Annotated in this window: 43 protein-coding genes, 1 tRNA gene and 1 pseudogene (1 of these 45 only partly in view); 17 read left to right on the top strand and 28 right to left on the bottom strand. The window is 68.1% G+C overall.

Features of this window, described 5'->3' with window-relative positions; all coding sequences use genetic code 11:
• Nucleotides 1–164 precede the first annotated feature (164 nt).
• Both ACFWWR_RS17545 and ACFWWR_RS17540 read right to left on the bottom strand, forming a co-directional pair.
• Entirely contained in the window at nucleotides 165–632 is a 468-nt protein-coding gene (locus ACFWWR_RS17545; RefSeq protein ID WP_383871754.1) for a RidA family protein, read from the bottom strand.
• Nucleotides 629–787 carry a DUF4177 domain-containing protein gene (locus ACFWWR_RS17540; protein WP_020129281.1) on the bottom strand — a complete coding sequence of 53 codons (159 nt, stop codon included), beginning with the start codon at nucleotides 785–787 and terminating at the stop codon, nucleotides 629–631. The genes ACFWWR_RS17545 and ACFWWR_RS17540 overlap by 4 nt, the downstream gene beginning before the upstream one ends.
• A gap of 106 nt (nucleotides 788–893) precedes the next feature.
• Between ACFWWR_RS17540 and ACFWWR_RS17535 the strand changes: the two genes are divergently transcribed.
• Both ACFWWR_RS17535 and ACFWWR_RS17530 read left to right on the top strand, forming a co-directional pair.
• Nucleotides 894–1,871, top strand: coding sequence for an ArsA family ATPase (locus ACFWWR_RS17535; RefSeq protein ID WP_383871751.1), 978 nt, complete (start codon nucleotides 894–896; stop codon nucleotides 1,869–1,871).
• Between the two features lie 36 nt (nucleotides 1,872–1,907).
• Entirely contained in the window at nucleotides 1,908–3,323 is a 1,416-nt protein-coding gene (locus ACFWWR_RS17530) for an ArsA family ATPase (protein WP_384304089.1), read from the top strand.
• A gap of 50 nt (nucleotides 3,324–3,373) precedes the next feature.
• On the opposite strand, the gene wblA is transcribed toward ACFWWR_RS17530, so the two are convergent.
• Entirely contained in the window at nucleotides 3,374–3,712 is a 339-nt protein-coding gene (gene wblA / locus ACFWWR_RS17525; protein WP_217241406.1) for a transcriptional regulator WblA, read from the bottom strand.
• A gap of 409 nt (nucleotides 3,713–4,121) precedes the next feature.
• Here wblA and ACFWWR_RS17520 point away from each other — a divergent pair, with 409 nt between their 5' ends.
• A complete protein-coding gene (locus tag ACFWWR_RS17520) occupies nucleotides 4,122–6,389 on the top strand; it encodes a transglycosylase domain-containing protein (protein ID WP_383871747.1) in 2,268 nt (755 codons plus the stop codon).
• Nucleotides 6,390–6,613: 224 nt separating this feature from the next.
• Here the strand turns inward: ACFWWR_RS17520 and ACFWWR_RS17515 are convergent, their stop codons facing one another.
• Nucleotides 6,614–7,078 carry a GatB/YqeY domain-containing protein gene (locus ACFWWR_RS17515; protein WP_383871745.1) on the bottom strand — a complete coding sequence of 155 codons (465 nt, stop codon included), beginning with the start codon at nucleotides 7,076–7,078 and terminating at the stop codon, nucleotides 6,614–6,616.
• A 93-nt stretch (nucleotides 7,079–7,171) separates the two neighbouring features.
• Between ACFWWR_RS17515 and ACFWWR_RS17510 the strand changes: the two genes are divergently transcribed.
• The 3 genes from ACFWWR_RS17510 (at nucleotide 7,172) to ACFWWR_RS17500 (ending at nucleotide 9,251) form a co-directional block, all read left to right on the top strand.
• Entirely contained in the window at nucleotides 7,172–8,098 is a 927-nt protein-coding gene (locus ACFWWR_RS17510) for a metallophosphoesterase (protein WP_384304087.1), read from the top strand.
• Nucleotides 8,099–8,357: 259 nt separating this feature from the next.
• A complete protein-coding gene (locus ACFWWR_RS17505) occupies nucleotides 8,358–9,143 on the top strand; it encodes a Pr6Pr family membrane protein (protein WP_384304085.1) in 786 nt (261 codons plus the stop codon).
• A gap of 34 nt (nucleotides 9,144–9,177) precedes the next feature.
• Nucleotides 9,178–9,251: transfer RNA gene (locus tag ACFWWR_RS17500), tRNA-Pro, on the top strand.
• A gap of 120 nt (nucleotides 9,252–9,371) precedes the next feature.
• On the opposite strand, the gene ACFWWR_RS17495 is transcribed toward ACFWWR_RS17500, so the two are convergent.
• The 13 genes from ACFWWR_RS17495 to ACFWWR_RS17435 all read right to left on the bottom strand — a co-directional run bounded on the left by ACFWWR_RS17495 (nucleotide 9,372) and on the right by ACFWWR_RS17435 (nucleotide 21,476).
• A complete protein-coding gene (locus ACFWWR_RS17495; protein ID WP_384304082.1) occupies nucleotides 9,372–10,886 on the bottom strand; it encodes a LacI family DNA-binding transcriptional regulator in 1,515 nt (504 codons plus the stop codon).
• A 547-nt stretch (nucleotides 10,887–11,433) separates the two neighbouring features.
• Nucleotides 11,434–12,699, bottom strand: a complete 1,266-nt coding sequence (locus tag ACFWWR_RS17490; RefSeq protein ID WP_384304080.1) for a DUF3631 domain-containing protein — start codon at nucleotides 12,697–12,699, stop codon at nucleotides 11,434–11,436.
• A complete protein-coding gene (locus tag ACFWWR_RS17485; protein ID WP_384304078.1) occupies nucleotides 12,696–13,049 on the bottom strand; it encodes a hypothetical protein in 354 nt (117 codons plus the stop codon). Before ACFWWR_RS17485 ends, ACFWWR_RS17490 begins: the two co-directional genes overlap by 4 nt.
• Entirely contained in the window at nucleotides 13,046–13,936 is an 891-nt protein-coding gene (locus ACFWWR_RS17480) for a bifunctional DNA primase/polymerase (RefSeq protein WP_384304075.1), read from the bottom strand. The genes ACFWWR_RS17485 and ACFWWR_RS17480 overlap by 4 nt, the downstream gene beginning before the upstream one ends.
• Nucleotides 13,933–14,619 (bottom strand): class I SAM-dependent methyltransferase, encoded by a 687-nt coding sequence (locus tag ACFWWR_RS17475; protein WP_384304072.1) that lies wholly within the window; start codon nucleotides 14,617–14,619, stop codon nucleotides 13,933–13,935. Before ACFWWR_RS17475 ends, ACFWWR_RS17480 begins: the two co-directional genes overlap by 4 nt.
• A gap of 88 nt (nucleotides 14,620–14,707) precedes the next feature.
• Nucleotides 14,708–15,016 (bottom strand): hypothetical protein, encoded by a 309-nt coding sequence (locus tag ACFWWR_RS17470; protein WP_384304069.1) that lies wholly within the window; start codon nucleotides 15,014–15,016, stop codon nucleotides 14,708–14,710.
• Nucleotides 15,017–15,250: 234 nt separating this feature from the next.
• On the bottom strand, nucleotides 15,251–17,350 hold the full coding sequence (locus ACFWWR_RS17465; protein WP_384304066.1) for a hypothetical protein: 2,100 nt from the start codon (nucleotides 17,348–17,350) through the stop codon (nucleotides 15,251–15,253).
• A gap of 1 nt (nucleotide 17,351) precedes the next feature.
• Complete coding sequence (locus ACFWWR_RS17460) at nucleotides 17,352–18,932, bottom strand: hypothetical protein (RefSeq protein ID WP_384304063.1); 1,581 nt, start codon at nucleotides 18,930–18,932, stop codon at nucleotides 17,352–17,354.
• Nucleotides 18,933–19,021: 89 nt separating this feature from the next.
• Nucleotides 19,022–19,252: a hypothetical protein gene (locus ACFWWR_RS17455; protein WP_384304060.1), complete on the bottom strand. Its 231-nt coding sequence runs from the start codon at nucleotides 19,250–19,252 to the stop codon at nucleotides 19,022–19,024.
• 93 nt (nucleotides 19,253–19,345) lie between these two features.
• A complete protein-coding gene (locus ACFWWR_RS17450; protein WP_384304102.1) occupies nucleotides 19,346–19,654 on the bottom strand; it encodes an RRQRL motif-containing zinc-binding protein in 309 nt (102 codons plus the stop codon).
• Between the two features lie 30 nt (nucleotides 19,655–19,684).
• Nucleotides 19,685–20,692, bottom strand: coding sequence for a DUF2637 domain-containing protein (locus ACFWWR_RS17445; protein WP_384304057.1), 1,008 nt, complete (start codon nucleotides 20,690–20,692; stop codon nucleotides 19,685–19,687).
• Entirely contained in the window at nucleotides 20,689–21,222 is a 534-nt protein-coding gene (locus ACFWWR_RS17440; protein WP_384304055.1) for a hypothetical protein, read from the bottom strand. The genes ACFWWR_RS17445 and ACFWWR_RS17440 overlap by 4 nt, the downstream gene beginning before the upstream one ends.
• On the bottom strand, nucleotides 21,219–21,476 hold the full coding sequence (locus ACFWWR_RS17435; protein ID WP_384304052.1) for a DUF6284 family protein: 258 nt from the start codon (nucleotides 21,474–21,476) through the stop codon (nucleotides 21,219–21,221). The genes ACFWWR_RS17440 and ACFWWR_RS17435 overlap by 4 nt, the downstream gene beginning before the upstream one ends.
• Before the next feature lie 646 nt (nucleotides 21,477–22,122).
• Between ACFWWR_RS17435 and ACFWWR_RS17430 the strand changes: the two genes are divergently transcribed.
• A complete protein-coding gene (locus ACFWWR_RS17430) occupies nucleotides 22,123–22,518 on the top strand; it encodes a GntR family transcriptional regulator (protein WP_384304050.1) in 396 nt (131 codons plus the stop codon).
• A gap of 215 nt (nucleotides 22,519–22,733) precedes the next feature.
• Here ACFWWR_RS17430 and ACFWWR_RS17425 read toward each other — a convergent pair whose 3' ends face one another.
• From ACFWWR_RS17425 to ACFWWR_RS17405, 5 genes are all read right to left on the bottom strand, one after another.
• Nucleotides 22,734–23,276 carry a flavoprotein gene (locus ACFWWR_RS17425; protein WP_384304047.1) on the bottom strand — a complete coding sequence of 181 codons (543 nt, stop codon included), beginning with the start codon at nucleotides 23,274–23,276 and terminating at the stop codon, nucleotides 22,734–22,736.
• A gap of 17 nt (nucleotides 23,277–23,293) precedes the next feature.
• A complete protein-coding gene (locus tag ACFWWR_RS17420; RefSeq protein ID WP_384304045.1) occupies nucleotides 23,294–24,529 on the bottom strand; it encodes a helix-turn-helix domain-containing protein in 1,236 nt (411 codons plus the stop codon).
• Between the two features lie 459 nt (nucleotides 24,530–24,988).
• On the bottom strand, nucleotides 24,989–26,353 hold the full coding sequence (locus ACFWWR_RS17415; protein WP_384304043.1) for a hypothetical protein: 1,365 nt from the start codon (nucleotides 26,351–26,353) through the stop codon (nucleotides 24,989–24,991).
• 9 nt (nucleotides 26,354–26,362) lie between these two features.
• On the bottom strand, nucleotides 26,363–27,529 hold the full coding sequence (locus tag ACFWWR_RS17410; protein ID WP_384304040.1) for an AAA family ATPase: 1,167 nt from the start codon (nucleotides 27,527–27,529) through the stop codon (nucleotides 26,363–26,365).
• Nucleotides 27,530–27,768: 239 nt separating this feature from the next.
• Nucleotides 27,769–29,064, bottom strand: a complete 1,296-nt coding sequence (locus ACFWWR_RS17405) for an ATP-binding protein (protein ID WP_384304038.1) — start codon at nucleotides 29,062–29,064, stop codon at nucleotides 27,769–27,771.
• A gap of 697 nt (nucleotides 29,065–29,761) precedes the next feature.
• Between ACFWWR_RS17405 and ACFWWR_RS17400 the strand changes: the two genes are divergently transcribed.
• The 4 genes from ACFWWR_RS17400 (at nucleotide 29,762) to ACFWWR_RS17385 (ending at nucleotide 32,246) form a co-directional block, all read left to right on the top strand.
• Nucleotides 29,762–30,100: a PadR family transcriptional regulator gene (locus tag ACFWWR_RS17400; protein WP_384304035.1), complete on the top strand. Its 339-nt coding sequence runs from the start codon at nucleotides 29,762–29,764 to the stop codon at nucleotides 30,098–30,100.
• A 4-nt stretch (nucleotides 30,101–30,104) separates the two neighbouring features.
• A complete protein-coding gene (locus ACFWWR_RS17395; RefSeq protein WP_384304033.1) occupies nucleotides 30,105–30,551 on the top strand; it encodes a hypothetical protein in 447 nt (148 codons plus the stop codon).
• Nucleotides 30,552–30,667: 116 nt separating this feature from the next.
• Nucleotides 30,668–30,916 carry a hypothetical protein gene (locus ACFWWR_RS17390; RefSeq protein WP_384304030.1) on the top strand — a complete coding sequence of 83 codons (249 nt, stop codon included), beginning with the start codon at nucleotides 30,668–30,670 and terminating at the stop codon, nucleotides 30,914–30,916.
• 295 nt (nucleotides 30,917–31,211) lie between these two features.
• Nucleotides 31,212–32,246: a protein NO VEIN domain-containing protein gene (locus tag ACFWWR_RS17385; protein ID WP_384304027.1), complete on the top strand. Its 1,035-nt coding sequence runs from the start codon at nucleotides 31,212–31,214 to the stop codon at nucleotides 32,244–32,246.
• Between the two features lie 377 nt (nucleotides 32,247–32,623).
• On the opposite strand, the gene ACFWWR_RS17380 is transcribed toward ACFWWR_RS17385, so the two are convergent.
• Both ACFWWR_RS17380 and ACFWWR_RS17375 read right to left on the bottom strand, forming a co-directional pair.
• Nucleotides 32,624–33,325: an HNH endonuclease gene (locus ACFWWR_RS17380; protein WP_307676325.1), complete on the bottom strand. Its 702-nt coding sequence runs from the start codon at nucleotides 33,323–33,325 to the stop codon at nucleotides 32,624–32,626.
• 1,460 nt (nucleotides 33,326–34,785) lie between these two features.
• Nucleotides 34,786–35,169: a hypothetical protein gene (locus ACFWWR_RS17375; RefSeq protein ID WP_384304024.1), complete on the bottom strand. Its 384-nt coding sequence runs from the start codon at nucleotides 35,167–35,169 to the stop codon at nucleotides 34,786–34,788.
• Between the two features lie 92 nt (nucleotides 35,170–35,261).
• Between ACFWWR_RS17375 and ACFWWR_RS17370 the strand changes: the two are divergent.
• Nucleotides 35,262–35,455, top strand: a pseudogene (locus ACFWWR_RS17370) (hypothetical protein); the annotation flags it as partial.
• 528 nt (nucleotides 35,456–35,983) lie between these two features.
• On the opposite strand, the gene ACFWWR_RS17365 reads toward ACFWWR_RS17370, so the two are convergent.
• Nucleotides 35,984–36,205 (bottom strand): hypothetical protein, encoded by a 222-nt coding sequence (locus tag ACFWWR_RS17365; protein ID WP_383871734.1) that lies wholly within the window; start codon nucleotides 36,203–36,205, stop codon nucleotides 35,984–35,986.
• A 71-nt stretch (nucleotides 36,206–36,276) separates the two neighbouring features.
• Nucleotides 36,277–36,762 carry a metallophosphoesterase gene (locus tag ACFWWR_RS17360; protein ID WP_384304021.1) on the bottom strand — a complete coding sequence of 162 codons (486 nt, stop codon included), beginning with the start codon at nucleotides 36,760–36,762 and terminating at the stop codon, nucleotides 36,277–36,279.
• Here ACFWWR_RS17360 and ACFWWR_RS17355 point away from each other — a divergent pair.
• On the top strand, nucleotides 36,754–37,560 hold the full coding sequence (locus tag ACFWWR_RS17355) for a BTAD domain-containing putative transcriptional regulator (protein WP_384304018.1): 807 nt from the start codon (nucleotides 36,754–36,756) through the stop codon (nucleotides 37,558–37,560). The two genes, ACFWWR_RS17360 and ACFWWR_RS17355, sit on opposite strands and share 9 nt — an antisense overlap.
• A 564-nt stretch (nucleotides 37,561–38,124) precedes the next feature.
• Entirely contained in the window at nucleotides 38,125–38,469 is a 345-nt protein-coding gene (locus tag ACFWWR_RS17350; protein WP_383871725.1) for a hypothetical protein, read from the top strand.
• Here ACFWWR_RS17350 and ACFWWR_RS17345 read toward each other — a convergent pair.
• On the bottom strand, nucleotides 38,444–39,106 hold the full coding sequence (locus ACFWWR_RS17345; RefSeq protein WP_384304016.1) for a CGNR zinc finger domain-containing protein: 663 nt from the start codon (nucleotides 39,104–39,106) through the stop codon (nucleotides 38,444–38,446). The two genes, ACFWWR_RS17350 and ACFWWR_RS17345, sit on opposite strands and share 26 nt — an antisense overlap.
• A 91-nt stretch (nucleotides 39,107–39,197) precedes the next feature.
• On the opposite strand from ACFWWR_RS17345, the gene ACFWWR_RS17340 reads away from it, so the two are divergent.
• On the top strand, nucleotides 39,198–39,992 hold the full coding sequence (locus tag ACFWWR_RS17340) for an MBL fold metallo-hydrolase (protein ID WP_384304013.1): 795 nt from the start codon (nucleotides 39,198–39,200) through the stop codon (nucleotides 39,990–39,992).
• Between the two features lie 570 nt (nucleotides 39,993–40,562).
• Complete coding sequence (locus ACFWWR_RS17335; RefSeq protein ID WP_384304010.1) at nucleotides 40,563–44,525, top strand: AAA family ATPase; 3,963 nt, start codon at nucleotides 40,563–40,565, stop codon at nucleotides 44,523–44,525.
• Nucleotides 44,526–44,695: 170 nt separating this feature from the next.
• Here ACFWWR_RS17335 and ACFWWR_RS17330 read toward each other — a convergent pair whose 3' ends face one another.
• Complete coding sequence (locus ACFWWR_RS17330; protein ID WP_384304100.1) at nucleotides 44,696–45,946, bottom strand: amidohydrolase family protein; 1,251 nt, start codon at nucleotides 45,944–45,946, stop codon at nucleotides 44,696–44,698.
• 239 nt (nucleotides 45,947–46,185) lie between these two features.
• Between ACFWWR_RS17330 and ACFWWR_RS17325 the strand changes: the two genes are divergently transcribed.
• Nucleotides 46,186–46,717, top strand: partial view of a serine/threonine-protein kinase gene (locus tag ACFWWR_RS17325; protein WP_384304007.1) — the beginning only. The gene runs 839 nt beyond the window's last position; only the first 532 of its 1,371 coding nucleotides appear in the window; it begins with the start codon at nucleotides 46,186–46,188; its stop codon lies beyond the right edge, outside the window.

Genomic DNA, 46,717 nt, shown 5'->3' with positions numbered 1-46,717 from the left:
GCGTCAACACGAGCACCTCGAAAGGCAACCGATTCCGCGCCGTTCCGAGGACGGACACCCCCCGACACGGCCCCGACCCCAACCCACCCGCACCGGCGCCGCAGGCACCCGCACAGGCCGCCGCAGGCATCCACACAGGCCGCCGCAGGCACACCACGCCCGCCCTATGCCCCGGTCAGCTCCACCTGGACCTCGACCTCCACCGGCGCGTCCAACGGCAGCACCGTCACGCCCACCGCGCTCCGCGCGTGCACGCCCTTGTCGCCCAGCACCTCGCCCAGCAGCTCACTCGCGCCGTTGACGACACCCGGCTGCCCCGTGAAGTCGGAGGCGGACGCCACGAAGCCGACCACCTTCACCACACGCGCCACCCGGTCCAGGTCACCCGCGACGGACTTCACGGCGGCCAGGGCGTTCAGCGCGCAGATCCGCGCCAGCTCCTTGGCCTCCTCGGCCGTGACCTCCGCACCCACCTTGCCGGTGACCGGAAGCTTGCCCTCCACCATCGGCAGCTGGCCGGAGGTGTAGACGTACACACCGGACTGCACAGCCGGCTGATACGCGGCGAGCGGCGGCACGACCTCCGGAAGCGTCAGCCCCAGCTCGGCCAGCCGCGCCTCGACCGAGCTCACGCCTTCGCCCGCTTGAGGTAGGCGACGAGCTGCTCGGGGTTGTTCGGCCCGGGCACGACCTGGACAAGCTCCCAGCCGTCCTCGCCCCAGGTGTCCAGAATCTGCTTCGTGGCGTGGACGAGCAGAGGCACGGTTGCGTATTCCCACTTGGTCATGCGGCCGACTTTAGCCGCTGCGACACACCGGTCAGGCGGCCGACCTCACCCAGGTTGTCCACAGCCTCCCGCTTAGCCCGCGCACGGACTGGTTACGCTCGAATACGTGAGCAGGCTCCAGGTCGTCAGCGGCAAGGGCGGGACCGGCAAGACGACGGTCGCCGCCGCCCTCGCGTTGGCCCTCGCGACCGAGGGGAAGCGGACGCTTCTCGTCGAGGTCGAGGGCCGGCAGGGCATCGCGCAGCTCTTCGAAACGGAAGCGTTGCCTTATGAGGAGCGAAAGATCGCCGTCGCTCCAGGGGGCGGGGAGGTGTTCGCCCTCGCCATCGACCCCGAACTGGCCCTTCTGGACTACCTCCAGATGTTCTACAAACTGGGCAGCGCCGGCCGGGCCCTGAAGAAACTCGGCGCGATCGACTTCGCCACCACCGTCGCGCCCGGCCTCAGGGACGTACTTCTGACCGGCAAGGCGTGCGAGGCGGTGCGCCGGAAGGACAGGAACGGCCGGTTCGCGTACGACTACGTCGTCATGGACGCCCCGCCCACCGGCCGCATCACCCGCTTCCTGAACGTCAACGACGAGGTCGCGGGCCTCGCCAAGATCGGCCCGATACACAACCAGGCGCAGGCCGTGATGCGGGTGCTGAAGTCTCCGGAGACGTCCGTGCACCTGGTGACGCTGCTCGAGGAGATGCCCGTCCAGGAGACCGCGGACGGCATCACCGAGCTGCGGTCGGCGCGGCTGCCGGTGGGGCGGATCATCGTGAACATGGTGCGGCCCGAGGTGTTGGACGCGGCCGAACTGGAACTCGTACGGACTGTGCCGCGGACGGCCGTGGCCCAGTCACTGTCGGCCGCAGGACTCGGCGGTGCGCGCCGCGGCGGGCACGCCGAGCGGCTGGTGGACCCGCTGTTGCAGCAGGCCGCGGAGTACGGCGAGCGGTACGCGCTGGAGCACGAACAGCGGGCCGTACTGGGCGAGCTGGGCCTGCCGCTGCACGAACTGCCGCTGCTCGCCGAGGGCATGGATCTGGCGGGCCTGTACCAACTGGCGGCCGAGCTGCGCGAACAGGGACTGTCATGAGCCGGAAGCAGGGGATGTCATGAGCAAGGGGATGTCATGAGCAAGGATCCGGCCCTCGCCAAGGAGGGCGCCCGTCACCAGCTCTCCCCCGCACGCGTACTCGACCTCGACCCCCTGCTCGACGACCCGAAGACCCGCATCGTCGTGTGCTGCGGCTCGGGCGGCGTCGGCAAGACGACCACCGCGGCGGCCCTCGGCCTGCGCGCGGCCGAGCGCGGCCGCAAGGTGGTCGTCCTCACCATCGACCCGGCCCGCCGGCTCGCCCAGTCGATGGGCATCGACTCGCTCGACAACACCCCGCGCCGGGTGAAGGGCGTGGAGGGCGACGGCGAACTGCACGCAATGATGCTCGACATGAAGCGCACCTTCGACGAGATCGTCGAGGCGCACGCGGACGCGGACCGAGCGTCGGCGATCCTGACCAACCCGTTCTACCAGTCGCTTTCGGCGGGCTTCGCGGGCACGCAGGAGTACATGGCGATGGAGAAGCTGGGGCAGCTGCGGGCGAGGGACGAGTGGGACCTGATCGTCGTGGACACGCCCCCGTCCCGCTCCGCGCTCGACTTCCTGGACGCGCCGAAGCGGCTCGGGTCGTTCCTCGACGGCAAGTTGATCCGTGTCCTGCTGGCGCCGGCGAAGGTCGGCGGCCGCGCGGGGATGAAGTTCCTGAACGTCGGCATGTCGATGATGACCGGTGCCTTGGGCAAGCTGCTGGGCGGCCAACTGCTGAAGGACGTACAGACCTTCGTGGCGGCGATGGACTCGATGTTCGGCGGGTTCCGCACGCGCGCGGACGCGACGTACAAGCTGCTCCAGGCGCCCGGGACGGCGTTCCTCGTGGTCGCGGCCCCGGAGCGGGACGCCCTGCGCGAGGCCGCGTACTTCGTGGAGCGGCTGGCGGCCGAGGACATGCCGCTCGCCGGCCTGGTGCTCAACCGGGTCCACGGCAGCGGCGCCGACCGGCTGTCGGCCGAGCGCGCGCTCGGCGCCGCCGAAAATCTTGAAGAGCCCCGCATTGTGGATCAGGGGGACGGGAAAGCTGGTCTTCGTAACTCTCCCGACACATACGGCAGTTCAGGGTCTCCCACCGCGGAGTCTCCCGCCACCGACCCTCCCGCCACGGAACCTCCCGCTTCCGAAACTCCGGCTCCTGACGAAGGCTCCCCCGCCGCCACCCAGGACACGGACGTCACGCAGGACACGGAACCCACGCAGGAGATGTCCGTCCAACAACTCACCGCAGGCCTGCTGAGGCTGCACGCCGAACGCATGCGGCTGCTCTTCCGCGAGCAGCGCACGCGTGACCGCTTCACCGCGCTCCACCCCGAGGTGGCGGTGACCGAAGTGGCCGCGCTGCCCGGCGACGTGCACGACCTCGCGGGGCTGCGGGACATCGGAAACCGGCTCGCGGCCGCCCACCAGGAGCTGCCCGAGTCAGATGCCGGTGTCTGAGACACCGGCGCGTGCGATACCGATGCCGAGGATGCCCGAGGGCGGTGCCCTCAGCTCACTGCCGCGTAGCTCTCGTACACCTCGTCGTCGTCGAGCGGCAGGATGCCGACCCCCCGCTCGTATTCCGTACGCGCGGTCTCAAGGAGCCGGCGCCATGAAGTGACTGTGGGCCGCCTGCGCAGCAGTGCGCGGCGCTCCCGCTCCGTCATTCCTCCCCACACGCCGAACTCGACGCGGTTGTCGAGCGCGTCGGCGAGGCACTCCGTGCGCACCGGACATCCGGTGCACACCGCCTTGGCCCTGTTCTGCGCTGCTCCTTGAACGAACAGTTCATCCGGATCGGTAGTGCGGCAGGCCGCCTGCGCACTCCAGTCGACTACCCAGCCCATACCGGCGCCGTCCTCTCCCGAATCGAGGCTCCCCCACGGCGGCAGCGGCATATTCACCGCCGCCAGTTGAGGACGTTACGGAAGGTGGGCACAGCGCAACACCCCCTTCGGGCCCAATCTTGAATGGCCCGAACGGACTATGCGTAAGCGGCAGATCACCCGGGGGAGTGAGCCCGCGACATACGTGACTGTTCCGGCAAAGCGGGACAGTTGTATTGCGTCACAACGGGCACCAGGTGACACACGAGGTGGATTCGGACACGTCCCCGTCGAAAAAAGTTGGGGAACCTCCGGAACGATTCGGGGTCGCCGGACGTATTGATACGTAGCCCTACGGCTGTGACAGTTGAGAGCAGCTTAGGCCAAGGCATATACGCGTGTCCGGCGAATGAGAACGTAGGCTGCCCCTATGCCAAACAAGCGCTCGGGCGGTGGTCTGTCCTCCACGCAGCAGGCCGCCAAATTCCTCGGTGTCAGTGTGCTCGCGGGAGCCGTCATGGCCGGCATCGCGCTGCCCGCGGCCGGTGCGCTGGGTCTCGCGGCCAAGGGGTCGGTGGAGAGCTTCGACGAGCTCCCGGCCAATTTGAAGACGCCGCCGCTGAGCCAGCGCACGACCATCCTCGACGCCGACGGCGGCCAACTCGCCACCGTCTACTCGCGCGACCGCACGGTGGTCGGCCTGAAGAACGTCTCGCCGTACATGCAGAAGGCGATCGTCGCGATCGAGGACTCGCGCTTCTACCAGCATGGCGCGATCGACCTGAAGGGCGTCCTGCGCGCCCTCAACAAGAACGCGCAGACCGGCGGAGTCTCGGAGGGCGCCTCGACGCTCACCCAGCAGTACGTGAAGAACGTCTTCGTCGAGGAGGCCGGCGACGACCCGACGAAGGTCGCGCAGGCCACGCAGCAGACCCTCGGCCGCAAGATCAAGGAACTGAAGTACGCGATCCAGGTCGAAGAGGAACTCGGCAAGAAGAAGATCCTCGAGAACTACCTGAACATCACGTTCTTCGGCCAGCAGGCCTACGGCGTCGAGGCCGCCGCCCAGCGCTACTTCTCGAAGTCCGCGAAGAGCCTCAACCTCCAGGAGTCGGCCCTCCTCGCCGGCATCGTCCAGTCGCCCAGCCGGTACGACCCGATCAACGACGAGACCGAGGCCACCAAGCGCCGCAACACCGTGCTGCGGCGCATGGCCGAGGTCGGCGACGTCTCCCAGGCCGAGGCCTCCAAGGCCATGGAGCAGCCGCTCGGCCTCAAGATCAGCCAGCCCAAGAACGGCTGCATCACGGCCGTCCAGGGCGCCAGCTTCTTCTGCAAGTACGTGGAGCGGGTCTTCCTCAGCGACCCGGTCTTCGGCAAGTCCCGCGAGGAGCGGGCGAAGACCTGGAACCAGGGTGGCCTGACGATCCGTACGACTCTCGACCCGCAGGCGCAGAACTCGGTCGAGGAGTCGCTCAAGGACCACATAAACCAGAGCGACAAGGTCGCCGCGGCGGCCACTCTCGTCCAGCCCGGCACCGGCAAGATCGTCGCGATGGGCCAGTCGAAGCCGTACGGCTACGGCAAGAACGAGACCGAGTACAACTACTCGGTCGACGCGGCCTACGGCGGCTCCAACTTCGGCTTCCCGACCGGTTCGACGTTCAAGCCGTTCGTGGCGGCGGCCGCTCTGGAGGAGGGCCGGCCGGCGACGCAGGAGTACTCGTCGCCGTACGAGATGCAGTACCCGAGCCCGGTCCAGACGTGCGACAGCAGTCCGTGGACCAACAGGCGCGGCGAGAAGCTCGAGAACGAGACCGAGTCGGAGGTCGGCCCGTACCGGCTGAAGGAGGCCATGGCGAAGTCGGTCAACACCTACTTCGTGCAGATGATCTCCGACATCGGCCTGTGCCCGGTGGTCAACGTGACCGACAAGCTGCACGTCCGGCAGGGCAACGGCGACAAGATCCCCGAGACGCCCTCGATCGCCCTCGGCTCGATCGGCCTCTCCCCGCTGACGATGGCGAACGCGTACGCCGCCTTCGCCTCCCGCGGCATGTACTGCACCCCGATCGCCATCGAGTCGATCACGCAGAAGGTCGGCGACCAGCAGAAGTCGATGGAGGTGCCGAAGTCGACGTGCTCGCGTGCGATGAGCGAGAAGACCGCGGACACGGTCAACACGCTCCTGCGCGGCGTGGTCGACTCCGGTACGGGCCAGCAGGCCGGCCTCACCGACCGCGAGAGCGCCGGTAAGACGGGTACGACCGACGAGCGGAGGAACGCCTGGTTCGTCGGCTACACGCCGAACATGTCGGGCGCCGTCTGGGTCGGCAGTGCCACCCAGAAGGTCAAGATGAAGAACATCACCATCGGCGGCGTCTACCGCCCGCTCGTCTACGGCGGCGAGGTCCCGGGCCCGATCTGGAAGGACGCCATGACCGGCGCCCTGGAGGGCAAGACCACGGAGTCCTTCAACCTCGTCAACATCCCGGACCCCGCCAAGGACCGCGGTGACGGCGACGGAAACGGGAATGGCAACGGGAACGGCAACGGCAACAACGACGGGGACAACGGCGACAACAACGGCGGCACCACCGACGGCGGCACGGGAGGCGGCACCTTCCCGACGCCTTCCTTCTCCATCCCGGAGGGCTTCTTCCAGGGCAACGGGAACGGCAACGGCGGCCGCGACTGACGCGGTGACCTGAGAACGGGCGCGGCCCCTTCCTCCCGTACGGACTCATGTCGTACGAGGAGAAAGGGGCCGTTCGTGTGTTGTAGGGCCCGTGTCTCAGCGGCCCGGGGGCCCGTGTCTCACCGGCGCGCGGGCCGCCGTTCGTGCTGTAGGCCCGTGTCTCACCGGCGCGCGGGCCCGTGTCTCACCGGCGCGGGGGCCCTGTCTCACCGGCGCGGGGACGTTCAGCCTGCCAGGAGCTTCTTGACCGCGGCGGCGACGCGCCCGCCCTCGGCCTGGCCCGCGACCTTCGGGTTCACGATCTTCATGACGGCGCCCATGGCTCGCGGCCCCTCGGCACCGGCCGCCTTCGCCTCCTCGACGGCCTGGGCGACGATGGCGTTCAGCTCCTCGTCGCCGAGCTGCTGGGGCAGGTACGCGGCGAGCACCTCGCCCTCCGCCTTCTCGCGCTCGGCCGACTCGGCACGACCACCCTGCGCGAACGCGTCCGCGGCCTCGCGGCGCTTCTTCGCCTCGCGAGTGATCACCTTCTGCACCTCGTCGTCGGAGAGCTCGCGCTTGGTCTTGCCCGCGACCTCCTCCTTGGTGATCGCGGTGAGCGTCAGCCGGAGCGTCGAGGAGCGGAGCTCGTCGCGCCCCTTGATCGCGGCGTTGAGGTCTTCCTGCAACTTCGACTTGAGCGTGGTCATGGGTTGATTGTCGCAGGTGTCGCATCCCGTACGCCCGTTCATTTAACGGGCGTAGGGGCACGGGGCACTCGCCGGGTCTGACACGATGGACGTATGCGCTCGCGATATGGAGTACCCCTGGGAATCGTGGCGGCAGGCACCGCCGGTCTGGTGTACGCGGCGGGCTTCGAGGCCCGCTCCTTCCGCCTCCGACGGGTGACCGTCCCCGTCCTCCCCACCGGGATGCGCCCGCTGCGCGTGCTCCAGGTCTCCGACATCCACATGGTCGGCGGCCAGCGAAAGAAACAGCGCTGGCTGCGCTCGCTGGCAGGGCTGCGCCCGGACTTCGTGATCAACACGGGTGACAACCTCTCCGACCCGGAGGGCGTGCCGGAGGTACTGGACGCGCTCGGCCCGCTGCTGGAGTTCCCGGGCGCGTACGTCTTCGGCTCCAACGACTACTACGGCCCCAAACTCCGCAACCCCGCCCGGTACTTGTTCGAGAAGGCCCAGGGCCGCCACGGCCTGAACGGCAACGCACCCGCCGTGAACGCGATCCACAACCCGTGGGAGGACCTGCGGGACGCCTTCGACGGCGCGGGCTGGCTGAACCTCACCAACACCAGGGGCACGCTGAAGATCGAGGGTGCCTCGATCGAGCTGACCGGCCTGGACGACCCGCACATCAAGCGAGACCGCTACGCGCAGGTGGCGGGCGGCCCGTCCGGCGGCGCCGACTTCTCGATGGGCGTGGTGCACGCGCCGTACCTCCGCGTGCTCGACTCCTTCACGGCCGACGACTACCCCCTGATCCTGGCCGGCCACACCCACGGCGGCCAGCTCTGCCTCCCCTTCTACGGCGCGTTCGTCACCAACTGCGACCTGGACACGGACCGCGTGAAGGGCCTGTCCACGCACACGGCGGAGGGCCGTACGTCGTACCTCCACGTCTCAGCGGGCTGCGGCACGAACCGCTACACGCCGGTGCGGTTCGCGTGCCCGCCGGAGGCGACGTTGTTGACGTTGGTGGGACGGGAGTAGGCGAAAGCAGGCGGGAAAGCGGGCGTGGTGATGCCGGCGGGGCGGGCGTGGTGGTGCTGCGGATGCCGGTGGGGCAGGCGGGGTGGTTCTGCGGATGCGCGTGGGGTGTGTGGAGCACGGGGTACGGGTGGAGCGGGAGTAGCCCGCTGTTGGCGATGAGGGCGCGGCGGTGGTCCTCCTACTGACGCGGGCCGACGGCGGTTAACCCACACGGACTGCCCGTATCGCCCCTTTTGTCGGCCCTGCCTAGCGTGAGGGCATGACCGCCCCGATACCCAGGGACATCCCGGACCTGCCCGCACTCCCGGGTATGCCCGCGCTGCTGCCCTCGCTCGTACCCGCCACGGCGGTGGTGCCCCGCGTACGCCGCCCGCTCGCCGCCGTCTACCGCCTGCTCGTCGCCCTGGCGGCGACCACGGCCGTGACGATCGATCTCCTCCTCGGCAGCCCGGTCCGGATCCTGAGCCACTTCACGATCCAGAGCAGCATCCTGCTGGCACTGGTCATGGTGTTCTCGGCCCGCCGGGCGTGGTCGGCCCGCCACCCCCTGCCATCCGTCCTGACGGGCGCGGCCCTCCTCTACGTCACGACGACGGGCCTGGTGTACCACCTGCTCCTGGCGAACCAGGCGAGCCCGTTCCCCCTGACAGGCGCGGCGGCCACCCCGACGGGCTGGCACGCGATCACCAACCAGGTCCTGCACACGCTGATCCCCCTCGCAGCCCTCCTGGACTGGCTCCTCCTGACCCCACCCGGCCGCCTGCACCTGCGCCAGGCCACCACCTGGCTCCTCTACCCCCTCGCCTACCTGGTCTTCTCCCTGACCCGCGGCGAACTGATCCCACCGGGCACCCCGGGCCGCTACCTCTACCCGTTCCTGGACGTCGACCTCCACGGCTACCGGAGCGTCCTGGGCAACGCCCTCCTCCTCGGCCTCTCCTTCTTCGCCCTCGCCGTCCTCCTCGTGGCCCTCGACCACGCCCGCCCGAACATCGTCCGCCACCACACGAAAACCGGATTTCGTCTCCAGCCACCGGTGGGCTAAAGTGAACGACGTCGCCGCGACGAGCAGCGACAATCGGGGTGTAGCGCAGCTTGGCAGCGCGCTTCGTTCGGGACGAAGAGGTCGTGGGTTCAAATCCCGCCACCCCGACAGCTGAAATACCAGGTCAGGGGCCTGATCCGCGAAAGCGGATCAGGCCCCTGAGTGGTTTCCCGGGCCTCCTGGGAGAAATCTGGGAGAAGATCTTGAAATTCCGCCCCCAGACAGCACCTACTGGCGCGCCCTCAGACGCTCCCGCAAGAGGTCGTTGAGCACAGCAACCGGCGACGTCGGGCACATCGCGATACGAGCATCGAGGGACGCCTCCCATTCGACGGTGAGGTCTGCCAAGAGCTCCTGACGCATCTCGCGGGTGATGTGCGAGTAGCGCGCCTGCACGGAGCCGTCGATGTGCCCCATGCGCTCATCCATCAGCTTCGGCGGAGTGCGGAATCCTTCCATGCGCGTCTTGTGGGTGTGGCGCAGCCCGTGTGGAGTAAGCCCCTTCGCGATCGGCACCCAGCAGGTGTCCGCTCGCGCTTGGGCGCCTCTCCCCCGCGCCGGCACACCGGGCCAGGGATCGGCCATGACCGGCACGGGCCGTGCCTCCTGGGGAGCCTTCTTGGGGTACCAGCCGGAGACGGCCGGCGTGAACAGCCACGTGGCGAACCCGTTCCGTCTCCAGTGCTCGGCCTGGTCGATGGCGCCGCCGCCGCGCGTAAATCCGAGAGCGTCGATGGCCTCCCGTACCCGCTCCCTGGCGGCTTGGGTTACGGCATCGGGCCGGTTGAGAACGTTGGAGACGGTGCCGGTGGAGACGCCGGCTCGTCTCGCCACGTCGACCACCTTCGCGCCGGTCTCCCCAGTGCGGGAAACTCCCTGCCCGCGGAACATGTAGGTGTTGCCATGACAAGCGCAGGGCTTTGGCTGGGTACGGGCTACGTGGCTGGCCCACAAGCGAGTGAGCCATGCCGGGGCATCGATGGTGCGGTAGCTGTCGTCTTTGGGAGGGCAGCGTTCGAACTCCCCCGAGTCGAGTTCGTAGAGCTGCCATTCCACGCGCACGGCCCCTCTGCGAACGAACTCGGTCTCCAATCCCACAATTTCGCCCCACCGCATGCCTGTGTAGCCCTTGGTCACGACGGCAACGAACTCGTCATCGCGCCCGGAGAGCAGAGAGGCGCGCTCAGCACACAGCAGGATGCCAAGGGGCTCGGTGACGACTTTCTCGGGTCCTCGGTCGCGCGAGCGTCCGGCGCGTTTTCCCCTACCGCGGCGTTTGGTGGCGGGGTTGGCGCTGATGAGTTCGTCGTCCATCGCGTCTTCGAGGACCAGGTGGAGAGTGCCGCGCCACGTCTTCACGCTCGATAAGGCGTAGAGCGCCTTCTCCTTCTTCTCCCACACATCCACGTCCACGCGCTGGATTGAGGCGAGCGGGCGATCCTCGAACTCTGGGAGCAGGTGCTCTTCCAGGTGACGGCGGTAGTTCTGCATCGTGGACGCAGCTAGATCTTGCGCCGCGTACCACCGCGAGGCGTACTCGCCGAATGTGATCTGTCCGGCCGCTGGGTCCTTCCAGCCGCCCGAACGAACCTTCGCTTCTTCGGCATCAGCGGCTTGCTTGGCTTCGCGCTTAGTGCGGAAGCGGACAGTCTCGCCACTCTCGGCAGCAACGGTGCCGTACTTGCCTGTTGAGATCTTGTAGCGGCCACGCCAGTACGTGCCGCGATCCTCCGCAAACCCCATGCTCCCTCTCACGACAAAGCGGTGGGTGGGAGCCTGTCGACTCCCACCCACCGCGATCATCCGTTCTGTCAGGCGGCGTTTCGTGTCCGTCGCGGACGGCGCGCTCGGAGCTGCACCACGGGTCCGCCTGCTTGCGTCTTAGCGCGACGGCGAGGGGTGGGCGCGTTGCCCTCGGAAGGGCTGTCCTCGCTGGGGCGCTCCTCAAGAATGTGGAAGATCTCCTTTACGTGATCGTTCGTGAAGCGGTAGCCACTTCCGCTCCGCATGAAGGGGATTCGTCGGCGTCGGGCCTGCTCTTTGACCCACCACTCCGAGCACCCCAGGGCTGCCGCCACGTCGGCAGCCGAGTAGCTCTTGGGGAGTCCGATCTCCTTCTGCACCTTCACGGCTCCTCACCACACGTCGTCTTGGCCTTCTGGGGAATCCGCAACATCCGCCACGCCGCAACATTGCTGGTCAGCGGCTTGAGTCTGTGGCGGATGCCGTTTCTGTTGCGGATAGGTCCCGCCGCGCGGGGCGGCGCGGCGGGACCTTCGGGCGTAGCTGGTCAGCCAGCGATGCGGAGTTGGCGTGTGTCGGTTTCCTCGAACATGTGGCGGGCCTCAGAAGGGGTATCCGCCACAGATTCACCCCCGTTGACCTGCGGTGTTGCGGACGTTGCGGATGTTGCGGATTTCTCAGGGTGCGGGGGGCAGTAGCGGGTCCACGCGTCGCTGAGGTCCTCCGCGTAGTAGCCCTTCGGAGTGCCGCTGCCCACCCGGATGCCGCGGGGCTTGATTGGGGTGTTGTCGGGGCGCACGTACTGGCTCAGGAGCTTGGACAGACCGCGCGCGGTGAGTGGCTTGATGCTCTGTCCGTCGTCGCTCAGGTCGGCCCACGGGGCGTCATCAAGCCCCAGGAGGACTTCGAGGATTGCGGCGGTCGGCATGCGGTCGGCACCACAGAACACCTTGTCGCGCAGGTCCGTCAGCAAGCGCACCCCCTGGGATGCCTCATCGCCCTGCGAAGCGGCCTTGATGAGCGCGACACAGGCGGCACGGGCCCGCTCGGGCCAGTGCCCGCCGGCCGCGTCCGCAACCGCCAGCAGCGGCTCCCACACGTCAGCCGGCCTGTCCGAGACACCCTCGGGCATGTCCGGCCACGCGTCCGCGATCTGCTCGTGGATCGTGGCGGTCCACTCCGCGAGCCGGTCACGCAGGATGTGGCCCTGCTTCTCGTGGACGCGGCGACGGTAGGGCTCGCACTTCTCGTTGGGCGCCTTCTTGCGCATGCGGATGATGACGGAGCGGGTCAGGATCGTGTCGGGCAGCGAGCCGAGTCCGGCCATGGCGACCGCACAGAACGAGTCGAACCAGCCTGCTTTCTGGTCGGATCCCTCTCCGACGCAGCGCAGGGACTTGGCGCCGCGCCGGTAGCCGGAGTTGAGGAACCCGCGGACCTCTTCGTTCCCGCCGGCCTTGGGCCCGAAGACGGTGTCGATCTCGTCGAACAGCAGCGTCGGCGTTCCTGCGTCGGCCGCTACCAGCCGGAACAGGGCGTTGGCGGAGGCATTGACGGTGGTCGCAGCTCGCGGCGTGAGGGTCTCGATGATCTCCAATGCCCGCGACTTCCCGGAGCCCGGTTCAGGGCTCAGGAAGGCGATACGGGCGGTGCCGTCGAGCGCTTCGATCAGGTGGGCGTGCGCGTCCCACAACGTGACGGCGGTGTACGCGTGCTCGGTGGGGAAGACGTTGAAGCGGCGGTGGAAGGCTTCCACCTCGTCGAGCAGCGCGGCTCCGTCGATGGACGGGCCGGGCGTGTTGGTGCTGGTCATGCGGCGGTCCTCCCTTCCTGGGGAGTGCGGAGCGGGCAGGTGTCGCGGTGTGCTTCGTGGTCGGCGATCAGGGCGTGCACCTTGCTGTGGCCGATGGCACTGCGGTCACGGCCGCACAGGCATTTCGAGGTGGCCGTAGGGACGGCGCCACGCGGGGCGACGATGTGCAGCCACGCGACGGGGTACCGGCCGTCGCCCCGGTGCGGGTCAGGGAGAACAGCAGTGGGGACGCCTTCGGCGACGCCCTTCGGCTCGCACACGGCCTGCTCAGGCGTGGCCTGTTCGGCGTCCTGCGGGCCGGTCGTGGCTGTCTGCTGGCCTTCCAAGGGGGGAGGGAGTGGGGTGTTCATGCCGCATCCCGGGGCCGGGCTTTGCGGATGGAGCTGTCCAGAGCGCTGCGGATCGTGGCGCGGCACTCGGCAGCGGTGAGCCCGCGTGCCTCTCCCGCCCCTTGGAAGGCTCCCTCCACCACGTGCCGGGCGATGTCGCCCCACGCGACGAAGCGCCCCACCTTGAAGGCGGACCGGTTGAGCGTGATGTTGCCCTCCCCCTCCGGCGCCGCCAGCACCGTCCGGCATTCGCGCTCCAAAGCGGCGGTGGCTGCGCGGCTGCCGCTGATCGTGGGCCACGCGAAGGGCACGACCGGCCGGGGCTCGGGCTCCTCCAACAGGCGCACCATCCACGCGGGCAGCTCCGCGGGAGCCATGTCGTCGGTGACGGCGTACGGGCCGGCCGGGGTGATGCTGCCTGCTCCGACGACATAGCCACCCCAGCCGCGGGTGTCGACCAGCGGGGCGAGACTGCCCGCGGTGTTGGCCAGCCGGATGCCGGCCGGGGCGGCGAAGTACAGATGCCCTCCGCCGCTCGCGGTCCGGACCCGGCGGGTGGCAGGGACGGGCTGTCCGGTGCGCTCGCAGAGCGCTCCAAAGGTCGCCGCGCCGCAAGGCGCGTCCCCACTGCTGTTGCCCTTCGGCAGGTCGAGATCCACCACCAGGAGCCCGGAAGGGCTGGTGGCAATACCGACGTTGAACGGCGCGCGCTCCCAGGTGCCGCGGATGCGGTCCGGGTCGGTGGTGGCGCGCTGCTCCCACTTGCGGTGCCCGTCCTCGCACACCCCAGTACGCGTGCAGGCAACCTCGCCATGCAGCGCGGGCCGCTTCGTGCCCGGGCGGAGGGGAAAGACGTGCCAGCCACGCTCAGCGGCCTCCAGTGCTGCATTCAGCAGGTGCGCGTTCATGCGGCCACCTCCAACGTGCGGGAGGCGAGGAATGCGCGGCCGATCCACTCGCCGTAGGCGGGCGGGATGCACTCGCGGATGCCGTCCCGGTTCATCCACCGCACTCCGAGGACGCGGCGGGCGAGGGGGACGCCGGAGAAGTTGCCGACGAACTGCCCGTAGTAGCCGGGCGGGACGGGCCGGCCCATCTTGGCCTGCGGTACCAGGTGCGGCGGGTGGTCGGGCTGTTCGAGGCGGAAGCCTGCTCCGGTCTCGAAGAACCGGTGCCGGTACGTCTCCAGCCCGAACATCGGCCCGCAGAGCATCACCGGGTCGTTCAGCTTCGGGGCGGCGCCGCCGACGTTCTCGATCACCCACGGGTTCCCGGTGGTTTCCAGGGCGGCGCGGGTGGGTGCGATCAGGTCGGGGTGGTCGTTGCCCTGGATGCGCTGGCAGTCGGTGTCGTGCTGGCAGGGCGGTGAGGCGTGGATGAAGTCGAACTCCGTCCCGCGGTCGAGGACGAACGCGATGGCGTCCGCTTGCACGAAGCGGTAGGGATAGCGGGGCTGGGGGTCTTTGTCGACGCCGGTCACGTCGAACCCGGCGTCGGCGTAGCCCTTGGCCGCGCCGCCCTGCTTGCAGTACAGGTCCAGTAAGCGCGGGCGCCTGCCGCGCACTCGCCGGATGATGGCGGGTTGCGTCATCCTGGGGTCTCCAGTTCCTTTGATGGATGCTGGCTGGCAAGGGCGGCCCCGCGACTTTGGCGAGACGAGGGGGCCGCCCTTGGCGTAGCTAGGTGCTCTTGGAGCGGGCGAGCTTCAACGTGATGCCGCCGACGCCGATGGGTCCGGCCGCGGCGGCGATGACGGTGAAGGTGTGGGCCGCGGCATCGAGCAGGAAGCAGATGGCGGCGACCAGACCCCAGCCGCCGGCAACGACCGCGCCCGCGATGGCGAACGGGACGACGATGCGCCGCCACTGGAAGGCGGGCGGGGTGTCGTTGACGACGAACACGACCGGCTGTCCGGTCGCCTGCGCGCGCTGGTAGAGGTCGGCCGGGATGTGCGGGGCTATCTGGCCGGGCGGGAGGTGCTGGCTCATTTCTGGCTCCCTCGGGATGTGCCGCGGGCCCGCGCCGACAGGTGGCGCGGGCCCGTGCGGATGGATGCTGTGCTTGTCGCGTTGCTTGTCGTCTCTCTTGTCGTGCGGCTTGTCGTCTGGCTTGTCGCTTGTCTTGTCTTGTCGCTTGTCGCCTCCCAGGTCACAAGCCGTATCCGGGCCCCACGGGCCCCTCAGACGACACGTGGTGAAGCGGGGGCGACAAGCAACAAGTGATCAGGTGCCGGGCGCGTGGGAACGGTGGATGTAGCGGGCTTTGGTGCCCTCACCGACCCGTACGGCGGTGCCGTCCTGCACCCACGTTTTCAGCCAGCCGACGACCGTCTGACGGGTCGTGCCGTACGCGTCTGCGAGCGCGCGGGCGATCGCGGATGCTCCGGTGCCTTCCCGTCCGGCGGCGAGCAGCGCGGCGAGCGCGGCCTGTTGCGCGGGGCTGTCCTGTTCGCCTCGCAGCGCCGACAGGTTCAGTCCGGCCGAATGGTCCGGCCCGTCGCTCTCAGCGGCGGTGTGCGGGTCGGGTGCGGTGCCGAACTGCGCGTCGATCTCCTCACGAAACCGCCGCGCCAACTCCTCCTCCGGCGACTCCGACTGATGGTTCAGCGCGGACAGTCGAAGCGTCGCCCCCGGAACGCTCCGTGCCGAGTCGGCGGCATCGTCCGTTGCCACCTGGTCGCGCATCCATGCGGTGCGCTCGGCGTCCCAGCGCCGCGCGTAGGCGGGGCCGGCTGCCTTGGCGGACACAGCATCCAGCGTGGGGTGGCGGTCGGAGGTGGCGGCGATGATCTCCCGTATCTGGTTTGGCAGGATCCGCCACGCCTTGAACAGCGCGGCCGGGGACTCTGGGGTGCCCATGAACCCGGCGCCCTTGTGCGGGGCCTGGTCGACGCGCAGGCCGCGGGTGCCGGGGAACATCTTGCTCAGGTCCATGCCCTCGGTCTCGCCACCGGTGAGGGCGACGCGGACCTTGGCTTCCCGGCGGATCATCAGGTTGCTCAGCACGCTGCCGGTCGCCCCGAGCGCGGTGAGCACGGTGCGCACGCCCATGGCGCGGGCGATCCGGATCACTTCGAGGATCTTTTCCCCGAGCTTGCGGATCTGCCGGTCGGGGCTGGCCAGGATCTCCGCGCCCTCGTCGATCACGAGCATGATCTGAGGGATCCGCGGGCTGATCGGCAACAGGTCCGTGTTCGCCTTGGACAGCAGATCCTGGTAGCCCATCTTGCGCTGCTTGGCCACGCGCACGGCCGTGTCCAGCATCGTCATGGCCTCGTCGAATGTGCCGGCGAGCCAGTCGATACCGGGCCGCACGGGCTTGCCGTCCTTGCGCACGATCTCCCCGTTCAGCGCGGGCAGCACCCACGGCAGGCCGGCCGAGCCGGCGTTCAGGTCGATCACCCACGTCAGGACGTCGTCGGTGCGGGCGAACCCGGCGAGGATCGCGTGCACCATGTTCGTCTTGCCCGAGCCAGTCGGGCCGACGATCAGGGCGCACTGTTCGCGCAGGTAGGTGAGGATCTGGGAGGCGTTGGTGCGGTAGCCCCACGGGATACCGGTGAGCACGGACAGGGTGCTGTAGTCGGCGGGGTAGGTGCGTTCCTGTTCCAGGACGTTGACCGTGGTCACGTCGATGATGACCCGTCCCTGGTCGATGCCGGGGGAGGCGGTGGCGGTGCAGCCGTGCGGCAGACGGGCGTCCGCCGACAGTCGCGCGGACTCACCCGCGATCTTGGACCAGGTAGCGCCGCCGGGCGGGAGTTCCGCGTCGATGGAGAATCCGGCACCGGTCTCCCACATCTCCACCCCCAGCACCCGCACGGTGATGGAGCACACGCGCTGGATGCGGTCGACCCATTCCGCGGCGATCGCACGGCGTTCCGCGGACAACTCCGCCGCGATCTGCCGCTGCTCGACAGCGATGGCCTCCTCTTCCCGCGCCTCCTCGTACAGCCCGGCGGATCGTGCGGCGGCGCCCATACCGACACCGATCGTGGCCAGCGAGCCGAGCGCAGCCCAGGTGAGCGGTCCGTTCGTCATGGCCCACGTGGTCCAGCCTGCTCCCACGAGCCAGGAGGCGGCGCGGGTGGCCAGGGTGCGGCCGGCGTTGCGTACTCGCAGGCCGACCACGGTGTGTCCCAGGGCGCCAGCGGCGCCCACGGCCAACGTCCAGCCGGGCGGCATGGCGGTGGCCGCTCCAGTGGCGGCGACGGCGAAGGCTCCGGTGGTCGCGGACAGGGCGCCGGTCACGGGTCCGTGACCGGCAGCCCAGTCCAGCACCGGGCCACTGCCCTGCTGCTGTTTGGCGGTGGCGGTGCTCATCTCAGACGTTCCAGCCCTTCTCTGCCTCGGGTCCGTTGCGGGGGTCCTCGTGGCGGGCGATGTCCTGCTCGTGCTGCCGGCGGAAGATCGGGCCCATTTCCTCGGCCACGGAGACCGCGGCCATCACCGCGCCGAAGCAGTCCCGGAAGGTCTCCGCGACCGCCTTCTCCAGCGGGAACTCGTTGTCGGAGCGCTCACCGAGAATCTTCATCACGTTCGCCACGCTGGTCAGCGCCTCCGGAAGACCCTCGATCATGGCGAGGATCTCCATGGCGTTCTCGGGGTCGTACTGATTGGCGGCCTGCTCCATCTCGGCAGCGGCCTCTTCGAACCGGAAACCGGACACGTGCTCTCCTTCAGTGACCTCGGGGATCGTGCTGGTGGGAACCTTCACCGCAGGGCGCTGGACGCTGTCCGCGATGCCCTGCGTACCGTCCTGATTGGCCTGCGCATCGGCGGCGTCCTCCCGCTCGCGCAGGGTCTTACGCGTTGACTCGTCCCGGCCCACGCGCTGCACGCCCGCGGTCTGTGCCATCCGGCGGAACAGACGCCGACCGGGATGGATCAGGGCGGGGATGCCGAACTTGCGGCCGATCGGACTGGTCAGAAAGCCGAGCAGTCCGGCCGGCAGTGCGAGCAGCGCGGCCAGCAGACGGCGGCCGTGGAAGCGGGCCGCGGAACGGCGCAGTGCCTGGCGTGCTGCCTTGCGGGCCGGGGCCTTACGGACCTGCCCGCGCTTGGCTGCGATGGTGCCGCCGGTTTTGGCGTCGCGCCGGGCACGCTGCTTGGCAACCGCAGCGTCCCGCGCGGCACGTGCCTTACGGGCCGCACCGCCCGTCAAACGGCCTGCCAGACCAGGGCGCTTGCCCGACCGTGCGTTGCCGGCCGCGGCCTTAGCGTTGCGCCGGGCGTCAGCGACCGCGCGCCGCGCGGTGGTGGTCTGTGCCCGCTGTCCGCCGCGCGAACCTGCCGCGGCCTTCTGCGCGGCACGCAGCGCCTTGACCTGCCCGACCCGGCCCGCAGCCCTACCCGCGCTCACCGCATGCCTGGCCGCGCCGTGACCACCCTTGCCCTGCGCCTTATTGCTGGTTGCGGCGCTGCGGTGACCTGTGGCCGGGGCGGTGCTACGGCGGTCCTGGCCGGGCACCTTGCCCGACCGGCCACCGGATCGACCAGCACGAGCAGCACCTGAACGGCTTCCGGAGCCGCCGCGGGCGCCCGAACCGGCGCTCCGTAGCCCCGCGGTGCGAGCAGCATTACGACCGGCGGTGCGGGCCGCGGACCGGCGAGTCTCACGGCGGGTGCTGGGCTTGCGGGAGCGGGCGGCGGCGACCGTGCCGAGCACGACCATGCCGGTAGCTGCCACCGCCGCGGCGATCGGGCCACCGGCCAGGGACGCGGCGGCGACCGCACCCACGGTGCTGTTCGCCCCGGACAGGGCGAGCGGCACGATGGGCCACCCGCCGGGCGTGTGCTCAACCTCCTTCACGTCCTTTGCCGTGGCGGGCGGGGTGTCAGGAGGCGGGGGCGGTGTGATCGGGGCAGCCGGTACGGCTACCGGCTCAGTGCTGAGTTCCGTCATGCTGTGAGCACTCCTTCAGGGGAGTAGGGCCCGGCCGGTTGCTGTAGGAGGCGGTGGCCGGGCCCGCCGAATCAGGGCGTATCCGCAGCTCAGTGAGTGCGGTGCGGGTGGTGCGCGGCGATCTCCCGCCAACGCCGGTTGTCCGCACTGTCCGTGCGGGTGAGGCTGACGGTGAAGTCGCAGCCGGGCCGCGTGCAGCGGTGCGTGGTCGTCGACCAGGCGCCGATCACGCGGAACAGCAGACTGGAGAACGTGGCCGTGCAGGACAGGCAGCAGGCCAGCAGCAGCGAGACGGGCACGCCGTAGCCGGACAGCTGCACGCCGATCACGATGGCCAGAGCCGCACTGACGGCGACAGCGCCCGCGGTGAGGCGCGATAACGTGCGTCGTTCACTCGAACTCCTGTGGGGTGTTCAGGCAGCGCGCTGCTCTTCGGGGTAGGCGCAGGGCACGCACATGCCCAGCGAGGTGGGGATGACGTAGCCGGCATCCCGCCCGCACTCGGGGCAGGTGCGCCGCGCGGTGTTGGCCTTTGCCAGGGCCGCCCATTTCGCGGGCGTCATCGGCCGCACGGGCTTGGCCTTGTCGATCTCGTACAGGTAGGCGACCAGCGGGCCGCGGCGATACCGCGGGCGCTCGATCTGCGCGGTGACGTCCTGACCGCCGGGCCGCAGGCCGCGCGCCCGCAATTGTCGGACCGTGGCCAGACCGTCCGGAGCCAGGCGCCAGGAGTAGACCCGGGATGCTGGCCATCAGTTGCTCGCGATGGCCAGCTCAGCCCCACTGGTGGAGGGGTCGCGGTGTTCGGCGTAGCGGGCCGATACCCAACCGACCGACCAGCCGCACAGCTCCGCAGCCGACCGGACCGACAGACCCGTCTCGAACGCGGCTGCCGCAATCCGCCGGGCCTCATCCTCGGGCAGCTTGCCCGCCGCCGGCCCGCGCGCCAGCAACGCCTCACGTTCACGCGTCAACCGCTCCTCGCGCTCCCGCTGTTCACGCTCCGCCCGCTCCGCCCGCTCGCGGCGCTCATTCTCGGCCTGCTCGCGAGCGTGGCGTTCACGGCGTTCGCGCTCGTGCTCACGCTGTTCACGCTCGCGTTCACGCCGTTCACGCTCGGCCCGCTCCGCAGCCTCGCGAGCCGCCAGCAACTCGCGTTCCTCACGCGCCCGGCGCTCCTCACGCTCCGCCTGCTCACGGACCAAGGAGGCTTCATGCTCACGCTGTTCACGAGCCAGCGCCGCGGCGTGCTCGCGCTCTTCGCGCGCCTCCTGACGGGCCCGCTCAGCCCGCTCCCGCTGCTTGTGTTCGGCCTGCTCGCGCTCTGCCTTCTGTGCCGCCTCCAGGGCGCTGACCGCCTTGGCGATGGCGCGCCGGTAGGCGAGTCCGGTCTCCGCGGTGACGATCAGCAGCAGCGGCGCCACCGCGTGGACAGCCATGCCGACCAGGTCGTTCTTCAATGCGGAGTCGGCGGTGTTGAGGGCGAGCGTCATCAGCCCGGTCATCCACCGCAGCACCACCGGCCACCGCCCGCCGTGCCCGCCCAGCCGGGCCAGCACGTCATCGAGCTTGACCACGATGACCACCGCGGCATCCACCACGAGCGGCAGGATCGGAGCCGTCCAGTCCCACCGATCGGCCGTGTGCTTGGCCATCAGTGGAGTGACCGTCAAGACCGAGTAGAGCATCGCCCCGAACACGATCAACCACGTGCCCACCGACAACGCCCGCTCCGCTGAACGGATATGAACAGCGTTCACGCGCCACCCCCGACCGGCTCCGGAGCGGGCATGAACGCCCGGCGGAACCCCTGCGCCGCGGCGTCGCGAATGAACGCCTCAGCCCGCCACTCACACTCGGCTGCCGGGCTTTCACCGGAGGGCACCCACCGGGCGCCGACCGGCGCTCCGTGCGTCGCCGTGTCGGCGTAGGCGTCCTCGCGGGACCGGTAGATGGTGTGCGGCCGGCCGTAGTGCATGAGCAGCGTCAACTCCCGGCCCGGCTGCCGCGCCTCCTCCAGCTCCTGACGCAGCCGGCGAAAGGCGACTTCGTTGAGGAGGAGTTCCTTCTGCGCGGCGGCGAGTTCCTCCATCGCGAGGGACAGGAGTACGCCCACCTCGGACGTGGTCGCCTCCGCTCGCTCCGCGCGGTCGATGACGGCGAACAGCTCCCGCACGTGCTCGCCGAACGCCTCGTTCGCGGCGGCGCTGGCCTGCCGGGCGTGCTCGCGAGCCGCGCTCAGGTCGGCCTCCAGCCGGTCCAGGCGGGCCGCGGTGACCATGCGGATCATGCCGCCTCCCCCGTCGTAACACGGTTGGCGGCCTCACGCCGCGCGGTCAGCACCTTGTTCGCCGCCCGACGCAGCCGCCGCTCACCGAGCACGGACGCCGGCCGGTCCAACAGCGCGATCTGCACGTCCAGCAGCTCCAGCTCCGCGTCCATCAGCGGCGCCTCAGCCTCGATAGCGTCCAGCTCCGCATCCGTAGGCTCCATGAACGGAGCGAATGCGGTAACAGCCTCCTGAACAGTAACGATGTGGTCCATTGGGTCGTGTTCCTCTCATGGGTGAACGGCCCTCAGCGGCTCCCGGGGTGCCACCCGGGAGCCGCGCACCGTTGGAAACCAGGGCTTCCGGCTCCCCTCAGCCCCGCCCGTACGACCATGTGGGCCGGACGGACGGAGGAGGCAACCGACCGCAACGGAGATCCGCGCTGCGGAGGCGGACCGGCTTCACCGGCCTGCTGTTTGCCGCAGCAGGCCCGTCCCGAGCCGGTGGATCGGGCGCGTCATCGTTCACTGCTCTGACGCCAGCAGGGCGGCGTACACCAGGTGGCATCCCAAGGGCTGACCTCCAGAAATGAAGGGTTGATCCGCCGGGATGTTCTCCAGAGCCGGTGCACGGGGAAGTGGCCGCCAATGACGAACTTCACCCGGTCGTCACGGGGACGGGGAATTGCACCCCGTCGATCTAGAACGCTGTTGAGTTGTCAAAGAACCGTCGCTTCTTTCGAGCCCGTTTCACGGAGCCCTCCAGGCGTTCGTGCAGGTCAAGCGCTTTCAGACGCAGCCGGTGAAGCCCTTCCGGGCCTCCCGTCCTGTCTCCACTTCAGATTGACCCATGTCAATCTGAGTGTCAAGCAGATCCGCCGAAGGATCAGAGATTGACCTAGGTCCGGCTACTCTCGAAGCCATGGACCAGAGCCCCGAAGCGCCCAGGCAGACACCCACGGCCAAGGAGATTGCAGCGGAGTACCGCGAGAAGATCACGGGCCCCGAGCGCGAGTACGCCCCTGGAGACCAGCTCCCAGCAGCTCGCAAGCTCGCCAAGGAACTTGGCGTGCAGCTCATGACTGTCCAGAGCGCGTTCGGTCAGCTCCGCGACGAGGGGTTGGTTCTCACTCAGCAGGGCCGCGGGACGTTCGTCCGCGATCCTGCTGTACCCCTCGGCACCGAGCCGGGAAGTAGCCCGGCATTCACTGCCTTGTCGGCAGAGCTCAGCACGATCCATGACGCCCTCGCCTCGCTCGGTGAGCGTCTAGATCGGCTTGAGCGGCTTGTGGGTAGCGAGATTCCACCGTCGCCGTGAGTTCGGTCGCGCGCCTCAGCAGTCGTTCGACCTTGACGCGCGCCTCGCTCAAACTCGCTTCGATCAAAGCGAGTTCAGCAGGAGTCATGCCTTCCAGTTCGCCGCTTCGCTCCTTGATCCCTGACATGCCAATGAGCATGTGGCCGGGAACGGCAGAGGACCCGGACAATGTGTCCGGGTCCTCTTTCCTGCAGGTCAAGGTGGTTGACGATCCGTCATTGAGTGACCTGGTCCACTGCGTTCAGCACTGCTGACCATGGGAGGTCGCGTCCCGCCGGCGCGTCCCGCGGCTCGTACAGCGGCCACACGTCCGGGCCGTAGACGACGTGCACGCCTCCAGCCCTGAGCGTGTCGATGTGGCGCTGCCATGCTGGATGGCGAGCGTGCGCGGCGTTCACCCGCGGGAAGACGACGACGGGCAAACCGAGGGTGCCGATAGCCTCGCCCACCTGCGTCAGTGCCTGGTTGTCCATAACGCCCGCCGCGAGCTTGGCAACCATGTTGGCCGACGCGGGGGCGACCACGTAGCAGTCAACCGGCGGGTGCGGTCGGGCGTCGCCAGGCAACCGCGGCTCGTCCCGTACGGGGAGACCGGTCAGCTTTTCCAGCCTCTCCACCTCGCCGCTCAGCCGCAGCCACTGACCCGCCGTCGGAGTCAGCGTGACGGCCACCTGCCATCCCCGCTCCATCGCAGGCTCAACGAGACCGGTGCGCATTGTCTCTACGCCTCCAGCCGCAGACCCGACGACTCCGAGCACCCCGCGCTTGTTTGACCTCACTGCACCGCCCTGCACCGTTGGGCCATCACGAACACCTCCGACGAACGCGACCCGCCGGTGACCGGTGACTGTTTGATGAGGTCCCGCAGTGTCTCGCGCACCCTGGGATTGTTGCGTACTAGCTGCGGCGATGTGCGCTCAGCCGTTCGCAGTTCCGTGAATGCCTCATCGCCTTGTCCAGCGAGCGACAGTGCGCGAGCGAAGTCGATCCGGTGCGAGACGCTTCGCTCCTGCGGCATGTGTTCCACGTTGATCCGCCCGTGCTCCACCACGTACGACACGTTGTCCAGGTCCAGTTCAACGGACAGGCGGTGAAGCAGGACGTTCGTGGGCCCAAAGCCGGTGTGCCAGTAGTTCTTATCCGACCCGAGGTCATCCGCGAGTTCTTCCGCGCGATCCAACAAGCCCGTCGCGGTGGGCCGGTCCTGGTGGCGTGCCGCCGCGACAGAGGCGCGCAGGTGAATCATCCCCAGCAAGCTCAGCGCTGCCGGGTCGTTCTCAGCGACCCGAGACGACAGCCATGCAGCCGCCGTGTTGCCCAGCTCCAACGCGTCGTCGTACCGGCCGTTTGCCAGTAGGGCGTGTGTACCGGACCGCGCGGCTGACGCCAATACGAGCGGGTCGTCCGACTCGTCCGCAGCGCGCATTGCGCGCTCGGCAGCCAGCCATGAGATGTCTGACTCACCGATCTTCGCGAGCGTTGTTGCTGCGAGGTGGTGCGTACGAGCCGATACCGCCCAGCAGTCGCTGCGGTCCTCGCCACCGCGTGCCGCTCGTTCCTCAAGCTCCTGCGCTGTTTGAAGGAGCGCGGGAAGAGCGGCGATGACGCTGCCGAGTCGACCATCCTGGTAGTCGTCCCATGCCTGCTCCACACGTACAGCCACAGGGGCAGGCGTCGGGAGCTGCACCTCGGCCTCGCGGCCGAAGAGCAAGCGCGACAGCCGGCGCGGACTCATGAGCGCGTCGCGGACGGCCGGCACGTCGTCCTGCTGCCTCTCGTCCTCCATGAGTACGGTCTGGCCGAGCAGGTCCCCGAGGGGCACCCGCAGGATGCGCGACAGCTCCGCGAGCATGTCGATGCGGGGCGGCTTCCGGCGCCCCGTTTCGATCTTCGCCAACCAGTCGGTGCTTCGGCCGACCAGTCCAGCCAGGACCTCTTGGGTGTAGCCGCGGCGCTTGCGATAGAACGCGATCCGCTCGCCGATGCTGAGGTGATCTCCAAGACCACGCATTGCGTGTTGCCTCCTGGCTGGTTGGGGGCCCGTTTCACGGTACAGAGCCGGTGACGAGGTCGGGTAGTTCACCTTGCTCACCATCGGAGCCAGTACGAGCGTGACGGGTCCACAGCAAAGAGACCCGGACAGAGTGTCAGGGTCTCTGATCTCGCCTTTTCGGGACTGGAAGCGCCTGGGAGGGCTAGCCGGCCAGCGGGTGCCCCTTGGCAGACGCAGTGGCAGGAACCCATGGAGGAGCCGCAATGTGCACTCTCAGCGTGGTAAAGCCTTTCCCCACCTCATCAAGGCGGCTCGCTCCGCTCCCCTCGCGCCTGTCTACGCCCCGCCTCCAGCCCGGTCGGGGCAGGGCTGCGCTCATAGCAGTCATCCACCTGATGACAGAGGCGGGCGACATGGCGGGGGCGGTCGACTCGATGGATGCCACATCAAGCGATATTGGATTTTGCGTGACTTCAACTACCAATAGATCGCCACGATTTCAGCGTCAATGAAATTCCCATCAATGTCGCCATCCAGACGACCACTAGAATTTGCAGGCCGAACTGAAAGACTGCCATCCACCATGAGGCCAAACTGAGCTAGCGACTGGCCACGCATTCGGGCTAGATCGTCTGGAGAGAATTGACATGCAATACCGCTCGATACACATTCCGCGACTTCCTGGAACGCGAGGCGATTAGCGGCGACAGAACCCAACTGGGAAGCTCTCGCAGAGGAAATTACTTCAATCTGCGACCGCAGCCCCCCAGGCATAGTCTCTCCCTGGGAATCGACAAGAAGTTCACCGTACCGGTTCAGCGCCGCCTCACGAAGCTGTGACACGTCCTGACCGTCATCCACCCCCCCGGTCATCGCCCTAAGCGCAGAAGGACCAAAGTCATCCATCGCGCTTTCCATGTCGGGAATAACTTCCTTGAGTACATCAACAAGCTTGACCGGACTCCACGAGTCCTGAACCCCGTCGCGCCCCACTCGGCACAGCACCTTTACTGGTGAGCTCGAAAAGAGAACTCGCCTGATGTCTTTCCAGAATAGCGCCTCCTCAACGACACCAACTAGATGAAGGGGTTTTCGGATACGCCGATAAGCTACCGGAAGTTCTGGGAAGAGGTCGCTATGAACGAGAAAGTTCCGACCATTGACATTGGAAATTTCATAGTCAAGAACTCGACATTTAATCGGGATCAGCCCGGCCATCAATTCCTGAATGAAGCCGTTGACTTCAATCGCAGTCCTCATTTCGTGCGTGTCTACCTCAGCTGCAAGGGCAGGCGACTGACCAATAATATTGGTCATGCTCGAGATGATGGTACTCGTCCGAAAAATGGCATCGGCGCGTAGCTCAACTTGCAGTTCCAGAAGCTGCCCCCGCTTCAAGCTCGCTCCATCGACGATCCAGGGGGAAATACCTGAGCTACCGGTCGAGGAATGGCGAATCTTTCGTAGCATTGCCGGTTTCAGTTCTGGCAAGGGGCCGGATCGCAGAACTAGAGATGTCTCAAGCCTTGCATATAGGTCCCTAAAAGTAGCCTGGATTGACGCCTTCCGTAGCACTTGGTAGTCGCTCGTACGAGTGATCTCACGTTTCACCCCGGCATTCACTTTTGCCATACTCGCCTTATACTCCCCACCCCCACTAATCTCTGACCGCGTGGAGTTCGTGAGCTTTTCCGTGATTTCACTGGGGATTGCCCCCAAGATGGATGCCAGCAGGCTCGTAACACTCACTTCGTCAAGATAGATAAACTCGCGAAGGCGTTTCATTTCGCGAACTCCACGACGAAGAATCTTGAGCCTGAACCATACCTTGAAGCGCTGCATCAACTGAGATCATCCCTTCGTGCCCCTGCGCTGCTTAGCAACTCGTTCAAATCCGCCAACATAGTCCTCATCGCGCAGCGAATTGCGCCCTTCAGAGACCGCAAGTAGCGCAGCCTCCGTCCAGATCGCTGCAAGTTCGGCAGGGGTCCACGATTCCGTCTTTTCTGCGACCCAACGATGGGACAAATCCCCCTGAATTTTCAGCTTCCTTCCCGATGTTGAGAGAATTTCCTCTCGGTCTTCTTTATTCGGGATTGGGAAATCAACATGCCAATCGAAGCGTCCCGGTCGACGCAGCGCAGAATCAACGTCTCCCGGGCGGTTAGTGGTGCCAAGGACCATTACGTTAGTGTCCGGCGAAAATCCATCCATGAGCGCCAGCAGCTGCCCGACGACTCGTCGGGACGCCTCATGCGACTCATCGCTGCGCTGGGATGCGAGACTGTCAATCTCATCGAAAAAGATAATGGCACGTTCACGCCGCTTGGCATCCTCAAAAATCCGCCGGATAATTTCCTCACTTTGACCATACCATTTGCTGAGGACCTCCGGCCCGTTGATTGCATAGAAAGTGGCGTCAGCGTGGTTGGCGATAATTCTCGCCAGTAGAGTCTTACCGGTTCCCGACGGGCCAGAGAATAGGACCCCTTTAATTGGTCTCGCACCAATCGCGTTCAGAGCGTCATGAAATTTTAGAGGAAGTTCGATCAACTCACGGGCCCTCGCTACGATTTCTCCATAACCGCCAAAATCATCGAATGACAGCCGTTCATTGGGTGGCACAATAAAACGCTCTGGAAGGGCATCTTCTGTAGGTTCGTCGAGGAACTTGATCGCTTTTTCTGAAAGGACTCCCAAGATTCCATCTGAATCCGTTCCTTCTACGGTGAGGCCTGCACGAAAAGTTTTATCTGATGGGAGCGGAAATAGGCGCAAACGGCCTCCGATCTCGACTACGACCCTATCTCCGGCCACTAGTTTGGTTACGCCGACCCATGTGTCTTCTCTCCAGAGGTCGCGTGGTGCTGAATCGACCGATCCGTCATCGGGATCGACAAATACAATGTCACCGACCTGTGCAAAGGGCTCCACATGATCCGCCGTAGCAGTACGTCCGTCCCTGAGTTCCAGGTATGTTGTTCGTCCGTCCTCACTGATATGGCTAACGCGGGCCACCGTCCGAGGCTTCCCTGCATTTACAGCATGTTGGTTCAAGTTAATTCCTAAGTGGATCCCGAAGTCGGCACCGTTTCCCGGAAAGGTGCAAGAACCCCGAGGCGGGGGAATAGGGAACAGCACTTGCGATTCGAGGAAGCTGTGCCCTGGGCATGACCAGTTCGCAATGCATCAAGAATTTAGACCCGGCAGATTCGACGCTTTCGCGTGGCATAGCTCTCTCTTCGTGGCGGAGGTTATCAGTCCTGAAGTGCCGGGAAATTCGGGTGGAGGAATCGCCAGTCAAGGGCGATGTTGCGCAGAGCCTCCGTGACTGCACTCGGCAGGTCGCCGGTTGCCATGAAGTCCTGTGGCAAGTACTCGCTACCGCGGCGCAAGAGCCCGGCGCCCGTCCGCTGCCCGAGCAAACTGGTGTTGAGCGTTTCCTCCAGCGTCAGCACATCCTGCTCCTTAGCTGAGGCGATGTGCAGCTCGGTGGGCGGCGTGGGCATCGCGGCTGTGCCGAGTAGTTCCCCCGTGAGGGTGGGCAACGCATGCCGGACCAGGGCGCGCACCGCTTCGTAGCATGCCTGCACCCACAAGTCGTTCGCGATCAGTTGGCCACCGGTCCAAAACAGCAGGTCGAAGAGGACGTCAAGGCTGCTGCCACCGTTGGCCAACACGGCAGTGCACTGAAATCGTAGGCGGGCTTGTTGCTCACGGGCCGGGGAGTCATGGCCGGCCGAGAGCCGGACGAACCGGCCGTGCCCGTGCGAAGGGTCGATCGTCCATGGCCGCTGATCCTGCTGGGCGTCCACCCGCCGGACGAACGCATGCAGTCGCTCCGGCAGCTTGTAAGAGCCCGCGTGGCCCGGATCGCTCAGCGACCGCATGAGCGCATCAACTGTCGTGCCATGAAGCCGAAGCCTGGCTGCGTCCCTCCGCAGCGGCCGAGATGCCGCGGCACGGATGACTAGGTCGGGGGCCGGTCGAACGCCGTACATCTGATAGGTGCCTCGCTGGTGCTCAGGGGCGAAGCGTGGGTCACTGGAGTAGGCAGGAACCGGGTCGGCAGCCTGCTGGAAGAGAGCGTGGACTAGGCGGCGGTCGGCGGGAATGTTGCGACCATCCAGCCGGACCCTGACAACGCCTTGGTGAAACAGCGGCTGTGGCACGCTGCCCGGGTCAACTCGCACCACAAGAAGGAGCTTGTCGCTGACAGTCACCGGGATGACGTCCGGCGTCCAACCAGGCGGATCAAACGTGGTGGCCATCTTGCTGACCAGTCGGTCCTTGTCGATCGCCTTCACTCCAACGAGCTCCCCGAGCAGGTTCTTGTCCTTGGGATGGGCGTCGACGCCGATGAGGACGATGCCGCCGTAGGTGTTGGCCATGGCGGCGACGGTGTCGGGCGCGCCGTCGATGTTGCGCTTGTAGTCGAGGGTGAAGCTCTCCTCCAACTCCAGCGCCAGGAAATCACGGACCATCGCGGTGTCGACCCTGTCGACGGGAGCGCTGAAGAGCGGGTGTGCGAGATTCGGCATGACGATCAGCATCCCGCCCTGCTGCCTTCGCCACAGGCTATTTCGCCACTTCCCCCGCCTGGGCGGCTGTCTGGGCTGGTCGCTGGGTTCTCGCGCCAGCTCCAGTCGTAGCCTCAACGCACTCCCTCGTCGATTCCATCAGCGGATGCGCAGCCTCAGCACATACGAACCTGTGGCACACGGGCCCGCTCAGCACCCTGCCCTGGGGGCCAAATGGGGGGCCAAAGGCTGCGAGGAGTCGAAGACGGCCCTGGACGCCCACGGACGAGCACCACGAACAACCCACAGGCCCGCGCGGCGGTTGGGAGGGTCAGGGAGACTAGTGATCGCGTTCGGGACGAAGAGGTCGTGACGGCAAACTCTGACGGCAACGTCGGCGCACTGGATCAGTCTCGGGCGCCTCCCAGGGGACTCGCCAGGCGCGGCCATGAGCTCGGAACCCAGCCGGGGAGCCCAGTCGGTAGAACTCCTAAAGCGGGTGTCGACCCACGCGGCGTCTTCACTTCGTCTCGCCGTACAGAAGGCGCTGGGCCATGTGTGAGCGAGTACGTGCAGTAGCGCGGTCCCCGCATGAGTACCGGTAGCGGGCGGAGGCCGGAACGCGGCGAGCCCTGCCTGCGCCAGCACGCAGTACGCGCAACCGATGCCTGCTGAAGCGGAGTCCGCGTCGTTGTTGCGTCGCAGGTCGTAGCCATACTAGAGTTTTGACATGGCCAAGAATCCGCGAATGACGCTCCAGACGCAACTGGTGCTGCGGACCCTGCTCGAAACTCCCGCGAAGGCTCGGTACGGACTCGAGCTGTCTGACGCAGCAGGGCTGCCGACCGGCACGATCCATCCGATCCTCGCCCGGCTTGAGAGTGCCGGCTGGCTCGAATCCTTCTGGGAAGACCAGAGCGAGATCGAAAAGACCGACCCGCCCCGGCCGCGCCGCCGCTACTACCGCTTTACCCAAGGTGGCGCCGAGTGCGCGCGCGTAGCACTTGCTCAGGCCTACAACGGAGGTCAAACGTCAGCCCGCCTCCGCCCGGCAGCAGAGGGGCGGTGACACCGTGGGTGGTTACGACTCGGGCGACTACTACGACGATGATGATCAAGCGGCAGAAGAACCCCAGCTGGCGGGCCTCTCTGAGCTCCCGAGCCCTCCTAATCCTGACCTCCAATTTCTTCGGGATGACGAGGCGGAGGCCGTAACAGTTGACGCCAAGGAGGAAGAGCTCATCCAACCCCGAGCTGCGGTGCTGGCTACGAAGCTGATCAGCGTCGGGATCGAGGTCACCGTCCGTGCCGAACGGGGTCGGCCAGCCATCAATGCCTTGGGGCTGCTGCTGCCGGCGCAGGACCGCGAGCGCTGGACCGAAGAGTGGATGGCGGAGTGGGTCGACCTAGGATCCCGGCCGCTCCGTACGCAGGTCGCCTTCCTGCTACGTGTCGCGCTGCGCAGTGGCCCACACCTGGCCTGGACCCTGCGCCAAGCGCGACGGCAGCGCGCCGGATAAACGACAGTACGACAGCGCAGCGGAAACCCCGCAAAAGCCGCCCGCCGCTTCCCTCTCGGCCTAGGAACCGTGGAAGCGGCGGGACCACCAGGAACCCCCAGACAGGAGATCACCCGATGTCCCACCAGGATCCCATGCCCAACTCCGGCAGGGAACCCGGACCCGAACCGGGACGTGCCCTGACCATCCCCCTGCGCTACTGGCCCGGCACCGGCTTCGCTCTCTCGGGCGCCATCAGCGCTGGCATTACCTGGCAATACATCCCGCAGGATGCCACCTGGCCTCTGTCCGTCATCGGCATGGTGGCGATGATCTGCGACGCGGCCATCATCATCAGCCGGTCCCGCGCTCGCCCGAGGGGATAGCCACCCGGTGGCCCCACTCAGACAGGGTGTTCTGGCGCACTCCCGAGGGAGCTTCCTGCTTGTTGGCCCTGTCGGTCAGATTCCCCCAGATGTCCTCCGGTGACCACGCTGTTGAGTGAACTCGCTGGTGAGATGGTCGGGCGGTGCCCACTGTAAATCCGCCGGCTTCCCACTCCGCCCCATCTGCGGTGGTGGGTGGTGCGTTCGGATGCATCCGCGGCTGCGTTCGGCTTCGCGGCAGTGGATGTGCCTGGCATGATCGGCAACGAGCCGAGTCGTTAACCAGGGTGGGGGCATGCCTGTAAACCGGTGGTGGAGACGAGATCCGAGCGAACGCTACTGGCTGGAGATCACAAACCGCGACGACATCGGCACCAATCTGCTTGCACCGCAGGTCAACGACCAGGGCGTGGAGTACTGGTCGTACGCCCTCGTCCGTGAGGTGCGGCCAGGTGACCTCGTCCTGCACTGGGACAAGAACCACGGGCCGGGCGTCGTTGGCTACTCCCACGTACTGGGCGAGCCTTTCGCATCCACCATCACCTGGCAGAGTCGGGGCACCTACGGCCGGCAACGGAATGCGTCAGGACCAGAGGCAGCCTGGCAGGCACCGCTCGGCGGGTACCGGCAGTTGAAGCAGCCGGTCACACAGGCACGTCTGCGTGAGATCGAATCGCGTATCCGGTCCCTGCGGGACCACCTCGCAGAGTCAGTCGACGGCCCGGTCTACTTCCCCTTCGCCCTGTCTGAGACTCGGCCTCTTCGGGCAGCACAGGGCTACCTCACCAAACTTCCCCGGGCCTTGGTGGAACACCTTCCTGAGCTTCTGGAACTGCGCCAGACCGCGATCTCTGAACCCCACGAACCAGAAGTACCTGACCGTCCATCCGCTTCCCGGGTCAAGTCGGCGGGATCCACCGGGTACGGCCGCCAGCAAGACGCCCGGCGGCGACGGGCCGTGGAACGGTACGCGATGGATCTGGTGCTCGATCACTATCGCTCGCTGGGCTTCGAGGTCGAGGACGTGGGTGATCGCTCGCCATGGGACATCACCGTCCGAAGAGACGGAACGGAGACGCACATAGAGGTGAAGGGCAGTACCACCAGCCGCGAGGCAATTGACCTCACCGAAGGCGAGGTCCGTCACGCCGAAGGTGTCAGCACCAACCTCATAGTGATAGATCAGGTCGAGCTCGACGACAACCTCCGCTGCCATGGCGGGCGTTGGCGCACGTGGGCGGACTGGACGCCGAGACGTGAGGAGCTTGTGGCTACCGCCTACCGCTATCCCCTGCCGGGGGGCGGACAGGCAGAGCGTCCACAGCGGTAGCCGTCCTGTGTGCTGTCAGAAGAGTGTGGGTGCCGGTTCGTGTTCCTCGCTGGTCCCGGGCAGGGCGTCTTGCCAGACAAGCGCCTCGGACAGGGCCATGTGCTGCATGCTGCCTGCGCACAGAATGAGTGAGCGGCGGTCTTTCTTGTGATCATGAATGGTCCCGTAGCCGGGCCGTCGTGTCGGCATGAGGGCCACTGAGCGGCCGCATATAGGACATTGGGCTCTGGGTGCACGCATATGGCCAGTGTGCCGCAGGGGACTGACAAGACCGCCTGCTTCTCGGGGCAGGCTCCCACGGGCCGGAGTGACTGCGCCTTGCGGCACCGCCTGGCAGGCGGCCGTACTGCTCAACTGCCTGCCAGGCGCGGCGGCCATTAGCTTTCGAGTTCCTTGATGACTTGCTCGGCCAGTGCGGTCATGACCTGCACGCGTTCGGCTCCGGGCAGCCGGGACCACTCCTGAAACACCTTCTCGATGTCAGAGGGGGTACGCCGTCCGGCCTGCATCCAGCCGTAGAGGGTGCGCTTGTCCTTCAGGCTTCCGCGGGTGGCGTGGGTAAGGACCTGCTGGCCCGTGGGCGGGTCCACGGTGATGTCGCGGGACTCGTCGCCGCAGCGCTGGCACTCGGCGCGGAGGTTGTCATCGACGTTCTGGCCGCCGCGGTTGACCGGGACGATGTGGCCGATGGTCATGACGGCGGTGCGGCCGGGGGCGTCCGGGAACTCCTGTCCGGCGCGGATTCCGCAGACCTGGCACATGTGGCCGTCGCGCTCCAGGATGCGCCGGCGCTTGGGTCCGGTGATGTTCTTGCGGATGGTCTTCGGCGGCGTTTCGCCGAGGTCGACCCGCGTTCCCATCTCGCGGACGAGGTACTCGTCCGGCTTGAGGTTCGGGTTGACCTTGTAGTTGTCGATCTTCCAGCCCATCGGCCGGAGGTCCCGCATACGGCGGTCGGCCTGTGAGACGTCCGGGACTGCCTCGAACAGCTCCAACTTGCTGAACTTGCCGCCCACCCCCTTGGAAGCCACGAACTCGGCGACCTTTACCAGGGACGTCCTGCGTACAGCGGTGGTCAATTTATTCATTCCTCCCCTGCCGGTGCCCCCTTGCGAGGCGCCGGACGTGAAGATCTTTGCATCCGGCGCACCCATCGTCAAGCGCTGGCGCATTGTGCGGCAATGTTCGGCGCAGCATCCCGCTTGGGAAGGTGCGTGGGTTGGTTGCCTGCTCTGCGTGCGGGGCGTCAAAAGTTCGGCAGCAGACGCGTCTGTTCGCCAACATTCGCCACCCTTGAACCAGGGGGCTGCGCTACTGGAGTACCCGTTAAGTTGCGATGGGCTCGAAGCATCTCTCTCCATGCACGTCCGCCGCACCGAGCGGGCGCCCAACTCCGTTGGGAACGCTGAGAGATGGGAGATCGGGTCTGATGGAGCGATCGACACGGCGAAGGCGCTGTCGCAGGCGGGGCCAGTTACCGGACTGGATTCAGCTGGCAGCGCTGATCCTCACGGCGATCACTGCCATCGCGGGGTGCGTGGAGCGTTTTACGTGATGCGCCAGGGGCAGTCCGGACGGTTGGTTGGGCGACAAGCGAGCCCGGCCGCTTCCAATCCGGTCGGACTCGCCTGACGCCCCGCAGGTGAGCCTGGCTCCGGGATGCCGCCCGGAGCCAGGCTCTCTGCGCAAAGCTGGAGCTTCTCGGCTCTATGACGAGGAAACCGCAAAGCGCCCCGGGCATCAAGAGTCCGCCACTTTCTCATGATCAAAAAAGGTGGCGGAAGCCGTTGCGGACCCATGGCGTCAGGCATGGCGCGATGCAGTTTCAGCGGTGATCATTTATAACTTTGCTGGTCAGGGCCTCGTGAGGGGTGGCGAATACTGGCGAATCGCGTCTGCTGCCGATGGTCGAGCCGGCGGGAGGGGGCGTGTCAGCGACCTGCAGCGCGGCGCCCCACCCGCCGCCCTCGCGGCGCAGTGTTCTTGCCTCGGATGGGGGAGGCCGCAAGGGCTACAGCGACTGCTTCCCGCGGGGCACGTGTGGGGTACCGGGCGGTGGTCCAGAAGTAAGCCATGGTCAGGCGCTGCAGTGCCCGCGGTCTGTAAATCCGCCGATCTGACCCTGACCCACTCCCTACGGGCTTGGGAGAAATCTGGGAGAAGATCTTCTCCCGTTGCCTCCCAAGCCCCCGGTGAGACCAAGCCATACCAACGGCCTGACCTGCTCAAACACCAACGAGGTCAAGTGCGGATCTTGCCCTGACCTTATTCGGGACGAAGAGGTCGTGGGTTCAAATCCCGCCACCCCGACGCTGGTCAGAGGCCCATTCGCGTGATCGCGAATGGGCCTCTGTCGTGCTCGGGGGGCCGAACAGGGGGCCAGGAGACTGGCACGCCGCCGCGCAGCGCAACCTCGTCCATCGCATGATCGGCCGGCTCTACCACTGCCTGCAGCACAACCGAACCCATGACGGACCGTGGCCTTTCCCGAGGGGAGCGGCGCCTCACAGACGGCAGCGGCCTGAGCCACCAAGGTGCGCTACCGGACAACACAGATGTCTGGCAGCACCGAGGTGTCCACGCCTTCACGGGTCAGAACCTGCTGAGCCAGCCCGCGGGCCTGGCCCCACCCGGCGTCGTTGATCAGAGCCGCTGTCGTCCACCGGTCGGGGGACTCGTCGCGGGTCATCTCATCGAAGATCGAATCGATCATCCGCAGGTCAGGTAGTGCACCACGGCTGAGGAGTCCCTCCTCCACCAGGCGCTCGGCCATGCGGAACGCGTGATCGAAGTCGAGGGCGATCTCGTCCGTCACGACGCCGTGTTTCTCCAGCCATGCCGTCTGGGCCGGCGCAGGCGCCGCCAACACGGTGAGCGCCTCCATCAGGAGGCGACGGCGCGACGCGGGATCCGGACTCTCCACGCCTCGATCGTGCCACGACTTCACAGAACAGGAGCACCCGCCTCTTCGACCGCCCCCGACAACCGACTTGACGCGACAAGCGCCTGAGGTGTCTCTACCGCGTCGACCGCGCCAAGCCCGTCCGGATGATGACGCCCGGCGAGCGGGACGCGCCCGCCGCACCTGCCCGCAGTGCCGCACCGACGCGGGGTACGTCATCCCCACCTCGCTCGGCATGCGCGTGCCCCGCGCCTACCCCGAGGAACCGTGCGCTGCCTGGCCTACAGGATGTCGAAGAACTCCGTGACAGCCTCCAGGATTCGGTTCCTGCGGCGATGTGCCTTGCTGCAGAAACGCCGCCTTCGCCAGCGGCTTTCTGGCTGCTGCACCGGCTTGCCGCACCAATTGCACGGCCGCGTCCTGAACTCGGATTTCCCCATGCCACCCCCGTAGCACCGCCGTGCGGGGGCCGTCCGCCCACCTCCTACATCGACGGCCGGACCCCGCCCTGCCTCCCCTTGAAGGAACCTTCAGTGAAGCACCCCGACGACGAAAACGAACTCTTCCACCGCCTCGAAGCCGAGACATGGCGGCCGACTCCGGCGGCGAGGTGGTCGACCTCGACAAGGCGCGTCGGCTCGCGGTGAGTCGGCCGACCCGACTACCCGACCCGACTCGCAGCCGTACCTGACGTGAACTACCAGTCAGGGGCCTGATCCGCATCGCGGGTCGGGTCCCTGACTGGTTCCTGGAGATCGCTTGGGAGATATCTGACAGAACACCCGTGCCGGCCACCCAACGGTCGTGAGGAACACCGCACATGGCAGGTCATCGCTCAGCGCCTCCCTCCCCTCGGATCAGGTGAGGTCCAGCGTTCGGTGTGGCGCGGGTCCGCTCCGACGAAGATGCCGAGGATGTGGGTGAGGGGATTGAGGAGGGCCGCATGCCGGTGGGGGACCGGTTCGGGGGACGCCTCGGGGTCGGGGCGTGCGGTGTCGTCGGTCCGCGGCAGGTCTGGTGCGGTGCCGGCTTCCGGGTGGGTGGTCGGGCCGCGCATGGGGCTCTCCTGTCTCGTCGGCTGCTGGAGCTGTCGTGGAACGCCGGTGACCGGGCGGCAGGCAGCCCTGGTCACCCGTTCTGCGGGCGGAGTTCGAGCAGGGAGATGTCCGCGGGGGCGCCGACCCGGACCGGTGGGCCGAAGAAGCCGGCGCCGCTCGTGACGTAGAGGGTGGTGTCGTCCACGCTGCCGAGCCCGGCGGTGACCGGACTGGACATCGCCGTCACGGCGGTGAGCGGGAACATCTGACCGCGGTGGGTGTGCCCGGACAACTGGAGGTCGACACCGTGGCGGGCGGCCTCCTCGGCGAACACCGGCTGGTGGGCGAGGAGCACGACGGGGCGCGAGGTGTCACGTCCGCGCAGGGCGCCCTCCAGGTCGGGACCGCGGCCGGTCTCCTCTCCCGAGGGTGTCCTGGTGGTCGTGCCGCTGCCCGGCGGCGGACACCGGATCTTCTTCGACGCATGTCTGGCGTGCTGTTGCGTGAGGTCGGCTTCGAACCCGGAGACGAGTCGCCGTGGCGTTTCCGCCTCTTCGGCACCCTTCAGGTGACACACGCCGAGAACCATCTGGAGCTGGGCCCGCCCAAGCAACGCGCCCTGCTGGCCATGCTGTTGCTGAGGCGGGGTCTCGAAACAGGGATCGATCAGCTGATCGAGGCGCTCTGGGGTGAGGACTATCCGGCCTACGCCAAGAACCTGATCCAGAAGTCCGTCTCCAGCCTCCGTGGCCTGTTCGCGGCGGAAGCCTCCCCCGGGGAGGGCATAGCCCTGGAGTGGTCGGCGGGCGGCTACCGCCTGGACACCGGGAACGCGTACGTCGATCCCTACGTGTACGAAGGGCTGGCGTCGGCCGGGATCAGCGCCGCCCGCGAGGGCGAGATCCTCAAGGCGGCGGAACTGCTGGAGCGAGCCCGCGTCATGTCCACCGGCCCGCTCGCCGAGGGCCTGGAGGGCCCGATGCTCCAGCGCGAACGGCTGTACCGCCAGGAGCGCTTCCTCTCCGACATGGAAGTACGCGCGGAGCTCGAACTGGAGCTGGGCAGACACCGCAACGCCGTCCCGTACCTGCACTACGCGGTGGACAAGTACCCGCTGCGCGAACGCTTCGTCTGGCTGCTGATGCTGGCCCTCTACCGCTCGGACCGAGGCAACGAGGCCCTGAAGCTGTACTCCGACCACCGCGCCCGCAGCATCGCGGAGATGGGCGCCGAACCGGGCCCGAGCCTGCGCGCACTCCACGCCCAACTCCTCCTGCAGGAGCCGGGGCTGATGGTCCTGCCGGCCCTCCAGCAGACAACCCTGCCCCGCGCCGGCACGATCCGGACCACACTGCGCTCCGGTCAGCTCACCTGACCCACCACGGTCCCGCCAAGGGCGTGCCGGCGGAGCGCCGGAACCCCTCCGTCTCCGTCTCCGTCTCCGTCTCCGTCCACGATGCCTTCACCGCGTTCCGGTCGCATGCGTGCGCCCGTCACCTGCGCCTGAGAGGTCCCGTCGTAGGGCGGGACGGCGGGATAGGGTCCGCCGGAGACGGAATCGCCGCCGTCGTGGACGTGGGGGAACCGGACGTGGACGTGGGGGAACCGGACGTGGACGTGGGGGAACCGGACGTGGACGTGGGGGAACCGGGTGACATGCGGGACTCCTCGGCCTGCTTGCGGATGGCGCGGCCGGGGTCACGGGCTGTTTCTGTGAGGACGGGTGACGTGCTGTGGAGGAGCGGGTCGGGTGGACTCGCTCGGAAACGGGAAGACGGTCCGTGACCGGTTCGAGCACTTGCCTACGGGGAGTCCTCGTCTTGTCCACCGCAGTTCCGTGTGCGTTGACACGGGCAGATGTCGGACGTTGACTGGCGACACGGCTCAGAGCCATGCCGCTCCGGAACATCCGGCACGACGAACAGGAAGCGGCACCGATATGTACGACCAGACACGCGCCCAGCAGCCCGCGGACCGCACCTCGGGCCGCTCCGAACGCCGCACCCAGGGCCCGGAACCGCTGGTCCCGTCGGACGAGCGGGACAAGATCGGTGTGCGCCTCGGACATGCCGTCAACGCCTTCGCCGACGCACCGCGGGATGCCCTGGAGGAGGCCGAGGGCGCCTTCGACGAAGCCACCGCCCAGATCGTCAGCGCTCTCGCCGAACAGCGGCGCCTCCTTCGCGAGGGCTGGGAGGGCCGGGACCCGGAGACGGACTCCACCGAACTCCGCCTCGCGCTGAGGCAGTACCGGGAGATCACCCAGCGGCTGCTGCGTCTCTAGGGGACTCCATGTCTCTGGGGGACTCCGTGTCTCTGGGGGACTCCGTTTCGCGGCCGGTGCGGCGGGCGTAGGCGCGGGCCGCGCGGGCTCGGTCGCCGCAGCGGGTCGAGCACCAGTGGCGGCGTCCGTGTTTGAGCAGGTAGCGGCTGCAGGGTGGGGAGCCGCAGGCGGTGAGGCGCTCGGCGTCGGGTCCGGTGAGCAGGTCGGCCGTGTTGGCGGCGAGGGTCGCCAGGGCGTGGTCGACGATCTGCGTGGTGGGATGCGGGGCGGCGCGGTAGGGGCCGTTCTTCTCGTCCCAGTGCAGCAGGGCGGCCGTGGGCACCCGGGTCAGCGCGTCGTTGACGGCGGCGAGGGCCGCGGGCAGGGCGGGGAGCCCGGCGACCCGGGACGCGAGCAGGGCCCGGATGTTCTCGCGCAGTGAGCGCAGTTGTGCCGCGCACATCTCCCGCAGTCCGGCGTCCGCCGGGGCGAGGCCGCGTTCGACCAGCCACTGTTGGGCGGCGGCGGGGGTGCCGAGGAGGTCGAGGAACTGGCCGCCGGGCAGCGCGATGGCGGTGTTGGCGAAGTCGAGGGCGAGGTACTGCTCCGCGCCCGGCGCGGGCGGTGGTACGGGCTCGGCGGTCACGGTCTCCTTCATGGATCTCATGGTACGGCTTGCGGCTATCCGTGAGACAGGGCTACCGTCTCTCACGGATAGACCCATTCCATCCGTGAGGTGTGTTTCCTTCATGACCGCTGCCCGCACGCACGACAAGCAGACCGACCAGCAGATCCCCGTCCGCGTCCTCGGCGGTCCCACCGCCCTTCTCGAGTACGGCGGCCTGCGCTTCCTGACCGACCCCACCTTCGACGCGCCCGGCGACTACCCGGCGCCCGGCCGTCCGCTCCTGACCAAGACCGCGCCCGCGGCCGTCGCCCCCGGCGATCTCGGCCGGGTCGACGTGGTCCTGCTCTCGCACGACGAGCACGCCGACAACCTCGACGGCTCCGGCCGGGCCCTGCTCGCCGACGTCCCGCTCACCCTCACCACACCCGCCGGCGGACAGCGCCTGGGCGGCAACGCCAAGGGTCTCGCGGACTGGGAGTCGGTCGAGCTGGACCGCCCGGGCGGCGGCACGGTCACCGTGACCGGGGTGCCCGCGATCCACGGGCCGGGGACGCACGAGGAGGTCGTGCCGATCACCGGACAGGTGGTCGGCTTCGTCCTGACCGGTGCGGACCTGCCCACCGTCTACGTCAGCGGCGACAACGCCTCGCTCGACGCGGTCCGGCGGATCGCCGAGCGCTTCGGCCCGGTCGACACCGCCGTCCTGTTCGCCGGAGCCCCGCGCTTCCCGGTGCTCTTCGACGGCGAACCGCTCGTCCTCGACAGCGCCCAGGCGGCCGAGGCGGCGAGGATTCTCGACGCGCGCCGGGTGGTTCCCGTGCACTGCGACAGCTGGGCCCACTTCACCGAGAGCCGCGACGACGTCGTGAAGGCGTTCACGACCGCCGGGCTGGCCGACCGTCTCCAGCTGGACTGAGTCGAGATACGGGGTCCACAAAAACAGGCATCACGCGTCGTCCGGCACCGGTCCCTCCCCTCGTGGGGACCGGTGCCGAACCGTGCGGGCGGCGTCGGCCCCCGCCGTGTCGGCGTGGATCGTGGAAAGGCCGGGCCCGTGGTCGGTGTGCGCGCGGTCCGGGTGGGACCGGCTCCACGGGGCTCTGGAGCTCATGGGAGGAGACCGACGCGCCGTGTCGTGATTCCGGCGCAAGTTGACCGAGAACGTACGGCGCCATGGTGGGTCTCTCCGAGCGCTGAGCTGGTGGCCTGTCTGGAAGACATCCGCTTGCCGCGCTGTTGCGTCGTGATCCTGCCAGCAGGGGGCCCCGCTGGGGAGGTTCCGGTACCGGTCCGGATCCTTAACCGCAGGTCAGGCATATAAAGTGAGTTTTCCGGTCCGGACGGTCCAGCGGCCCGGACGGCCGGTATGTAGAGGGCGGCCCGGTGGTCCGAGCGGACGGCTGGGCCGAGCGGACGGCTGGAACGGGACGGTCCGGTGGTCGAGCGGGCCGGTGATACGGATGTCCTGACGCGAAGGAAGTAAGGGGTGGACGCCTTGAGTTCCGACTCAGGGGCACGCACGGCCTTCGCGGAACGCCTCGCGCTGCTGTACCGAGAGGCCGGCAACCCTCCCCTCAAGAGCGTCTCCGAAGCGGTCGTACGGCTTCAGCGGGTCGACGAGCGCGGGCGGGCCGTACGGGTGTCCGCCCAGCGGATCAGCGACTGGCGGCGGGCCAAGAACGTGCCCGCCCAGTTCGCCGCCCTCTCCGCCGTACTGCTGGTCCTGATTCCGCAGGCCCGCCGCGAGCGGCCCGCGCCGGTGGCGCCCGGGCTGTACGACCTGGCCCAGTGGCAGCGGTTGTGGGAGCGGGCGGTGGCCGATCCGGCCGGTGAGCGTCCCGCCGCCGCTCCGGAGGGGGATGACGAGCAGCGGGTCGGCGTCTGCCCCTACCGCGGGCTCGCCTCCTACCGGCAGGAGGACGCCCGGTGGTTCTTCGGCCGGGAGCGGAGCACCGAGGCCCTGGTCGCCCAGCTGCGTGCGGCGGAGAGGACGGGCGGTCTGGTGATGCTCGTCGGTGCCTCGGGGGCCGGAAAGTCCTCCCTGCTCAACGCCGGCCTGGTGCCGGCGCTGGAGGCCGGCGCGCTGGGCGACGAGAGCGACGCCCCGGCGCGTGAGGTGCTCCAGCTGGTGCCGGGCGCCGATCCGCTCGCGGAGCTGACCGGACGGATACCCCGGCTCGCGGAGGTCACGGCCGCCGCGGAGAAGCCCGACGCCGTACGGGACGCCGTGACCGCCTGGTCGACGCGGCGTGGGAACACCGCCCCTCCGGTCGTCATCATCGACCAGTTCGAGGAAACGTTCACTCTCTGCTCCGACGAGGCGGACCGGCGTACGTTCATCCAGTTTCTGCACGCCGCGTGCACGCCCGGCGGCCCGGGCGGGCGGGCCCCCGTGTTCGTGGTCCTCGGGATCCGGGCCGACTTCTACGAGCAGTGCCTCGGGTATCCCGAACTGGCCGACGCGTTGCAGCACCGGCACATGGTGCTCGGGCCGCTGACCACCGCGGAGCTGCGGGAGGCGGTGACGGGGCCCGCCAAGGCCGTCGGGCTGGAGATGGAGCCGGGCCTGGCGGAGCTGATCGTGCGGGAGGTGAGCGCCGACGGGCCGCGCGGGGCGCACGACGCGGGAGTGCTGCCGCTGCTGTCGCACGCCCTGCTCGCCACCTGGCAGCGCCGGAAGTCGGGACGGCTGACGCTGGCCGGATACCGCGCGGCGGGCGGCATCCAGGGTGCGGTGGCGGCGACCGCCGAGCGGGCCTGGTCCGGGCTCGACCCGGCGGCCCGTACGGCCGCGCGACTGCTTCTGTTGCGGCTGGTCCGGCTGGGCGAGGACACCCAGGCGACCCGTCGGCGCGGGACGCGACGGCAGTTGGCGGAGGAGTCGAGGGACCCCGGCAAGACGGAGGAGTCGCTCGAGGCTCTGGTGCGCGCCCGGTTGGTGACGCTCGACGCGGAGACCGTGGAGATCACCCACGAGGCGCTGCTGACCGCCTGGCCCCGGCTGCGCGACTGGATCGACGAGGGCCGGGGCGATCATCTGCTGCGCCAGCGCCTCGAGGAGGACGGCCGGGCCTGGGAGGGCTCGCATCGCGACACGTCCCTGCTCTACCGGGGTTCACGACTGGAGCAGGCCCGCAGTTGGGCGAAGTCCGCCGGCGACACCTTCCTGACCCGGAGCGCGGTGGACTTCCTGGCGGCCTCGGTCAGGCTGCGCAAGCGCACGGTCTGGATCAGCCGCGGCGCGGTGTCGGCGCTGGTGGTGCTGGCCATGGTGGCGGTCGGCGCGGCGGTGATCGCGTGGCAGCAGCGCAACGACGCGGTGTTCGAGCAGGTGCTCGCCGAGGCGGACCGCGTCCAGTACACGGACCCGTCGCTGTCCGCCCAGCTCGACCTGGTGGCCCACGACCTGCGGCCGGGCGACGAGGGGACGAACAACCGGCTGATCTCGATCGTGAACGCGCCACTGGCCACCCCGCTGCTCGGCCACACCGGCGCCGTCTATCTCACCTCGTTCAGCCCGGACGGGCGCACCCTGGCCACCGCCAGCTACGACCGGACCGTACGCCTGTGGAACGTGACGGACCCGACGCGTCCGAAGCCCCTGGGCAAGCCCCTGACCGGGCACACGAGCTGGGTGAGCAGCGCGGTCTTCAGCCCGGACGGGCACACCCTCGCCAGCGCCGCGGACGACGGCACGATCCGCCTGTGGGACGTCCGGGACCCACGCCACCCGAAGCCTCTGGGCAAGCCGTCGACCGGCCATGACGGCACGATCTACCTGGTCGCCTTCAGCCCGGACGGGCGGACGCTGGCCTCGGTCGGCGAGGACCGCACCGTACGGCTGTGGGACGTGGCCGACCCGAGCCGGCCGAAGGCGCTCGACGTGCTGGCCGGCCACTCGGCCGCCGTACGCTCGGTGGCGTTCGGCCCGGACGGGCGGACGCTGGCGACCGGGGGCGACGACGACACGGTCCGGCTGTGGGACGTGGCCGACCCACGGCACGCACGCGCGCTCGGCCCGCCGCTCACCGGGCACACCGACCTGGTGCACTACGTGGCCTTCAGACCCGACGGCCGCACGCTGGCCAGCGGCAGCGCGGACAACACCGTACGGCTGTGGGACGTGGCCGACCCACGGCAGGCACAGGCGCTGGGCTCTCCGCTCACCGGCCACACCGGTGCCGTCTGGTCGGTGGCCTTCAGCCCCGACGGCTCCATGCTCGCCGCCGCCAGCGCGGACAGCACGGCGATCCTGTGGAACGTCAGCGATCCGGCGTACCCCTCGCAGGTCGGCGAGCCGCTCGCCGGGAGCAGTGGCGAGATGTACGCCCTGGGCTTCAGCCCCGACGGGCGCACCCTCGCCACCGGGAGCGGCGACAGCAAGGTCAGGCTGTGGTCGATACCGACGTCGGACATGGTCGGCCGCAGCGGGGCGTTCCGCCCGGACGGCCAGGTGCTGGCCACGGCCGGGCGCGACGGCAGGGTCCGGCTGTGGAACGTGGAGACCCCCGGCCGGCCGGTGTCGCTGAGCGAACCGTTCATGCCCGGGGACGGTGGCCAGCGCTCGCTGGCGTTCTCCCCCGACGGCCGCAGCCTCGCGGTGCTCACCGGGAACCGGGCGGTGCACCTGTGGAACGTCACCGACCCGGCCCGGCCCGTGCCCTACGGGTCGTCGGTCACCCTGCGGACCCGGTTCATGGGCCCGGACGCGCTGGCGTACAGCCCGGACGGGCGCACCCTGGCCACCCCCTACGACGACCGCACCGTCCAGCTGTGGAACGTCAGCGACCCGTCCCGTGTCGTTCCGCTCGGCAAGCCGCTCACCGGTCACAAGGGCTACGTCCTGTCCCTCGTCTTCAGCCCGGACGGCCACACCCTCACCAGCGGCAGCGCGGACGGCACCGTCCGGCTGTGGAACGTGACCGACCCCCGCCGAGCGAAGGCCGTCGGCACACCGCTCACCGGCCACCACGGGCCCGTCAACGTGCTCGCCTTCAGTCCGGACGGCCGGACGCTGGCCAGCGGCAGCGACGACGACTCGGTCCGGCTCTGGAACGTCACCGACCCCTTGGAAGCGGCGCCCCAGGGCTCGCCGCTGACCGGCCACACCGAAGCGGTCGTGTCCCTGACCTTCAACCAGGACGGCGACACCCTGGCGAGCGGCGGCAACGACAACGCGGTCCGGCTCTGGAACGTCGACGACCCCTCCCACGCCTCTCCCATCGGCCAGTCGATGAGTCCCCATGCCAAGACCGGCAACTTCCTGTCCTTCAGCCCCAAGAGCCACATGCTCGGGGTGTCCAGCGGCACCGACACCGTCCGGCTGTGGAACCTCGACGTCGGCGACGCGGTCAGCCACATCTGCTCGACCACCCGGGGCGTTCTGACGCCGGAGAAGTGGCACGAGTACCTGCCGCGTCTGTCGTACGAGCCTCCGTGCGGCCGGTGACCGGACGCCGCTCGGACGCGTGATCCCGCTCACAACTCCTTGCCATGGTTCAGCGGTCGTCTCCCGCGGGACAAGCAGCCTTGTTACTGTTGGCCATAGCCCGATCGCTGGTGCATCCCCCGTCGCCAGCGGTCGGGCCTTTACGTGTCCCCATTCCGGACGTGCCGGACTCACCGGTCGAAGGGCAGCTCCAGCATCCGGATGGCGTTGCCCCGCAGCAGCTTGTACGTGACCTCGTACGAGAGGCCGGCCACGTGCTCCTCGGCGACCTGCTTGGTGTGCGGCCAGGTCGAGTCCACGTGCGGGTAGTCCGTCTCGAAGGTCGCGTTGTCCACACCGACGGTTTCGATCGCCTCGATGCCGTGCCTGTCCCGGAAGAAGCAGCAGAAGATCTGCCGGTAGTAGTACGTCGACGGCGGCTCCGGGACCAGGTCCTTGACGCCGCCCCACGCCCGGTGCTCCTCCCAGACGTCGTCGGCGCGCTCCAGGGCGTACGGGATCCAGCCCATCTGGCCCTCGCTGTAGGCCAGTTTCAGTCGCGGGAACTTCACCAGGACGCCGGAGAAGAGGAAGTCCATCATCGACGCCATGGCGTTGTTGAAGCTCAGCGCGGCCTGGACGGCGGGGGGCGCGTCGGGGGACGCCGCCGGCATCTGCGAGGAGGACCCGATGTGCATGTTCACCACGGTCCCGGTCTCCTCGCAGGCCGCGAAGAAGGGGTCCCAGTAGCCGGAGTGGATCGACGGCAGCCCCAGGTACGTCGGGATCTCGCTGAACGTCACGGCCCGTACGCCCCGTTCGGCGTTGCGCCTGATCTCCGCGACGGCCAGGTCGATGTCCCACAGCGGGATGAGGCACAGCGGGATGAGCCGGCCGCCGCTGTCGCCGCACCACTCCTCCACCATCCAGTCGTTGTACGCCCGCACGCACGCGAGCCCGACCTCCTTGTCCTTGGCCTCCGCGAAGGTCTGCCCGCAGAACCTCGGGAACGTCGGGAAGCACAGCGAGGCCTCGACATGGTTCATCTCCATGTCCTCCAGCCGGGCCTTCGGGTCCCAGCAGCCCCGCCGCATCTGCTCCCGCGTGATCCCGTCGAGCGTCATCTCGTCCCGCGAGAAGCCGACGGCCGCGATGATGCGCTTGTACGGGAAGAGTGCGCCCTCGTACTCCCACCAGTCCGTGATCTGACCGTCCGGGTCCGTGGTGAACCGGTACTTCCCGCCGACGTACTGAAGATCGCCGATGCCGGCGGTGAGCGGCTTCGGTCCCCGGTCCCGGTACTTCGCCGGAAGCCACGTCTCGAACAGATGTGCGGGCTCGATCACGTGATCGTCCACGCTGATGACCTTGGGCAGTTCCCTGGCACTGCCGTTGTCGCCACTGACACTGACCACTGCTTGCCCCCTGCTGCCTGCCGACATCCCGGCGCATATCTGACGATCCATCAGATTCAGCGTAGGGGGAGGCTCCTGCGGCAGCAATACACACCGCCTTGATCGTGCGTCCGTGCGGGTGCCGGCGGGCCATGGGTGAGAAACGGGGACGTCGTCCGCCGGTAAGCTGGGCCGGCTGCGGCACCCCCCACCAACGCCCCCGTCCCTGCGGGGCGTTGAGTCCTGCGGCGGTCGAGACGTCTCTACGGCATGAGGATGAAACACAGGTGCTGATAGCGGGCCGGTACCGGCTGCACGACCCCATCGGACGCGGCGCGATGGGGGAGGTCTGGCGGGCGTTCGACGAGACGCTCGGCAGGACGGTGGCCGTCAAGCTCCTCCTTCCCCACGACTCCGACCCGACGGCGACCTCGCGCTTCCGCCTGGAGGCCCAGACCGCCGGACGGCTCAACCACCCGTACGTGGTGGCGGTCTACGACTTCGGCGAGTACGACGGCCGGCTCTTTCTGGTGATGGAGCTGGTCGAGGGCGACAGCCTCGACCGCCGGCTCAGCACCGCGGGCCCGCTCCCCGTCGAGCAGGTGGCCCGGATCGCCGCCCAGGCCGCCGCCGGGCTCGCCGCCGCCCATCAGCAGGGCATCGTGCACCGCGACATCAAGCCCGCCAACCTGCTCCTGGACGCCGACGGCACCCTGAAGATCGGCGACTTCGGCATCGCCCGCTTCGTGGACGACCCGTCCGGCGCGCTCACCACCACCGGCCAGATCGTCGGCACCAGCCTCTACCTCGCTCCCGAGC

This window comes from Streptomyces sp. NPDC058678 (assembly GCF_042714835.1).
Lineage (GTDB): Bacteria > Actinomycetota > Actinomycetes > Streptomycetales > Streptomycetaceae > Streptomyces.
This window is presented reverse-complemented; position numbering and strand designations above follow the sequence as displayed.

Excerpts from the sequence above, each read along its gene's own strand:
- ACFWWR_RS17540 (WP_020129281.1), bottom strand. The coding sequence starts at position 787 with ATGACCAAGTGGGAATACGCAACCGTGCCTCTGCTCGTCCACGCCACG.
- ACFWWR_RS17530 (WP_384304089.1), top strand. The coding sequence starts at position 1,908 with ATGAGCAAGGATCCGGCCCTCGCCAAGGAGGGCGCCCGTCACCAGCTC.
- wblA (WP_217241406.1), bottom strand. The coding sequence starts at position 3,712 with ATGGGCTGGGTAGTCGACTGGAGTGCGCAGGCGGCCTGCCGCACTACC.
- ACFWWR_RS17520 (WP_383871747.1), top strand. The coding sequence starts at position 4,122 with ATGCCAAACAAGCGCTCGGGCGGTGGTCTGTCCTCCACGCAGCAGGCC.
- ACFWWR_RS17515 (WP_383871745.1), bottom strand. The coding sequence starts at position 7,078 with ATGACCACGCTCAAGTCGAAGTTGCAGGAAGACCTCAACGCCGCGATC.
- ACFWWR_RS17510 (WP_384304087.1), top strand. The coding sequence starts at position 7,172 with ATGCGCTCGCGATATGGAGTACCCCTGGGAATCGTGGCGGCAGGCACC.
- ACFWWR_RS17505 (WP_384304085.1), top strand. The coding sequence starts at position 8,358 with ATGACCGCCCCGATACCCAGGGACATCCCGGACCTGCCCGCACTCCCG.
- ACFWWR_RS17495 (WP_384304082.1), bottom strand. The coding sequence starts at position 10,886 with ATGGGGTTTGCGGAGGATCGCGGCACGTACTGGCGTGGCCGCTACAAG.
- ACFWWR_RS17490 (WP_384304080.1), bottom strand. The coding sequence starts at position 12,699 with ATGACCAGCACCAACACGCCCGGCCCGTCCATCGACGGAGCCGCGCTG.
- ACFWWR_RS17485 (WP_384304078.1), bottom strand. The coding sequence starts at position 13,049 with ATGAACACCCCACTCCCTCCCCCCTTGGAAGGCCAGCAGACAGCCACG.
- ACFWWR_RS17480 (WP_384304075.1), bottom strand. The coding sequence starts at position 13,936 with ATGAACGCGCACCTGCTGAATGCAGCACTGGAGGCCGCTGAGCGTGGC.
- ACFWWR_RS17475 (WP_384304072.1), bottom strand. The coding sequence starts at position 14,619 with ATGACGCAACCCGCCATCATCCGGCGAGTGCGCGGCAGGCGCCCGCGC.
- ACFWWR_RS17470 (WP_384304069.1), bottom strand. The coding sequence starts at position 15,016 with ATGAGCCAGCACCTCCCGCCCGGCCAGATAGCCCCGCACATCCCGGCC.
- ACFWWR_RS17465 (WP_384304066.1), bottom strand. The coding sequence starts at position 17,350 with ATGAGCACCGCCACCGCCAAACAGCAGCAGGGCAGTGGCCCGGTGCTG.
- ACFWWR_RS17460 (WP_384304063.1), bottom strand. The coding sequence starts at position 18,932 with ATGACGGAACTCAGCACTGAGCCGGTAGCCGTACCGGCTGCCCCGATC.
- ACFWWR_RS17440 (WP_384304055.1), bottom strand. The coding sequence starts at position 21,222 with ATGATCCGCATGGTCACCGCGGCCCGCCTGGACCGGCTGGAGGCCGAC.
- ACFWWR_RS17435 (WP_384304052.1), bottom strand. The coding sequence starts at position 21,476 with ATGGACCACATCGTTACTGTTCAGGAGGCTGTTACCGCATTCGCTCCG.
- ACFWWR_RS17430 (WP_384304050.1), top strand. The coding sequence starts at position 22,123 with ATGGACCAGAGCCCCGAAGCGCCCAGGCAGACACCCACGGCCAAGGAG.
- ACFWWR_RS17420 (WP_384304045.1), bottom strand. The coding sequence starts at position 24,529 with ATGCGTGGTCTTGGAGATCACCTCAGCATCGGCGAGCGGATCGCGTTC.
- ACFWWR_RS17415 (WP_384304043.1), bottom strand. The coding sequence starts at position 26,353 with ATGCAGCGCTTCAAGGTATGGTTCAGGCTCAAGATTCTTCGTCGTGGA.
- ACFWWR_RS17405 (WP_384304038.1), bottom strand. The coding sequence starts at position 29,064 with ATGCTGATCGTCATGCCGAATCTCGCACACCCGCTCTTCAGCGCTCCC.
- ACFWWR_RS17400 (WP_384304035.1), top strand. The coding sequence starts at position 29,762 with ATGGCCAAGAATCCGCGAATGACGCTCCAGACGCAACTGGTGCTGCGG.
- ACFWWR_RS17390 (WP_384304030.1), top strand. The coding sequence starts at position 30,668 with ATGTCCCACCAGGATCCCATGCCCAACTCCGGCAGGGAACCCGGACCC.
- ACFWWR_RS17385 (WP_384304027.1), top strand. The coding sequence starts at position 31,212 with ATGCCTGTAAACCGGTGGTGGAGACGAGATCCGAGCGAACGCTACTGG.
- ACFWWR_RS17365 (WP_383871734.1), bottom strand. The coding sequence starts at position 36,205 with ATGCGCGGCCCGACCACCCACCCGGAAGCCGGCACCGCACCAGACCTG.
- ACFWWR_RS17350 (WP_383871725.1), top strand. The coding sequence starts at position 38,125 with ATGTACGACCAGACACGCGCCCAGCAGCCCGCGGACCGCACCTCGGGC.
- ACFWWR_RS17345 (WP_384304016.1), bottom strand. The coding sequence starts at position 39,106 with ATGAAGGAGACCGTGACCGCCGAGCCCGTACCACCGCCCGCGCCGGGC.
- ACFWWR_RS17340 (WP_384304013.1), top strand. The coding sequence starts at position 39,198 with ATGACCGCTGCCCGCACGCACGACAAGCAGACCGACCAGCAGATCCCC.
- ACFWWR_RS17330 (WP_384304100.1), bottom strand. The coding sequence starts at position 45,946 with ATGTCGGCAGGCAGCAGGGGGCAAGCAGTGGTCAGTGTCAGTGGCGAC.